General features: G+C 66.1%; 58 protein-coding genes (1 of these 58 running past the window's edge). 10 read left to right on the forward strand and 48 right to left on the reverse strand.

Going from position 1 to position 56,158, the window contains the following annotated elements; all coding sequences use genetic code 11:
• The 7 genes from AC1DD3_RS02450 to AC1DD3_RS02480 form a co-directional block, all read right to left on the reverse strand.
• Positions 1-101, reverse strand: the start of a protein-coding gene (locus tag AC1DD3_RS02450; protein WP_230117592.1) for an SseB family protein. Its footprint begins 811 nt before the window's first position; the window shows 101 of its 912 coding nt (coding positions 1-101); it begins with the start codon at positions 99-101; its stop codon lies beyond the left edge, outside the window.
• A 9-nt stretch (positions 102-110) separates the two neighbouring features.
• Complete coding sequence (priA, locus tag AC1DD3_RS02455) at positions 111-857, reverse strand: bifunctional 1-(5-phosphoribosyl)-5-((5-phosphoribosylamino)methylideneamino)imidazole-4-carboxamide isomerase/phosphoribosylanthranilate isomerase PriA (protein WP_230117591.1); 747 nt, start codon at positions 855-857, stop codon at positions 111-113.
• A 95-nt stretch (positions 858-952) separates the two neighbouring features.
• Complete coding sequence (locus tag AC1DD3_RS02460) at positions 953-1,111, reverse strand: hypothetical protein (RefSeq protein ID WP_230117590.1); 159 nt, start codon at positions 1,109-1,111, stop codon at positions 953-955.
• A complete protein-coding gene (hisH, locus tag AC1DD3_RS02465) occupies positions 1,112-1,888 on the reverse strand; it encodes an imidazole glycerol phosphate synthase subunit HisH (RefSeq protein ID WP_230117589.1) in 777 nt (258 codons plus the stop codon).
• Positions 1,885-2,511 carry an imidazoleglycerol-phosphate dehydratase HisB gene (gene hisB / locus AC1DD3_RS02470; protein ID WP_230117588.1) on the reverse strand — a complete coding sequence of 209 codons (627 nt, stop codon included), beginning with the start codon at positions 2,509-2,511 and terminating at the stop codon, positions 1,885-1,887. The genes hisH and hisB overlap by 4 nt, the downstream gene beginning before the upstream one ends.
• A gap of 58 nt (positions 2,512-2,569) precedes the next feature.
• A complete protein-coding gene (locus AC1DD3_RS02475) occupies positions 2,570-3,688 on the reverse strand; it encodes a histidinol-phosphate transaminase (RefSeq protein WP_230117587.1) in 1,119 nt (372 codons plus the stop codon).
• A 68-nt stretch (positions 3,689-3,756) separates the two neighbouring features.
• Complete coding sequence (locus AC1DD3_RS02480) at positions 3,757-4,086, reverse strand: LysM peptidoglycan-binding domain-containing protein (RefSeq protein ID WP_476880989.1); 330 nt, start codon at positions 4,084-4,086, stop codon at positions 3,757-3,759.
• 384 nt (positions 4,087-4,470) lie between these two features.
• On the opposite strand from AC1DD3_RS02480, the gene lexA reads away from it, so the two are divergent.
• The gene (gene lexA, locus AC1DD3_RS02485; protein WP_476880875.1) at positions 4,471-5,220 is read left to right on the forward strand and encodes a transcriptional repressor LexA; all 750 of its coding nucleotides are present in this window, start codon (positions 4,471-4,473) and stop codon (positions 5,218-5,220) included.
• 50 nt (positions 5,221-5,270) lie between these two features.
• Here lexA and AC1DD3_RS02490 read toward each other — a convergent pair whose 3' ends face one another.
• Both AC1DD3_RS02490 and hflX read right to left on the reverse strand, forming a co-directional pair.
• Positions 5,271-7,328: an ATP-dependent DNA helicase gene (locus tag AC1DD3_RS02490; protein ID WP_476880876.1), complete on the reverse strand. Its 2,058-nt coding sequence runs from the start codon at positions 7,326-7,328 to the stop codon at positions 5,271-5,273.
• Positions 7,321-8,898, reverse strand: a complete 1,578-nt coding sequence (gene hflX, locus AC1DD3_RS02495) for a GTPase HflX (protein ID WP_476880877.1) — start codon at positions 8,896-8,898, stop codon at positions 7,321-7,323. The genes AC1DD3_RS02490 and hflX overlap by 8 nt, the downstream gene beginning before the upstream one ends.
• Before the next feature lie 386 nt (positions 8,899-9,284).
• Between hflX and AC1DD3_RS02500 the strand changes: the two genes are divergently transcribed.
• Positions 9,285-9,899 carry a class I SAM-dependent methyltransferase gene (locus AC1DD3_RS02500; protein ID WP_230117582.1) on the forward strand — a complete coding sequence of 205 codons (615 nt, stop codon included), beginning with the start codon at positions 9,285-9,287 and terminating at the stop codon, positions 9,897-9,899.
• On the opposite strand, the gene dapF is transcribed toward AC1DD3_RS02500, so the two are convergent.
• From dapF to AC1DD3_RS02530, 6 genes are all read right to left on the reverse strand, one after another.
• Positions 9,880-10,824, reverse strand: a complete 945-nt coding sequence (dapF, locus tag AC1DD3_RS02505) for a diaminopimelate epimerase (protein ID WP_230117581.1) — start codon at positions 10,822-10,824, stop codon at positions 9,880-9,882. The two genes, AC1DD3_RS02500 and dapF, sit on opposite strands and share 20 nt — an antisense overlap.
• Before the next feature lie 120 nt (positions 10,825-10,944).
• Positions 10,945-11,823, reverse strand: coding sequence for a tRNA (adenosine(37)-N6)-dimethylallyltransferase MiaA (miaA, locus tag AC1DD3_RS02510; protein WP_476880990.1), 879 nt, complete (start codon positions 11,821-11,823; stop codon positions 10,945-10,947).
• An 82-nt stretch (positions 11,824-11,905) separates the two neighbouring features.
• Positions 11,906-13,450 (reverse strand): tRNA (N6-isopentenyl adenosine(37)-C2)-methylthiotransferase MiaB, encoded by a 1,545-nt coding sequence (gene miaB / locus AC1DD3_RS02515; protein WP_476880878.1) that lies wholly within the window; start codon positions 13,448-13,450, stop codon positions 11,906-11,908.
• 22 nt (positions 13,451-13,472) lie between these two features.
• Positions 13,473-13,943: a regulatory protein RecX gene (locus tag AC1DD3_RS02520; RefSeq protein WP_230117579.1), complete on the reverse strand. Its 471-nt coding sequence runs from the start codon at positions 13,941-13,943 to the stop codon at positions 13,473-13,475.
• Between the two features lie 112 nt (positions 13,944-14,055).
• Complete coding sequence (gene recA / locus AC1DD3_RS02525) at positions 14,056-15,105, reverse strand: recombinase RecA (protein WP_230117578.1); 1,050 nt, start codon at positions 15,103-15,105, stop codon at positions 14,056-14,058.
• 208 nt (positions 15,106-15,313) lie between these two features.
• On the reverse strand, positions 15,314-15,538 hold the full coding sequence (locus AC1DD3_RS02530; protein ID WP_230117577.1) for a DUF3046 domain-containing protein: 225 nt from the start codon (positions 15,536-15,538) through the stop codon (positions 15,314-15,316).
• 42 nt (positions 15,539-15,580) lie between these two features.
• Here AC1DD3_RS02530 and AC1DD3_RS02535 point away from each other — a divergent pair, with 42 nt between their 5' ends.
• Complete coding sequence (locus tag AC1DD3_RS02535) at positions 15,581-16,090, forward strand: MarR family winged helix-turn-helix transcriptional regulator (RefSeq protein ID WP_230117576.1); 510 nt, start codon at positions 15,581-15,583, stop codon at positions 16,088-16,090.
• Positions 16,091-16,194: 104 nt separating this feature from the next.
• Here the strand turns inward: AC1DD3_RS02535 and AC1DD3_RS02540 are convergent, their stop codons facing one another.
• From AC1DD3_RS02540 to AC1DD3_RS02575, 8 genes are all read right to left on the reverse strand, one after another.
• Positions 16,195-16,647: a helix-turn-helix domain-containing protein gene (locus AC1DD3_RS02540; RefSeq protein ID WP_230117575.1), complete on the reverse strand. Its 453-nt coding sequence runs from the start codon at positions 16,645-16,647 to the stop codon at positions 16,195-16,197.
• A gap of 138 nt (positions 16,648-16,785) precedes the next feature.
• A complete protein-coding gene (locus AC1DD3_RS02545) occupies positions 16,786-17,280 on the reverse strand; it encodes a CinA family protein (protein WP_230117574.1) in 495 nt (164 codons plus the stop codon).
• A gap of 2 nt (positions 17,281-17,282) precedes the next feature.
• The gene (gene pgsA, locus AC1DD3_RS02550) at positions 17,283-17,966 is read right to left on the reverse strand and encodes a CDP-diacylglycerol--glycerol-3-phosphate 3-phosphatidyltransferase (RefSeq protein WP_230117573.1); all 684 of its coding nucleotides are present in this window, start codon (positions 17,964-17,966) and stop codon (positions 17,283-17,285) included.
• Between the two features lie 24 nt (positions 17,967-17,990).
• Positions 17,991-20,906 carry an FtsK/SpoIIIE family DNA translocase gene (locus AC1DD3_RS02555; protein WP_476880879.1) on the reverse strand — a complete coding sequence of 972 codons (2,916 nt, stop codon included), beginning with the start codon at positions 20,904-20,906 and terminating at the stop codon, positions 17,991-17,993.
• A gap of 93 nt (positions 20,907-20,999) precedes the next feature.
• Positions 21,000-22,691: a ribonuclease J gene (locus AC1DD3_RS02560; protein ID WP_476874835.1), complete on the reverse strand. Its 1,692-nt coding sequence runs from the start codon at positions 22,689-22,691 to the stop codon at positions 21,000-21,002.
• Between the two features lie 42 nt (positions 22,692-22,733).
• Entirely contained in the window at positions 22,734-23,642 is a 909-nt protein-coding gene (gene dapA, locus AC1DD3_RS02565) for a 4-hydroxy-tetrahydrodipicolinate synthase (RefSeq protein WP_476874836.1), read from the reverse strand.
• Between the two features lie 97 nt (positions 23,643-23,739).
• A complete protein-coding gene (locus AC1DD3_RS02570; RefSeq protein WP_476874837.1) occupies positions 23,740-24,498 on the reverse strand; it encodes a carbon-nitrogen hydrolase family protein in 759 nt (252 codons plus the stop codon).
• A gap of 9 nt (positions 24,499-24,507) precedes the next feature.
• Complete coding sequence (locus tag AC1DD3_RS02575; RefSeq protein ID WP_476874838.1) at positions 24,508-24,900, reverse strand: hypothetical protein; 393 nt, start codon at positions 24,898-24,900, stop codon at positions 24,508-24,510.
• Between the two features lie 103 nt (positions 24,901-25,003).
• Between AC1DD3_RS02575 and AC1DD3_RS02580 the strand changes: the two genes are divergently transcribed.
• Entirely contained in the window at positions 25,004-26,239 is a 1,236-nt protein-coding gene (locus AC1DD3_RS02580; protein WP_476874839.1) for a heparan-alpha-glucosaminide N-acetyltransferase domain-containing protein, read from the forward strand.
• A gap of 29 nt (positions 26,240-26,268) precedes the next feature.
• Here AC1DD3_RS02580 and AC1DD3_RS02585 read toward each other — a convergent pair whose 3' ends face one another.
• On the reverse strand, positions 26,269-26,757 hold the full coding sequence (locus AC1DD3_RS02585; RefSeq protein WP_230117566.1) for a hypothetical protein: 489 nt from the start codon (positions 26,755-26,757) through the stop codon (positions 26,269-26,271).
• A gap of 5 nt (positions 26,758-26,762) precedes the next feature.
• Entirely contained in the window at positions 26,763-27,521 is a 759-nt protein-coding gene (dapB, locus tag AC1DD3_RS02590) for a 4-hydroxy-tetrahydrodipicolinate reductase (RefSeq protein ID WP_476880880.1), read from the reverse strand.
• Between the two features lie 129 nt (positions 27,522-27,650).
• Here dapB and AC1DD3_RS02595 point away from each other — a divergent pair, with 129 nt between their 5' ends.
• Positions 27,651-28,016: a hypothetical protein gene (locus AC1DD3_RS02595; RefSeq protein WP_230117564.1), complete on the forward strand. Its 366-nt coding sequence runs from the start codon at positions 27,651-27,653 to the stop codon at positions 28,014-28,016.
• Positions 28,017-28,088: 72 nt separating this feature from the next.
• Here AC1DD3_RS02595 and AC1DD3_RS02600 read toward each other — a convergent pair whose 3' ends face one another.
• The 7 genes from AC1DD3_RS02600 to AC1DD3_RS02630 all read right to left on the reverse strand — a co-directional run bounded on the left by AC1DD3_RS02600 (position 28,089) and on the right by AC1DD3_RS02630 (position 33,834).
• Positions 28,089-28,346, reverse strand: coding sequence for a hypothetical protein (locus AC1DD3_RS02600; protein ID WP_476880881.1), 258 nt, complete (start codon positions 28,344-28,346; stop codon positions 28,089-28,091).
• A gap of 406 nt (positions 28,347-28,752) precedes the next feature.
• On the reverse strand, positions 28,753-29,514 hold the full coding sequence (locus AC1DD3_RS02605; RefSeq protein WP_476874841.1) for a MerR family transcriptional regulator: 762 nt from the start codon (positions 29,512-29,514) through the stop codon (positions 28,753-28,755).
• A gap of 113 nt (positions 29,515-29,627) precedes the next feature.
• Positions 29,628-30,092 carry a molybdenum cofactor biosynthesis protein MoaE gene (locus AC1DD3_RS02610; RefSeq protein ID WP_230117561.1) on the reverse strand — a complete coding sequence of 155 codons (465 nt, stop codon included), beginning with the start codon at positions 30,090-30,092 and terminating at the stop codon, positions 29,628-29,630.
• Positions 30,082-30,594 carry a MogA/MoaB family molybdenum cofactor biosynthesis protein gene (locus tag AC1DD3_RS02615; protein ID WP_476874842.1) on the reverse strand — a complete coding sequence of 171 codons (513 nt, stop codon included), beginning with the start codon at positions 30,592-30,594 and terminating at the stop codon, positions 30,082-30,084. Before AC1DD3_RS02615 ends, AC1DD3_RS02610 begins: the two co-directional genes overlap by 11 nt.
• Positions 30,591-31,085 carry a cyclic pyranopterin monophosphate synthase MoaC gene (moaC, locus tag AC1DD3_RS02620; protein WP_476874843.1) on the reverse strand — a complete coding sequence of 165 codons (495 nt, stop codon included), beginning with the start codon at positions 31,083-31,085 and terminating at the stop codon, positions 30,591-30,593. The genes AC1DD3_RS02615 and moaC overlap by 4 nt, the downstream gene beginning before the upstream one ends.
• Complete coding sequence (locus AC1DD3_RS02625) at positions 31,073-32,362, reverse strand: molybdopterin molybdotransferase MoeA (protein ID WP_476880882.1); 1,290 nt, start codon at positions 32,360-32,362, stop codon at positions 31,073-31,075. Before AC1DD3_RS02625 ends, moaC begins: the two co-directional genes overlap by 13 nt.
• Before the next feature lie 23 nt (positions 32,363-32,385).
• Positions 32,386-33,834, reverse strand: a complete 1,449-nt coding sequence (locus tag AC1DD3_RS02630) for a molybdopterin-dependent oxidoreductase (protein WP_476880991.1) — start codon at positions 33,832-33,834, stop codon at positions 32,386-32,388.
• A 445-nt stretch (positions 33,835-34,279) separates the two neighbouring features.
• Between AC1DD3_RS02630 and moaA the strand changes: the two genes are divergently transcribed.
• Both moaA and AC1DD3_RS02640 read left to right on the forward strand, forming a co-directional pair.
• A complete protein-coding gene (moaA, locus tag AC1DD3_RS02635) occupies positions 34,280-35,413 on the forward strand; it encodes a GTP 3',8-cyclase MoaA (RefSeq protein ID WP_476880883.1) in 1,134 nt (377 codons plus the stop codon).
• A 4-nt stretch (positions 35,414-35,417) separates the two neighbouring features.
• Positions 35,418-35,684: a MoaD/ThiS family protein gene (locus AC1DD3_RS02640; RefSeq protein ID WP_230117556.1), complete on the forward strand. Its 267-nt coding sequence runs from the start codon at positions 35,418-35,420 to the stop codon at positions 35,682-35,684.
• Positions 35,685-35,714: 30 nt separating this feature from the next.
• Here AC1DD3_RS02640 and AC1DD3_RS02645 read toward each other — a convergent pair whose 3' ends face one another.
• The 7 genes from AC1DD3_RS02645 to AC1DD3_RS02675 form a co-directional block, all read right to left on the reverse strand.
• The gene (locus tag AC1DD3_RS02645; protein WP_230117555.1) at positions 35,715-36,176 is read right to left on the reverse strand and encodes a DUF1579 family protein; all 462 of its coding nucleotides are present in this window, start codon (positions 36,174-36,176) and stop codon (positions 35,715-35,717) included.
• Positions 36,177-36,317: 141 nt separating this feature from the next.
• Positions 36,318-37,661 (reverse strand): M16 family metallopeptidase, encoded by a 1,344-nt coding sequence (locus tag AC1DD3_RS02650; RefSeq protein ID WP_476880884.1) that lies wholly within the window; start codon positions 37,659-37,661, stop codon positions 36,318-36,320.
• Between the two features lie 150 nt (positions 37,662-37,811).
• A complete protein-coding gene (locus AC1DD3_RS02655) occupies positions 37,812-40,070 on the reverse strand; it encodes a polyribonucleotide nucleotidyltransferase (protein ID WP_476875013.1) in 2,259 nt (752 codons plus the stop codon).
• A 248-nt stretch (positions 40,071-40,318) separates the two neighbouring features.
• A complete protein-coding gene (gene rpsO, locus AC1DD3_RS02660) occupies positions 40,319-40,588 on the reverse strand; it encodes a 30S ribosomal protein S15 (RefSeq protein ID WP_230117553.1) in 270 nt (89 codons plus the stop codon).
• 243 nt (positions 40,589-40,831) lie between these two features.
• On the reverse strand, positions 40,832-42,076 hold the full coding sequence (gene kynU / locus AC1DD3_RS02665) for a kynureninase (RefSeq protein WP_476880885.1): 1,245 nt from the start codon (positions 42,074-42,076) through the stop codon (positions 40,832-40,834).
• Positions 42,073-42,927 carry a tryptophan 2,3-dioxygenase gene (gene kynA, locus AC1DD3_RS02670; RefSeq protein ID WP_476880886.1) on the reverse strand — a complete coding sequence of 285 codons (855 nt, stop codon included), beginning with the start codon at positions 42,925-42,927 and terminating at the stop codon, positions 42,073-42,075. Before kynA ends, kynU begins: the two co-directional genes overlap by 4 nt.
• Positions 42,928-42,967: 40 nt before the next feature.
• Positions 42,968-43,951, reverse strand: coding sequence for a bifunctional riboflavin kinase/FAD synthetase (locus AC1DD3_RS02675; RefSeq protein ID WP_476874849.1), 984 nt, complete (start codon positions 43,949-43,951; stop codon positions 42,968-42,970).
• Between the two features lie 235 nt (positions 43,952-44,186).
• Here AC1DD3_RS02675 and AC1DD3_RS02680 point away from each other — a divergent pair, with 235 nt between their 5' ends.
• A complete protein-coding gene (locus AC1DD3_RS02680) occupies positions 44,187-45,029 on the forward strand; it encodes a DUF937 domain-containing protein (protein WP_476880887.1) in 843 nt (280 codons plus the stop codon).
• 47 nt (positions 45,030-45,076) lie between these two features.
• On the opposite strand, the gene AC1DD3_RS02685 is transcribed toward AC1DD3_RS02680, so the two are convergent.
• Genes AC1DD3_RS02685 through truB form a run of 3 tightly spaced genes read right to left on the reverse strand, consistent with a single transcriptional unit; the run spans position 45,077 to position 46,822 of the window.
• Entirely contained in the window at positions 45,077-45,529 is a 453-nt protein-coding gene (locus AC1DD3_RS02685; protein ID WP_476880888.1) for a hypothetical protein, read from the reverse strand.
• Position 45,530: 1 nt separating this feature from the next.
• A complete protein-coding gene (locus AC1DD3_RS02690) occupies positions 45,531-45,884 on the reverse strand; it encodes a hypothetical protein (protein WP_476874852.1) in 354 nt (117 codons plus the stop codon).
• A 2-nt stretch (positions 45,885-45,886) separates the two neighbouring features.
• Positions 45,887-46,822, reverse strand: coding sequence for a tRNA pseudouridine(55) synthase TruB (truB, locus tag AC1DD3_RS02695; protein WP_476874853.1), 936 nt, complete (start codon positions 46,820-46,822; stop codon positions 45,887-45,889).
• Between the two features lie 138 nt (positions 46,823-46,960).
• On the opposite strand from truB, the gene AC1DD3_RS02700 reads away from it, so the two are divergent.
• Positions 46,961-48,166, forward strand: a complete 1,206-nt coding sequence (locus AC1DD3_RS02700; protein WP_476880889.1) for a pyridoxal phosphate-dependent aminotransferase — start codon at positions 46,961-46,963, stop codon at positions 48,164-48,166.
• A 14-nt stretch (positions 48,167-48,180) separates the two neighbouring features.
• Here the strand turns inward: AC1DD3_RS02700 and AC1DD3_RS02705 are convergent, their stop codons facing one another.
• Positions 48,181-48,666, reverse strand: a complete 486-nt coding sequence (locus AC1DD3_RS02705; protein WP_230121434.1) for a nucleoside deaminase — start codon at positions 48,664-48,666, stop codon at positions 48,181-48,183.
• Positions 48,667-48,841: 175 nt separating this feature from the next.
• Here AC1DD3_RS02705 and AC1DD3_RS02710 point away from each other — a divergent pair, with 175 nt between their 5' ends.
• Entirely contained in the window at positions 48,842-49,963 is a 1,122-nt protein-coding gene (locus AC1DD3_RS02710; RefSeq protein ID WP_476880890.1) for a ScyD/ScyE family protein, read from the forward strand.
• Positions 49,964-50,075: 112 nt separating this feature from the next.
• Here AC1DD3_RS02710 and rbfA read toward each other — a convergent pair whose 3' ends face one another.
• From rbfA to rimP, 5 genes are all read right to left on the reverse strand, one after another.
• The gene (gene rbfA / locus AC1DD3_RS02715; RefSeq protein ID WP_230121436.1) at positions 50,076-50,585 is read right to left on the reverse strand and encodes a 30S ribosome-binding factor RbfA; all 510 of its coding nucleotides are present in this window, start codon (positions 50,583-50,585) and stop codon (positions 50,076-50,078) included.
• Positions 50,586-50,895: 310 nt separating this feature from the next.
• Complete coding sequence (infB, locus tag AC1DD3_RS02720; RefSeq protein ID WP_476880891.1) at positions 50,896-53,796, reverse strand: translation initiation factor IF-2; 2,901 nt, start codon at positions 53,794-53,796, stop codon at positions 50,896-50,898.
• Between the two features lie 152 nt (positions 53,797-53,948).
• A complete protein-coding gene (locus AC1DD3_RS02725; RefSeq protein WP_476874858.1) occupies positions 53,949-54,290 on the reverse strand; it encodes a YlxR family protein in 342 nt (113 codons plus the stop codon).
• Between the two features lie 218 nt (positions 54,291-54,508).
• Positions 54,509-55,486, reverse strand: a complete 978-nt coding sequence (nusA, locus tag AC1DD3_RS02730) for a transcription termination factor NusA (RefSeq protein WP_230120574.1) — start codon at positions 55,484-55,486, stop codon at positions 54,509-54,511.
• A complete protein-coding gene (gene rimP / locus AC1DD3_RS02735) occupies positions 55,486-56,103 on the reverse strand; it encodes a ribosome maturation factor RimP (RefSeq protein ID WP_230120576.1) in 618 nt (205 codons plus the stop codon). The genes nusA and rimP overlap by 1 nt, the downstream gene beginning before the upstream one ends.
• Positions 56,104-56,158 lie beyond the last annotated feature (55 nt).

A 56,158-nucleotide genomic window follows, 5' to 3' on the forward strand; every position in this document is an offset into this window, starting at 1 on the left:
CCTGCAAGCGCAGCTTCGATGTGTCCCGGAAGCCGGCGGGGCTGCGGCTGGTCCGCCCCCGATCCGCCCGTCCCTCCGGAAGTCAGCCCGTGCCCGGCCATGGCGGCAGCCTAGCGCCGGCCGGCGACGTCGAGGGCCTCCGGCAGGGTGAAGGCCCCTGCGTAGAGGGCCTTGCCGACGATTGCGCCCTCGACGCCCAGCGGCACGAGGGATCGCAGGACCTTCAGGTCATCCAGGCTGGAGATACCGCCGGAAGCCACCACGGGCTTGCCCGTCTTCTCCACCATCTGCCGCAGCAGCTCAACATTGGGGCCCTGCAGGGTGCCGTCCTTGGTCACGTCGGTGACAACGTAACGGGCACAGCCGGCTTCCTCTAGACGGCCCAGCACGTCCCAGAGGTCCCCGCCTTCCTTAGTCCAGCCGCGGCCGGAAAGCGTGGTCCCCCGGACGTCGAGCCCGACGGCGATCCGGTCTCCGAAGCGCTCGATGGCCCGCGCGGTCCAGTCGGGATTCTCCAGGGCTGCGGTACCGAGGTTAACCCGGGCCACTCCCAGGTCCAGGGCCTTTTCCAGCGACTCGTCGTCGCGCAGGCCGCCGGAGAGTTCCACCTTGATATCAAGCCGGCCCACCACTTCGCGCAGGAGTTCGGCGTTGGACCCGCGGCCGAACGCAGCGTCCAAGTCCACGAGATGCACCCATTCGGCGCCCTGCTGCTGCCAGTTGAGGGCTGCTTCCAGCGGCGTGCCGTAGCTTGTCTCGCTGCCGGCCTCGCCCTGGACCAGGCGCACAGCCTGGCCGTTCACGACGTCCACTGCAGGAAGCAGTTCCAGTGCCGGCAGATCGGTTTGGCTGATCATTTCGGGTCCTCAGTTCTCGTGTAGCGCAGTTTCCGGAAAGGCGCGGTTTTAGGCAGCGCCTGGGGAGTTTTGGTAGGTGCGGCAAGCACCTGGTTTCAGGCCCCTGGCAAAGTGAGCAGGTAGGCGGCCAGCAGCGACATTCCTGCCAGCACGTAGAACCCGACCTGCGTCCAGAGCGGCTTCGTCTGCTGCCTGAAGGACAGCGCGCCGCCGACCAGGAGGCCGGCAAGGCCCATCAGGACGATGGACCACATCTAGGCGTCCGCCGCAGGCGCCGCGTCCACTGCCGCACTTGCCTCCGCTGTCGCGGTGCGGCCGTGCGGGCCGCGGAGGCCGTTCACCCAGTTCCGGAGGAGCCGGGCGCCGGCGTCCCCCGATTTTTCCGGGTGGAACTGGGTGGCGCAGAGCGGCCCGTTTTCCACGGCGGCGATGAAGGGTCCGCCGTGCTCGGACCAGGTGACGAGGGGTGCGGCCATACGCGGCTGGACAACGTCGAATTCCCAGTTCTGCACGCCGTAGGAGTGCACGAAATAAAAGCGTTCATTTTCCACGCCCTCGAAGAGCCTGGAGCCTTCCGGGACCTTGACGGTGTTCCATCCCATGTGCGGAACGACGTCCGCCGGAAGGAGTTCCACCTTGCCGGGCCACTCCCCCATGCCTTCAGCTTCGGTCCCGTGTTCCACTCCGGCTTCGAACAGCACCTGAAGTCCCACGCAGATGCCGAGGACGGGCCTGCCGCCGGCTACGCGGCGTCCGATCATCCTGATGGCGTCCACGGATTTCAGTTCGCGCATCACAGTTTCAAAGGCGCCGACCCCCGGAACGAGCAGTCCGTCGGCATTGAGGACGTCCTCCGGCTTGGAACTCAGGATGACTTCGGCGCCCGCACGCTCCAGCGCACGGACGGCGGAGCGAACATTGCCCGAACCGTAGTCGAGCACTGTCACGGTGGGTTTACCCTCCGGCGACGGGGGCTTGACGGTGGCCGAGGGGTCGATGATCGCACCTTCCCGCAACAGTTTGCCGGTCACAGTGCTCCCTTGGTGGACGGAATGCCTTCGACGCGGGGGTCGGGTTCTACGGCAGCGCGCAGCGCACGGGCGAAGGCCTTGAACTGGGCTTCGACGATGTGGTGCGGGTCGCGGCCGGCAATGACGTTCATGTGCAGGCAGATGCCGGCGTGCAGTGTGATGGCCTCGAACACGTGGCGCGTCAGCGAACCGGTGAAGTGGCCGCCGATCAGGTGATACTCCTGGCCCGCGGGTTCCCCGCCATGGACCAGGTAAGGCCGGCCGGAGACATCGACGACGGCGTGGGCAAGCGCTTCGTCCAGCGGCACGGTGGCTTCCCCGAAGCGGCGGATACCGGCCTTGTTGCCGAGAGCGGTCCGTAGCACTTCGCCGAAAGTGATGGCCACATCCTCAACTGTGTGGTGCACATCGATGTGGATGTCGCCGCTTGCCTTCACAGTCATGTCAATGAGGGAGTGCTTGCACAGCGCAGTCAGCATGTGGTCGTAGAACGGGACCGACGTGCTGATGTCCGACACGCCGGTGCCGTCGAGGTTGATCTCCACCAGAACGGAAGATTCGCTGGTGGCACGCTCGAGACGTGCGGTCCGGGCCCCGGCAGCCTTGATTCCGGTGTCGCTCATAGTGATAGATGTCCTTTGACGAAGGAGGGTGCAGACATTGCTGGGTCTTCCCTCAAGTTTAGGCCGGAAGAGCAGCCTGCCCGGCCAGGATGTTCTCCAGTGCCTCGAGGAAGGCTGTGGTTTCGGTCTCAGTGCCGGCAGTGACCCGCAAATGACCGGGGATGCCGACGTCCCTGACCAGCACGCCGGAGTCCAGCAATGCTTGCCAGACCTCGTGCGGGTTGTCGAGGCCCCCGAAGAACACGTAGTTGGAGTCCGATGCGGCAGGCCGCAGGCCCATCCTGATGAGTTCGGCGACAATCCGGTCGCGCTGCTGCTTGATGTCCTCGACGTCGGCCATCAGTGCCTCCCGGTGGTGGAGGGCCGCCAGGGCCGTGGCCTGCGTGATGGCGGACAGGTGGTACGGCAGGCGAACAAGGCGCAGCGCGTCCGTTACCTCAGGTGCCGCTGCCATGTATCCGAGCCGGGCGCCCGCAAGGGCAAACGCCTTGCTCATGGTCCGGGAGACGATGAGACGTTCGCGTCCCGGCAGCAAGGAGAGGGCGCTGGGTGTGCCGTCGTGGGCGAACTCGTGGTAGGCCTCATCGACGATCACGACGGTCTGGCTGGCTTCGCCAGCCTCGTAAACGGCTTCCACGACATCCAGGCCCAGGCCAGTTCCGGTGGGGTTATTGGGCGAGCAGAGGAAGACGACGTTCGGCTGCAGCTCGCGGACTTGGCGGGCGGCGGACTCGGCGCTCAAGCCATAGTCGTCCGCGCGCTGGCCGACGATATATTCGGTGTCCGTTCCGCTGGCCAGCAGTGGGTACATGGAGTACGTGGGCGGGAAACCCAGAGCCTTGCGGCCGGGGCCTCCGAATGCCTGGAGAATCTGCTGGAGGACTTCGTTGGAGCCATTGGCTGCCCAGATGTTTTCGGCGCCGAGTCCGTGGCCGAGGTACTCCGCCAGCGCTTCCCTGAGTCCGGTGAATTCGCGGTCAGGGTACCGGTTGAGGCCTGCTGCCGCCTCTGTCACAGCCTCGGCAATTGCCGCCCTGACATCGGCGGGGACCCCATGGGTGTTCTCGTTGACGTTGAGCAGGATGGGTACGTCCAGCTGCGGCGCTCCGTAGGGAGTCAGCCCCCGCAGATTAGTCCGCAGGGGCAGTCGGTTCAGTCGCTCAAGCTGGTCACTCACTTGGACAGTTTAAGTGCCGGAGGCGGCGACCGGGAAACTGTGACGGATCAGGCCCGGCGAATCAGCCCTTACTTGGACGGTACAAACAGCTGCTGCCCCGGCATGACCTTGCCGTTTTCGAGGTCGTTCAGCTGGACGATGTCCGCGATGACATCGCGCGGATCCCTGGTGGGGTCGACTGTCCCGGCGATAGCCCACAGTGATTCCCCCGGCTGCACAGTCACAGAAACCGTCTCCGTCACGGACAGTCCGCTGGCGGTATCGGCGGCCTTGGCCGGCGAGTTCAGCAAACCGGTGAGCGACAGGAGCAGTGCCGCCAGGAGAACCAGGGGCAATCCGATGAGGACGATCCGGCCCCGGCGAGTAAGCCGAAGCCGCGGCGGCCTGCCCGGCTGCATGCCGAAAGCACCCTGCGCACCCTGCCGACGTGAATGGTTGACTGCTGTTGAAGCTGACATGAACTGAGCCCTCCTGGACCACTCTGTGCTGCCCGGTGTGCCCGGTCCGCCCGGCATCCGCCGGAATATTCGAAGAAACCGGCCCGCTCCGCAGCTGAACTAGAACACATGTTCGAACTTTGCTTCTTCAGTTTTAGCACTTATCAACGAACAAAGTCGAGACTCGCTAGAACAAATGTTTGAAAAAGCCGTGTGGCTGGCCTACGTTTGAAATCAAAGAACAACCACTTCTGCAGTTGATCAGCAGGGTCTGACATTTTCAGGCCGGAAGTTCCCGGCAACTGCAGCCACGGAGGCCGGGTGGAACGAAAGGCGTTGGCGAACATGGCAGCACAAGCCTCCGACGGCAAGGCTACCCAGCGCAGCCAGCGGTCTCAGCGGACACCCAAAGGACTGACCATCCGCCAGAAAAGGATCCTGGAAACCATCCAGCGGTCGGTCAACGACAACGGGTACCCACCCTCCATGAGGGAAATCGGCGACACCGTTGGCCTGGCCAGCCTGTCCAGCGTCACCCACCAGCTCTCACAGTTGGAGAAGCTCGGCTACCTGCGGCGTGATCCCAAACGCCCCCGGGCCATGGAAGTCCTCATGCCCCTCACCCTGGACGCCGGCTTGTCCAAGGCCTCCGGTGCCGAAGGTGACGCCAAGCCGCACAGCGCGCGAAGCGCGTCAGTCACCGAGCTGCCCAGCGCAACAGACACGGCCATGGTGCCGCTGGTCGGCCGCATCGCGGCCGGCGGCCCCATCTTCGCCGACCAAGTGGTTGAGGAACTCATGCCCCTGCCACGCCAGCTCGTTGGCCACGGCGAACTGTTCATGCTCAAGGTTGCGGGCGACTCCATGGTGGACGCTGCGATCTGTGACGGCGACTGGGTAGTTGTCAGGCGGCAGAGTGACGCCGTCAACGGCGACATCGTGGCGGCGCTGCTCGACGACGAAGCAACCGTTAAGACCTTCCGGCAGCGGGACGGCCACACTTGGCTGCTGCCGCAGAACACCCAGTACGAGCCCATCCTTGGGGACCACGCCGTGGTCATGGGCAAAGTGGTGTCGGTGCTGCGTTCGCTCTAGGACTTCGTGCGTTCACCCTAGGTCGTCGTGCGTTCGCTGAAGGCCGCTCCTTAGGACCGCGCTCCCGCTAGCCTCTCCAGCGCCGCCACGGCGATCTTCCGGTCCGTCGTGGGCCAGAAGGGCGGGAGTGCGGCGCGCAGGAACCCTCCATAGCGCTCCGTCGACAGCCGCGAATCCAGCACTGCCACTACGCCCTTGTCATCGGTGGACCGGATCAGGCGCCCGGCACCCTGGGCCAGCCTGATGGCCGCATGGGTAGCTGATACGGACATGAATCCGTTGCCGCCGGCCTGTGCCACTGCCCGTGAGCGTGCCGTCATGAGCGGGTCGTCGGGCCGGGGGAACGGAATCCTGTCGATCACCACAAGCCTGCATGAACCGCCGGGAACATCCACGCCCTGCCACAGCGACATGGTGCCAAACAGGCACGTGTCCGGTTCGTCGGCGAACTGCTTTACCAGCGCGGTCATCGTCGAGTCGCCTTGGCAAAGAACGCTCACATCCAGGCGCGGACGCAGTGCCTCGGCCGCTTCCTCGGCAGCACGCCGGGAGGAGAACAGGCACAGCGCTCCCCCAGCGGAGGCGCGGATGAGCGATTCCAGTTCGTCGAGTGCTTCAGGCGACATACCCCTGCCCGGCTTGGGCAAGTGGCCCGCCACATAGAGGATGCCCTGCTTGGGATAATCGAAGGGAGAACCGACGTCGATGCCGGTCCAGCTCGGCGCACCCTCCCCCACGAGGCCGAGTCCGCCGGCAGCGGGTTCGAACGCGGAGCCGATGGCAAGCGTGGCCGACGTCAGAACTACTGTGTGGCCTGCGAACAGGCCTTCCCTGAGCTTTCCGGCGACGCTCAGTGGGGCAATGTTGATCAGGGCAGGCTGGGTGTCATCCGGTGCCGAATAGCCCTGCTGCGGATCAAACGTGCTGTTCCGCGAGAACCACACCACTTCGCGGTTGTCGCGCGCCGTGAGCAGGCGCTCGCAGAGCTCGAGAATCACGAGGAGGCGGGACCGCGCGAGCTGCCGCCCGCCGTCGGCTGTGGTGTTGCTGTCCCCCTTGGAATCGGACAGCGCCGCCCGGCACGCTTCCCGGAGCTGGTCCACGCAGTCGAGCTGTTCGTCGTTGAGCCCGTTGGGGACCAGCCCGCTGGGGACCCCGGCGATGGCGAGCTCCAGGTTGGCCGCGGCGTTGTTCAGCGCATCCACCGTGATCCCGGAGTGCTTGCGGGCACCGGAGGCGGCCGCGTGCACCATGGCAACGGACAGTTGTCCCGAGACCGCGCCGGTGACACGGTCCTGGAGCTCGTGCGCTTCGTCCACCACCACGACGTCGTATTCGGGCAGCACAGCCAGCCCTTCAAAGGCGCTGACGGCGAGCATCGCGTGGTTGGTCACTACGACGTCGGCCTCGGCCGCGTTGTGCCGCGCGAGTTCACTGAAGCATTCCGCCGCGAGCGGGCACTTCTGCGCGCCCAGGCATTCCATGGAGGTGACCGAGACCTGGCGCCAGGCGCGGTCCGTCACGCCCGGGAGGAGTTCGTCGCGGTCGCCGGTGGCCGTCTTTTCTGCCCATTCCCGGAGCCGGACCACTTCCTTGCCCAGCTGCGACGACGGACCGCCCATGGCGGCGGCAAAGTGCGGGACGCTGGTGTCCTCGCCCAGGGAGAAGAGCTGGCCTTCGGAAGGCTCCTCCGAGGGGAAACCACCTTCCAGTTTGTGCCGGCACACATAGTTGGCGCGGCCCTTGACGAGTGCCACCTTGACCGGCCGGTCCAGCGCCGGAGTGATGGTCTTCAGCAGCCGGGGCAGGTCCCTGCCTACGATCTGGGTCTGCAGCGCAAGGGTGGCGGTGGACACCAGGGTGGGCTTCTCGCTCTCCAGCGAGTGGGCGATGAGCGGAATCAGGTACGCCAGCGACTTACCCGTTCCGGTGCCCGCCTGGACCAGCAGGTGGTCGCCGGTGTCGATCGCCCGCGCCACCTGCCGCGCCATCTCGTGCTGGCCGCTGCGGCTTTGTCCGCCCATACCGGCCACGGCGCGGTCGAGGAGTTCGATCACGAACTCCTCGCCGGCTGTGGCTTCGGCGCCGTCCGGTTCCTGGTCAGTCATTGCTGATGAAGGATTCCAGTTCAGCCGCGAGGCCTTCCCGGACCATGACCACGGCGCGTGTGCCGCCTTCTTCATGATTCAGGCTCAGGATCTCCGCATCGGAGTCGTGGAGTTTACTGATCAAATCACCTCGGTGGTACGGGACCAGCAGCTCCAGCTTGACGTTTGGCCGCGGAATGGCCTCACCGATGGCCTTCAGCAGCTCCGGGATGCCCTGGCCCGTGCGGGCGGAAACGACCACATGGCGCGGTTCGCGCTGCTTCAGCCTTTCCACGACGAACGGGTCGGCTGCGTCGGCCTTGTTCAGCACGATGATCTCGGGCACCTTGCGGGCGTCCACTTCGGCGAACACCGAGCGCACCGCAGCAATCTGCCCCTCCGGATCGGGGTGGGACACGTCCACAACGTGCAGGATCAGGTCCGCGTCCGCCACTTCCTCCAGGGTGGATCGGAAAGCCTCCACGAGCTGGGTGGGAAGGGACCGAACGAAGCCGACGGTGTCGGCCAGGGTGTAACCCAGGCCATCCGAGGTCTCGGCCTTGCGGACCGTGGGGTCCAGGGTGGCGAACAGGGCATTCTCCACCAGGACTCCGGCGTCGGTGAGCCGGTTCAGCAAGGACGACTTGCCGGCGTTGGTGTATCCGGCAATGGCGACAGACGGCACTGCATTACGACGGCGGTTGGCCCGCTTGGTCTCGCGGGCCGGCTTCATCGCGGAGATTTCGCGGCGCAGCTTGGCCATCCGTGTGCGGATTCGCCGCCGGTCCAGTTCAATCTTGGTTTCGCCCGGACCGCGGGAGCCCATGCCGGCGCCTGCGCCGCCCACCTGGCCACCGGCCTGGCGGGACATGGATTCACCCCAGCCACGGAGGCGCGGGAGCAGGTATTCGAGCTGGGCCAGCTCCACCTGGGCCTTGCCTTCGCGGCTCTTGGCATGCTGGGCGAAGATATCGAGGATGAGTGCGGTGCGGTCAATCACCTTGACCTTGACGATGTCCTCGAGTCCACGGCGCTGTGACGGCGCCAGTTCCGCGTCCACCACCACGGTGTCTGCGCCGGTGGACATCACTACGTCCTTGAGTTCCAACGCCTTGCCCGAGCCGAGGAACGTGCCGGGATCCGGCTTGGCGCGTCGCTGGACCAGGCCGTCCAGCACCTCGGAACCTGCGGTTTCGGCCAGCGCCGCGAGTTCGCGCAGCGAATTCTCGGCGTCGGCCAACGTGCCTTCGGTCCACAAGCCGGCAAGGACGACGCGCTCAAGGCGCAGCTGCCGGTACTCGACCTCGGTGACGTCTTCCAGTTCGGTGGATAGTCCCGCCGTGCGGCGCAGGGCCCGGCGTTCCTCGAGATCCTGCTGGTCGCCGTCGAAAGTGCTGTGTTCTTCATCAAGCCGCGAGATGGCTTGGGCCTTGCCAAAGACGGCCCTGCTGCCGGCTCCCGAGCCGTCCGCAGCCGCGGCACTTCGTGCCGGGACGTCCTTGGAGAGAATCCGGTCGATGACAGCTTGGATTTCCTCAGGACTCATGTCCTGGGCTGCTGGCTCGGATCCGGAATTTTGCTGACTGGTCATGGTCTCCTTAAAGGGTTCTGCATCTTCAGAATAGTGCTGATTGCTTGCCTTGGGCGCAGAATTCGCGCTGGGCTGACGACTGGAGGGCATCTGAGCTCCTGTGCGGCCGCGGCGGACAGGCCTGGGCCGGCGAGATTGATCTGAGTGAATTGATCTGAGTGAGGGTGCATTCCGTGGTGCGTGCATCGCGGCGTCCGGGCGGAAGGTCGAAACCTGCATCACTCCGGAGACGGTGCTGCGCCCGTGGCGACGGCCTCGAAGGCCGGCAGTTCGGGGCGGACCGCGTCAGGGCCGGCTACTCAAAGATCAAGAACATGCCTTTTAGATTAGCAGACGCGCACCCTCCGGTTTCCCATCCGGCGGGCGGCCCACTAATCTGGCCAGTTATGGAGTCTGCCCACTATTTCAGCGCCTCGCCCGCAGGGCCGTTTACCCGCAAGCAGCTCACGGTGGAACTCGCCGGCGAAACGCGCAAGCTGCAGACCTCCTCCGCCATCTTCAGCCCTGACGGCATCGACAAAGGCACGGCGGTCCTGCTGGCGGACGTTCCTGCCCCGGCCCCGCAGGGAAACCTGCTGGACATTGGCTGCGGCTGGGGGCCGATTGCCCTGACGATGGCCCTCCGGGCGCCGCACGCCAAGGTGTACGCGGTGGACGTCAACGAACGCTGCATCACGCTCACGAACGAGAACGCCGAACTGCTGGGCCTAGGCAACCTCGCCGCCAGCGCGCCGGAGGCCGTTGATCCGGACCTGCGCTTCGACACGATCTGGTCCAACCCGCCGATCCGGATCGGCAAGGATGAACTGCATTCGCTGCTGATGCTGTGGCTGCCCCGGCTGGCACCGGGGGGTTCTGCCTGGCTGGTGGTGCAGAAGAACCTTGGCTCGGATTCGCTTCAGCGCTGGCTGGCGGGGGCGCTCGACGGTTCCTTTACGGTGACCCGCGAGAGCACGTCGAAGTCGTTCCGGATCCTGCGGGTCAGGAAAGCGTCCCGCTAGCGACAATCGTTGCCGGGCCGCTCAGCTCCACGTGTTCGTGCCCGTCTGCCACGGTAAAGAATTTAACCCCGACGACGCCGCCCGGTACTTTCACGTGCCAGGCGTCCGGTGCGCCCTGGCCGGCCCAGTGACGGATGGCCACGGCGGCGGCGCACGCGCCCGTTCCGCACGACTGCGTTTCGCCGACGCCGCGCTCGTGCACGCGCATGGTCACGGTGCCGACCCCGTCGTGGACCAGCGGCTCGGCCGGAACGACGAACTCGACGTTGGTGCCGTGTTCCGGCGTGGGATCAACATGGGGTGCGGTGAAGAGCTTCGTGCCCTCAAGTTCTGACAGCTCGGCCAGGGCGACCACCGTGTGCGGGTTTCCCATGCTGACGGACAGCGCCGGCCGCGGCACTTCGAGTCCGTCGGCGCTGACGAGGGAATCCATGGCGCGGGCCGCTGCCTCGGCCGGAAAGATGAACTCCCACGGCCCCATGTCCACCGCGTAGCCGCCAGCAGTACGGACAATGGTCTTCACGCCGCCGCGGGTGCCGATGGTCAGCGAGCCGCCCGGAGGCAGTTCAGCGAGGCCCTCGGCGAGGAGGAAGTGGACGAAGACCCGGACTCCGTTGCCGCACATCTCGGACAGTGAGCCGTCACCGTTCCGGTAGTCCATGAACCATTCGGCGTCGGGGCTTCCGGTCAACAGCTCGCGGCCCTCGTCAAGCAGCCGGGACGGGACAGCCCGGATGAGTCCGTCGCCGCCGATGCCTCTGTGGCGGTCGCACAGCCCCACAACCTGCCCGGGGGAAATGGAATGCATGCCCTCGGGGTCGGCAATCAGAACGAAGTCGTTGCCCGTCCCATGGCCCTTGGAGAAGCGCAGACCGCTCAGCTGTGAGATGGCGGGCTCAGCGGTTTCTGCAAGGGTTTCATCCATGCGTCAAGGTTACCCGCACGCCGCTGGCGGCCGAAAACCGGCCCCTCCCGCCTCGATGGCATTCCGGACGGGGTGGCCTAACGGACGGGCGCGCCTTCCGGACGGGCGCGCCTTCCGGGGTCAGCGGCAGAACGCCGCGGCCTTGGCGGCCAGGGCGGGGTCCTGCCAGTCCAGCCAAGAGATGCGCGGGTCGGCCCGGAACCAGGTGAGCTGGCGGCGGGCGAACTGCCGGGTGGCCACGATGGTCTCCTCAGCGGCCAGCGCAACGTCCGCTTCGCCGTCGAGCACTTTGAGGAACTGGGCGTAGCCCAGGGCGCGCGGCGCGGTCCGGCCGCGGCGCAGGCCCGCGGCATCCAGCCTTTCAACCTCGGCCAGCAGTCCGCGGTCCACCATGCGGTGGACGCGTTCGGCCAGCCGCCCCCGCAGGACTTCGCGGTCAACCTCAAGGCCGATCTGAACGGTGGGCTGGAAGTACTCACGGTTTGGCATGAATGAACTGAACGGGCGTCCCGTCAGTTCGAAGACCTCCAGCGCCCGGATGATCCGGCGGACGTCCCCGAGCCGGCCGGCGGACACCGGGTCAACATCCCGCAATCGTTCAAGGAGGGGGGCCGTCCCGGCGGCGGCGTGTTCCTGCTCAAGGCGGGCGCGGATGTCAGGGTCGGTGCCCGGGAATTCCAGAACGTCCAGGGCGGCCCGGACGTAGAGCCCGGAACCTCCCACCACTATGGCGCGCCGTCCCCGCCGGTGGATGCCGGCGACGGCCGCCCTTGCCTGCTGCTGGAAGTCCGACACGGACGCTTCCTCGGTGACGTCCAGGATGTCCAGCAGGTGGTGCGGCACTCCCCTGCGCTCGGCCTCCGTGACCTTGGCCGTCCCAATGTCCATGCCGCGGTAGAACTGCATGGCGTCGGCGTTAATGACCTCGCCACCGAGTTCCAGGGCGAGTTCGACGGCGAGGTCGGATTTTCCAGAACCTGTCGGCCCGACCACGGCGATGACGGGAGGCTGTCCTTCTGGGCCCTTGGCTCCGGAGGTTGAGGCTTGGGAAGTGACTGTTCCGGGACTGGCGGCCACAGGGCTAGCGGCCGCGGACCGGAAGGGACGGCATGCCGAGCGAGACGCCGGATTTACCTCCCGCGGCGGCCGGCGCCGGTGCACCACAGGAGTCGGCCTGCGACCTGTCCCATGCGTCACCGGCGCGCGAGCGGCGCAGGGTGTAGTCTCCTGAGTTTTCCGGGTCGGCAACCAGGTGGAAGGCTGCAGCTTCGGTGATGGTGACCGTGACCAGATCGCCCGGCCTGGGCGCCTGGGCGCCCGCCGGTACGGAGAAGTGGACGAGCCGCTGGTCCTGGGACCGGCCGGACAACCGGTGGGTTTCCTCGGCCTTGCGGCCGGACTGGGCGGTTACCATGACCTCGACGCGGCGTCCGAGCTGCTTGGCGTTCTCCTCTGCGGCGATGCGGTCCTGGAGTGCCGTGAGCCGTTCGAAGCGTTCCTGCACGACGGCTTTGGGCAGCTGGTCCGGAAGGTCAGCCGCCGGCGTGCCGGGCCGCTTGGAGTACTGGAACGTGAAGGCGGTGGCGAAGCGCGACGTTTCGACGACGTCCAGGGTTGCCTGGAAATCTTCCTCGGTCTCCCCCGGGAAGCCGACGATGATGTCGGTGGAAATTGCGGCGTGCGGGATCTTCTCCCGGACCTTATCCAGGATTCCGAGGAATTTCGCGGAACGGTAGGACCGCTTCATGTCCTTGAGGACCTTGTCCGAACCAGACTGCAGGGGCATGTGCAGCTGGGGCATGACGTTCGGCGTCTCCGCCATGGCGTCGATGACGTCGTCGGTGAAGGCCGCCGGGTGGGGACTCGTGAAGCGGACCCGTTCCAGGCCCGGAATGTCACCGCAGGCGCGGAGCAGCTTGGAGAAGGCCTGGCGGTCGCCGAACTCCACGCCGTACGAGTTCACGTTCTGGCCGAGAAGGGTCACTTCGATGGCGCCGTCATCCACGAGCGCCTGAACCTCGGCGAGGATGTCTCCGGGCCTGCGGTCCTTCTCCTTGCCCCGCAGCGCCGGCACGATGCAGAAGGTACAGGTGTTGTTGCAGCCCACCGAGATGGATACCCAGCCGGAATACACGGAATCGCGCTTGGTGGGAAGCGTGGACGGAAAGACGTCCAGCGACTCAAGAATCTCCAGCTGGGCTTCGTTGTTGTGCCGCGCGCGGTCCAGGAGTGCAGGCAGGGCACCTACGTTGTGCGTTCCGAAGACCGCGTCCACCCACGGCGCCTTCTTCAGGATGGTCTCGCGGTCCTTCTGCGCCAGGCAGCCACCCACGGCTATCTGCATCCCCGGGTTGGCTTCCTTGACCGGCGCCAGCATTCCCAGGTTGCCGTACAGCTTGTTGTCTGCGTTTTCCCGTACGGCGCAGGTGTTGAACACCACGACGTCGGCCTGGCCGCCGTCAGCGGGAACGTAGCCTGCCGCCTCAAGCATCCCGGCCATCCGTTCGGAATCGTGCACGTTCATTTGGCAGCCGAATGTGCGTACCTGGTAGGTGCGGGGCGCGGCGGACGCGTCAGCTGCTGCGGGGACGGTGCCGGATGCGGGGGAAGGGTAGGTCAGACTCACCCGTTAAGCGTACCGGCTGTGCCTAGCTCCCCGACGCGGCGTCGAGCACTTCGCCTACGATCCGGAAGGCCTGCGAGGGCTGGTACCCCTTGCGGGCCAGCATGGACGCCAGGCGCCGCATGGTTTTGTCGCGCTCGGCGCGGTCCGACAGGTCGGTGCCGGGCCGGAGCTTGCGCTCCACCAGATGGCGGGCGGCGGCTTCCTCGTCGTCGTCATTGAGCTGCTCCAGAGCCGAAGCAGCCGTGTCCGGATCAATGCCCTTGTCCGCCAGCTCACGGCGCAAGGCACCCTTGGCCAGCTTGCGGGACTGAGCGCGGCTCCGCACCCACATATCGGCGAACTCTGCGTCGTCGACGAGTTTGACCTCTTCAAAGCGGTCGAGGACTGCTGCCGCAACATCCCCGGGCACATTGCGTTCGGCCAGCTTGCGCTCCAACTGGAGCCTGCTCTTAGGCGAACTGGTCAGCTGCCGCAGCACAATCGCTCGAGCCACCGACGCCGGATCGGGCTCCCTGTCCTCCGGCGGCCCGGACGCCGGACCCGCAGGACCGGAAAGTGGTGTTGAGGCCGGCTCGGCGGGGCCTGACCGGCCCCGCCGCCTGCTGTTAGAAACCGTCAACGGCCTTCAGCTTCGGTGAGGCCTCGGCATCCGCCGGCTTCACTCCGACCCCGAGCTTTTCCTTGATGAGCCGCTCCAATTCCGCAGCCAGTTCAGGGTTGTCGCGGAGGAAGCGCCGGGAATTCTCCATGCCCTGGCCGAGCTGGTCGCCGTCGTAGGTGAACCATGAGCCCGACTTCTTGATGATGCCGTGCTCCACACCCATGTCGATGATGCCGCCCTCGCGGGAGATGCCCTGTCCATAGATGATGTCGAATTCGGCGATCTTGAACGGCGGGGCCATCTTGTTCTTGACGATCTTCGCCTTGGTACGGTTGCCGACCGAATCCGCGCCTTCCTTCAGGGTCTGGATGCGGCGGACGTCGATGCGGATAGACGCGTAGAACTTCAGCGCCTTACCACCGGTGGTGGTTTCGGGTGAGCCGAAGAACACACCGATCTTTTCGCGGAGCTGGTTGATGAAGATGGCAGTGGTCTTGGTCTGGCTCAGCCGACCAGTGATTTTTCGCAGGGCCTGGCTCATGAGGCGGGCCTGCAGGCCGACGTGACTGTCACCCATGTCGCCTTCAATTTCCGCCCGGGGCACCAGCGCCGCCACGGAGTCGATGACGATGACGTCGAGGGAGCCGGAGCCGATGAGCATATCCATGATTTCAAGCGCCTGCTCGCCGGTATCCGGCTGGGAGACGAGCAAGGCATCCGTGTCCACGCCGAGCTTGGCGGCATATTCAGGATCCAGGGCGTGCTCGGCGTCAATGAAGGCCGCAATGCCGCCCAGCCGCTGGGCGTTTGCCACGGCGTGCAGGGCGACGGTGGTCTTACCGGAGGACTCCGGACCGTAGATTTCCACCACACGGCCACGCGGCAGCCCGCCAATTCCCAAGGCCACGTCCAAGGCGATGGACCCCGTCGGGATGACCTCGATGGGGGCGCGGACTTCATCGCCCAGCCGCATGACGGAGCCTTTTCCGAACTGTTTGTCTATCTGGGCAAGCGCTGCTTCAAGCGCCTTTGCACGATCCGGGGCTGCCGCCATGGTTCACACCTCTAATGCTTTCTCGCTGTGGAGTGGGCCTGCGCGGCCCCTTTTCTCTGTCATCACTGACGCTAGCGCCGCCCTCTGACATTGTTGCCGGGTGGCACTGCGTATGTGGATAACCCGCTGAAAAAAGCATAGTCCTACCCGAACAGATATTCGAACAATCGGTCGGCGTGTCAGGAGTCTGCCAGCGGGCGGGGCGGATTTAGTTGCGGCTGGGCTTGACGTCCCTGCCGAGCCGCCGCTCCGCCGGCACGTCCTGGACGTCGCAGACTGCGAGCCAGACATCGCGGGGGCTGACGCCGGCGGCCAACGCTTGGTCCGCAGTCCGTCCCCCCACACCCGCGAGGACCAGCGAACTGCTGAGCACGCGGGAGTAGCCAGCGCCGAATTCATCGTCCATGAGCCGCCAAAAATCACTAATCCGCACGACATAGAGTCTCTCACGCCCGCGGACTCTAGAATGGTTGCCATGAGCAACCCCGTTGACGTCCCCGGAGTGTCCGCCCCCTTCGAGGACACCATGGATACCGCACTGAAGTCAGTGGAGCATCAGATCAGCATCTTCTGGCGGCGCGCCCGCTCCGTCTCGCAGCAGCTTTCACGTCAGGTTCACCCGGACATGGAGCCTGCGGCCTACGGCCTGCTCACCATGATCCGCCAGACGGGACCCATCCGGCTGACCGAACTGGCCTCCTGCATCGGCGTGGGCAAACCGTCGGTGAGCCGGCAGATTGCCTTCCTGGAAAGTATCGGCCTGGTACTCAAGGAAGCGGACCCGCTGGACGGTCGCGCGCAGACGATCCGGCTCACGCCCAAGGGCGAAGAGAAAATGCACCAGGTACAGGACGCCAGGCGGGAAGTGTTCCGCGAGCGGCTGGGCGAATGGCCGGTGGCGGATCTTGAGGCCCTCGCCACCTATATGGCCAAGCTCAACGCAACTTATGAACGTGACGGGTTTCCCAAAGACGGCGCCCTCTAAGGACGGCGCCCTTTAGGAGACGACAAAAGGCCTCCGGCTTGTGCCGAAGGCCTTCATCTTGGATCTGTAATGCCTTGGGTTCTGTAGGTCCGGGTTGCGTTAGGCTACCGTGCGCCGGACAGCAGGCCCTTGGCCAGTTCGTTGTTGAGTTCAGTGCTGAGATCGCGCTCAAGATCCCGGCCGTAACGCTGGGAAAATTCCTGCGGAACGGTGTCCGGTACGGCTACGCCTTCGGCCACTGCCACGCGGTCGCTGACCTCACGGAGCATGATGGACAACGGAACATCCAGGGCTGAGCAGATCGAGGACAGCAGCTCCGAGGAGGCTTCCTTCTGCCCGCGCTCCACTTCACTGAGGTAGCCCAGGGAAACTCGGGCGCTGTGCGAGACTTCGCGGAGGGTACGCCCTTGACGCTGGCGGACGTCGCGCAGAACATCACCAATTTCGTGACGAAGTACTACCATCTTGCGCTCCTTCTGTTCGCTCTTGGCCTGATCGGCGAGGCCCACATCCTTCCAGCGGACAACGCCGTTCACGGATACGGGCTGCTTTACCATCTGTATCGCCTTGCTCCCTCATGAGTCCGGTTCGCTGTGACGCGAACCGTAGTTGGTCTTTTCATCCTAGGCGCCTCCGTATTGTGGAAGCGACACAAAGTAACAACTATTCGGTAATGCTTTTTGTTCCCGGCAACCTTACTCCCGGTAGCCTATCGACGCGAGGGCCTCCTGTAGCCGCTCCAGCGCCGCCTCACACGCCAGGGCCCTGATCTCCGCCCGGGTGCCTTCAAAGCTGTAGGGATACGACGAGGAGCCCTGCGCTGTGGCGACGCCGATGTACACCGTACCCACCGGCTTGCCGTCGTGCTCGTCCGGCCCTGCCACGCCCGTGGTGGACACGGCCAGGTCTGCGCCGCAGGCGCTCCGCGCACCCTCGGCCATGGCCGCCGCCACTTCGCCGTCAACCGAGCCAACGGCGTCGAGCAGTTCCTGCGACACGTGGAGAACATCCCGTTTGACGGTATTGCTGTAGGAAACGACGCCGCCACGCAGCATGGCCGACGCACCCGGCGTGTCCGCCAGCATTGCCGTGACCATGCCGGCAGTCAGTGATTCGGCGGTGGCCACGGTGACGCCGCGCCGGACGGCCGCGGCAACAGCCTCCCCGGCGATTCGGTGAAGGTTGGACATGCCTATCCCTCCTGTGCTTCCGGCTTGTGGTTTTCCGATTTCTGGTGCCCGTCCGCTGGGAGTTCCCCGGCCCTGCGCAGCAGGCCCTGGGCGCGGACCTTCATTGCTTCAATGACGTATTCGACGCCGGTCCACACCGTGATGAGCACCGCCACGAGCATGACGGCGAGGGCCACCCAGACCAGCCATGGCGCAATGGCTGACAGCGGGAGCAGGTAGAGGAAAATCGCGGCGGTCTGCACGACGGTCTTGAGCTTTCCGCCACGGGAGGCTGGGATCACGCCATAGCGGATGACGAAGAACCGCAGCGCCGTGATCCCCCACTCGCGGACGAGGATGACCAGTGTGATCCACCAGGGCAGCTCGTTCAGGACCGATAGCATGACCAGGGCGGAACCGATCAGCAGCTTGTCGGCAATGGGATCGGCTATTTTTCCGAAATCGGTAACCAGTCCCCGGCTCCGGGCGATGTCGCCATCGAGCTTGTCCGTGTAGATGGCGACGGCGAAGGCCGCCACCGCAGCCCAGCGCCACGGTCCGGATTCGCTCCGCAGGCCGGGAGCATCAGCGACGAGGAACCACACAAAGAACGGCACCAGCACGATGCGGAGCATGGTGAGGATGTTCGGAAGATTCCAGATTCCGGAGCTGCTGGAGCCGGCCGCGGTCGCTTCGGTGCTAGTCACTCTCCTAGGCTACCGTCTTCTCAGCTACCGTCCGGTGAGGGACCAGGCGTCTTCGGAACCGTCCTCGTCGTCGCCGGAGCTGGCGTCGGCGCCGTCGTAGTACTCAACGTTCTGGGTGCGGTTGTCCAGATCAGCCGCCACGAGGTCCTCGGCATAGCCGCCCTGGGCGATGTTGGCATTGGCGTTGTCACTCAGGGCCGCGGTCTGTGAATCAGGAGCAGCCGGGGATTCCTGGCCCTTCATGGCGGCCAGCACCGTGGCGAGGTCATCGGGCTTGACCAGCACGTCGCGGGCCTTGGATCCCTCGGAGGGGCCCACCACTCCCCTGGACTCAAGCAGGTCCATGAGGCGGCCGGCCTTCGCGAAGCCCACACGCAGCTTGCGCTGCAGCATCGATGTTGAGCCGAACTGCGTGGTGACCACCAGCTCGGTGGCCTGCAGCAGCACGTCGAGGTCGTCTCCGATGTCGTCGTCGATCTGCTTCTTCGGCGCTTCGGCGGCGACGTCGTCGCGGTACACGGCCTTGAGCTGGCCCTTGACGTGCTCCACGACCTGGTGGATCTCGGACTCCGTGACCCAGGCGCCCTGAACACGCATCGCCTTGGAGGCGCCCATGGGCAGGAAGAGGGCGTCGCCCTGGCCGATCAGCTTCTCCGCTCCTGGCTGGTCAAGGACCACGCGGGAGTCGGTCACTGAGGACGTCGCGAAGGCCATGCGGGAAGGCACGTTGGCCTTGATCAGGCCTGTGACGACGTCCACGGAAGGCCGCTGCGTGGCCAGGACCAGGTGGATGCCGGCCGCACGGGCCAGCTGGGTGATCCTGACGATGGAGTCTTCGACGTCGCGCGGGGCCACCATCATGAGGTCGGCGAGTTCGTCGACGATCACCAGCAGGTAGGGGTAGGGGCGGATGACGCGTTTGGAATCCACCGGCGGGTGGACCTTGCCGGCCCGGACGGCCTTGTTGAAGTCGTCGATGTGCTTGAAGCCGTAGTTGGCGAGGTCGTCGTAGCGCGCGTCCATCTCGCGGACCACCCACTGCAGGGCTTCGGCGGCTTTCTTGGGGTTGGTGATGATGGGCGTGATCAGGTGCGGGACGCCCTCGTAGGCCGTGAGTTCCACGCGCTTGGGGTCCACCATGACCATGCGGACCTCATCGGGCGTGGCCCGCATCAGGATTGACGTGATCATCGAGTTCACGAAGGAGGACTTGCCGGCGCCGGTGGCGCCGGCAACGAGCAGGTGGGGCATTTTGGCGAGGTTCGCCACCACGTAGCCGCCCTCGACGTCCTTGCCGACGCCCATCACCATGGGGTGGTCGGTGCGGCGGGCGTTCTGGCTGCGGAGGACGTCGCCGAGGGAGACCGTCTCGCGGTCCGTGTTGGGGATCTCGATGCCGATGGCTGACTTGCCGGGGATGGGGCTCAGGATGCGGACGTCAGAGCTGGCCACCGCGTAGGAGATGTTCTTGGACAGGGCGGTCACCCGCTCCACCTTGGTGCCCGCGGACAGTTCTATCTCGTACCGGGTGACGGTGGGGCCGCGGCTGAAGCCAGTTACCTGCGCGTCCACGTTGAACTGGTTCAGCGTGTCCGTCAGAGAGGCCACGATGGCGTCATTGGCTTCGGTGCGCTCCTTGGGAATGGAACCGGGAGTCAGCACGTCCGACGACGGCAGCGTATAGGTGACGTCGCCAGCCAGCGACAGCTGCTCCGTGCGCTGCGGGATGGGTGTGGGCAGCGGCGCGGGTGCCACCGGCTTCGACGGAACCTGCGCGGCTGCTGCAGCAGCCGGAGCGGCGTTCAGCGAACCTGCCGCCACCATCCCCGGCGTCACCAACGGGATGGCCTCCGTGGCGTTGTCTTCGGCGGCGCCCGCCGTAGTTTCCCGGTTCGAGGCCCCGAGGCCTTGGGCAGCCTTGATCTTTTCGACGGCGATCTCCGCCTGGGTGGGGCGGCGGACGCCGGGCGCCACCGCTGAGGAACCCTTGCCGGAAGACGCAGGCGGGGCGTCGTCGTCAATGACGGCATGCTCAAAGGCCTCGTCCCCGACGTAGCCTTCCAGGCGGGCGTCGGAGTCCTGGTCTTTGCCGAAGAGCCGCTTGCGCTTCTTCTTCGGCGCTGCCGGAGCGCTGTTTTCGTAAAGATAGCTGCGGTCGTGGCTATCGCTGTCGTCGTCCTGAAGGTCGATGCCCATCAGGTGCTCATAGGCCCCCCGCAGCCGGCGCGGGATCGCGCCGAACGGTGTGGCCGTGACGATGAGCACGGAGACAAAGGCCAGCAGCCCGTAGAGTGCCAGCGGAACGGCAGCGTGAATGGCCGCCAGCGGGGACGCCGCGAGGAATCCCAGCATGCCGCCCGCCCGGCGGAGGCCGTCGAAGCCCTCGCTGACGGTGGGCTGGCCGCCGATGATGTGGGCGAGCCCGCAGCCCGCGAAGGTCATAATGAGGAAACCGATCCCCACCCGGTTGTTTCCGCGGCCGTCGGCCGGCTGGCGGAACAGCCGAAACGCGCAGACGAACAGCATGAGCGGCAGCACCAGGGACATCCAGCCGAAGGTGCCGTTGACGACGGCGTAGACCGCATCCGGGAACCAGCCCCGGAGGCCCCACCAGGCGAAGGTGGCGATGAAGACCGCCAGCGCAAGGTTGAACAGGGCGGCACCGTCACGCCGCTCTTCCGGTGCGAGGTCGCTGACGTCATGGCCGATCCGGCGCACTCCCCCGCCCACGAGGTGCCCGATGCCCTGCCAGGCGCCGCCGGCCACGCGCAGCAGCCACGGCTGGTGCGGTTCGACGGCGGCCAGCTGGCGCGTGCGGGCGGTTCCGCCGGACGCTCCGGCCCGGCTGGATTTTGATGCCGGAGAACCGGCGCGGCCTGCGGACGTGCCTGTCTTAGCGCTCGGAGTACGTTTTGGCGCGGGGGAAGTACGTGTGGCCATATGTGCCACGGTACTCCAACCCAGGCCGGATTCCGCGGATTTCCGGGCCTTGGGGGCTGTGTTCACCCGCTCCCAAAGCCCGGCGGCGCCCGTTTAGGCCTCCAGGACCACCGGAATGATCATGGGCTTGCGGCGGAGCTTGCGGTTTACCCAAGTGCCGACCACACGCCGGACAACCTGCTGCAACTGGTGCGTGGTGTGGTCCGTCCGGTTGAGCACGGCTTCCTCAAGCGCGGCATTGATCCTGGGGATAATGTCGTCGAAAACCGAGTCGTCTTCGGCTACGCCGCGGGCGTGGATCTCCGGGCCCGAGACCACTTTGCCGGTGGCGCGGTTGATGACCGTGATGATGGAGATGAAACCTTCATCCCCCAGGACGCGGCGGTCCTTGAGATCGGCGTCGGTGATTTCGCCGACGCTTGAACCGTCCACGTAGACGAAGCCGACCTCCACCTGGCCCACCACGTCAGCCTGGTGGTCCCGGAGATCGATCACCGTGCCGTTGTCCGCGAGCAGGATGCTCGCGTCGGGCACACCCGACTCCTCGGCGATTTTTCCGTTGGCGATCAGGTGGCGCGTCTCCCCGTGGACGGGCATCGCGTTGAGCGGCTCGAGGATGTTGTAGCAGTACAGCAGCTCGCCGGCCGCGGCATGGCCCGAGACGTGGACCTTGGCGTTCCCCTTGTGGATGACGTCCGCGCCCAGTTTGAGCAGGCCGTTGATGATGCGGAAAACCGCGTTCTCGTTGCCCGGAATGAGGCTTGACGCCAGAATGACGGTGTCGCCTTCGCCCACCACCACTGGGTGGTCACCATTGGCCATGCGGGATAGCGCGGCCATCGGCTCACCCTGGGAACCGGTGGACATCAGCACCACGCGGTTGTCGGGGAGGTTCCCGATGTTCTTGACGTCGACGAGGATGCCGTCCGGCACGTCCAGGTACTCAAGCTTCGCGGCGATGGCCATGTTGCGGACCATGGAGCGGCCCACAAAGGCAACTTTACGGTTGTGCTTCGCCGCGGCGTCCAAGACCTGCTGGACGCGGTGGACGTGCGACGAGAAGGAGGCCACGATGATGCGCTTGCTGGCCTGCCCGAAGAGCCGGTCCAGGGTGGGTCCGATTTCCTTTTCAGCGGTGGTAAATCCGGGGACATCCGCGTTCGTGGAGTCGGACATGAACAGGTCCACGCCCTCTTCGCCGAGGCGGGCGAAGTGGCGGAGGTCGGTGATCCGGCCATCCAGCGGCAGCTGGTCCATTTTGAAGTCGCCGGTGTGCAGGACGGTGCCGCCTGCGGTGCGGAGGAAGACCGCCAGAGCATCCGGAATCGAGTGGTTGACGGCCACGAATTCACATTCGAACGGGCCGAACTTCTCCACTTGTCCTTCTACCACCGTGAGCGTGTACGGCTTGATCCGGTGTTCCTGCAGCTTGGCCTCGATGAGGGCAAGCGTCAGCTGCGATCCGACCAGCGGGATGTCGCTGCGGAGCCTGAGCAGGTACGGAACCGCACCGATGTGATCCTCGTGACCATGGGTCAGCACCACGGCAACGATGTCGTCAAGCCGGTTTTCGATGTAGGAGAAATCGGGCAGGATCAGGTCCACGCCGGGCTGCGTTTCCTCAGGGAACAGGACGCCGCAGTCCACGATCAGCAATTTGCCGTCGATTTCGAAGACGGCCATGTTGCGGCCGATCTCGCCCAGCCCGCCGAGCGGAACGATCCGCAGGGTTCCTTGGGGAAGTCGGGGAGGCGTGACAAGGCCGGGTAGCGCTACTTGGGTCATAATGCACTTCTTTCCAGGCGGAAGAGTGCCGGTCTCAGTCCGTCAGGAAAAGACCAGCCCTCCCTCCGCCAAGTCCTCGCGGATGATTTCGATCTCGGCTTCGTCCGGCTCCACGAGGGGCAAACGGACAATCGAGTTGGGCAGGACTCCCTGCCATTTAAGAATTTGCTTGGCCGCAACGGCTCCCTGGACACGGGTCATCGTTGCGCGCACCACGGGCTGCAGCTCGAAGTTGATCTTGCGGGCCGTTCCGAGGTCGTTCGCATTGACGGCGTCGATAAGGTCCCGGAAGCGGCGGGTAGCAACGTGGGTTGTGACACCCACCAGTCCTACGGCGCCCAGGGCCATCCAAGGAAGGGTCAGTCCGTCGTCCCCGGAGTAGAAGAGAAGGTCGGTCTCTGCCATGACGCGTGTGGCCGCAGTGAAGTCTGCCTTGGCATCCTTGACGGCGACGATATTCGGGTGCTGGGCAAGACGGATCATGGTGTCGGGCTCGATCGGAATGGAGGAGCGGCCCGGAATGTCGTACAGCATGACGGGGACATCTGTTGACGACGCGATGGTCTCGAAGTGTGCTCGGACGCCGGCCTGGCTGGGCTTGTTGTAGTAGGGCGTGACGAGCAGGAGGCCATCGACGCCGAGGGCGGCCGCCTGCTGGGAAAGATGCACGGAGTGCGCCGTGTCGTTGGTCCCGGTGCCGGCGATAATGGCGGCCCGCCCCCCGACAGCGTCCTTGACAGCGCGGAACATTCCGAGGTTTTCCTCGTCCGTGAGGGTAGAGGTCTCACCTGTGGTTCCGGTAACCACCAGGCCATCGCAGCCGTCGTCCACGAGCTTGCTGGCCAACTCCGCCGCCTGCCCGTAATCCACTTTGCCATCCTTGGTGAAGGGCGTGACCATCGCGGTCAGGAGGGTACCAAGAGCAGGAATGTTCGCGGAAGTGTCAGCCATGGGAAAAACGTTACCCTGTCACCTGCACGTTAGGACAATGGCCGGCACGTGATGATGGTCAAACACCTGGCTGCCGTCAAATTGCGGCGCCGGCTCGTCACATGGCGGGATGCCGGTACCGATCGAGGGCACCCCGGCGCAGAACCGCCGTGACAACTTCCGTTCCGCTCCCCGCCGCGTGCTGCATGACCAGGCCGTCGGGGCCCCAGAAACCGCTCAGTCCGCAGGACGGTCCCAGCGGCGTGTGGCCGCCAAGGTTTGCAAGGACCGTGTACAGGCGGTTGTCCATGGCCCGCGCCCCCAGATGCAGCCCCAGCCGGTGCCCTTCGCCCTGGGTGTACAGCGCAGAAACGGCGTAAACGTCCGCGCCGCCCCCGGCCGCGGCATCCGAGTGGCCGGGGTGGGCTGCGTCGAAGCAGACGGCCAGGGCTATTTTCCAGCCGTCCACAGTCAGGATGGCGGGACCCGGACCGGCGGTGAACAGCGCCTCCTCACCGCCGTGGAGGTGGGTCTTGAAGGCTGCCTCTTCAGATCCGTTCGGATGGACGGCCAGGGATGCGAGCCTCGGCGTCCCGTCCGCTGTCCGCAGCGCCGCACCCACGACGGCGGTCACTCCGGTCCGGCGGCAGATCTCCCGGACCGCACTGAGGCGCGCGTCGCCCGGCACCAGCCACTCGTCCGCGTTCCGGAACATCGGCAGGTCGTACCCGGTCAGGGACAGTTCGGGAAAGATGACGAGCCGGGCGCCGTGGGAATCGGCGTCCTCGATGAGGCGGACGTGTTCGGGTATGTTGGCCCCGATCCCGCCCGCGACGGCCTCGTATTGGATGGCGGCTACTGTCAGCGCTCCGGTCACGGCTCCATCCTAGGCGGGACCGTTCCCCGCACAGTAGCGGCCCACAGCCGTCTCCCGCAGCGACTCTGCCCAGGACGCGAGCCGCTGGGCGGCGCGAACGTAGTGGAACAGCTCCGTGGGCGTCAGCGCCTCAACGTCGGTCTCCGACAGGCGGCGGGCCAGCTCCGCGCCGGGGGCCTGGGCTGAGAGGGGGATCCCCTCACGCCCCCATTGCACGTCTTCGGCGGGCTCGCCTGCGACGAGCCGCCGGAAGAGGTAGTCCACCACTCCCGGGCTCATCGCTTTCAGCGGTCCGTCATTGCCGCGCCTCGGTGCGGCGCGGTGAACGGAGCTGCTGTCCCCCGCCTGCTGTCCCGGCTGATGACGCGATGGGTTGACCTGGTGCCCGGATGAGTTGATCATGCGGAAATACTATTCGAACATATATTCGAACACAAGACCCGCGGCAGCGGGAGATGAATGCCCGGTCAGAAAACGTCATGGCGGGATGTGAGACGATCACATCATGACCTCGCGGAGCACGGCTGCATCGTCCAGAACAGCAAAAGGACCTGCAACCGGCACCCGCCTCGCGGGCATCGACGCCGCTCGCGGCCTCGCCCTCTTGGGAATGATGGCCACGCACCTGCTGCCCACGTTCGAGGCGGATGCCGCCCTGACTCCCACGTGGATCGGGCTGACGTTTTCCGGCCGTGCTGCGGCCCTCTTTGCCGTCCTGGCCGGAGTCGGGCTGGCCCTGTCCACCGGCAAGCAGCGCCCCCTGGAAGGCAGTGCCCTCACAGCTGCCCGGCGGGGCATTGCCCTGCGAGCGCTGGTGATTGCCGTCGTCGGCCTGGCCCTGGGCGGCCTCGACGTCAACATCGCAGTGATCCTCGTGCACTATGCCGTGCTCTTCCTGTGCATCCTGCCCTTCATCGGGCTGCGGCTGAAGGCCCTGTGTGCCTGGGCGGCAGGCTGGATCCTCGGCTCCCCCGTGCTGGCATTCCTGCTGCGGCCATGGCTGATGGCCGCGGATCCGCCCCTGCAGCTCGATCACAACCCGGGCTGGGAGGACCTGTCGGCTCCCGGCCGGCTGCTCGGTGACCTGTTCCTGACGGGCTATTACCCCGTGGTCCAGTGGATTTCCTATCTGCTGGTGGGCCTCATCATCGGCAGGCTGGCACTGACGACGTCGCTACTCCCGGTGCTGCTGCTGGCCGGAGGTACCGCTGTGGCCGCCTTCGCCAAGGTTCTGGGCACGGCGGCCATGGAGGAATGGGGCGGCCACGCCGCGTTACAGTCGATCCTCACTGATCCCAACTACCCGCTGGGCAGCCTCCTGCAGGTCAACCTGGCCGGGGTGCGGCAGGAGGGCTCGTGGTGGTGGCTGGCGTCCAGCGCACCGCATTCGGGGACCACCCTCGACCTGCTCCATACAAGCGGCGTGGCCGCGGCCGTCGTCGGACTCTGCCTCCTCGTGGGCCGGCTGGGCGAATGGCTGGACCTGGACCTGCTGCTGCCGCTGCGCGGCGCCGGTGCGATGACCCTGACCCTGTACACCGCGCACGTATGCGTGGTGGCCTCGTTCCACCTCAAGCCGCTGCCGCCGGGATGGACCGAGGACGGGATGTACTTTGCCCACGCCGCGCTGGCTGTGCTGATAGGGATGGCCTTCGTGATCCTGAAGAAGCGCGGCCCGCTCGAATGGCTTGGCCACGCCGCGAACCAGGTGGGACGGCACGAGCCGGCCAGGGTCCGGTAGCCCGGGTTCCGTCAGCAGGATCCGGGCGGCTATCCCGCCAGGGCACCCTTGGAGGTGCGAAAAAGCCGAACGGCGTCGCGCATGGAAGAACGGGCACGCTTGCGGTCGCCGGCGGCGTCGTACGCGCAGCTGAGGCGGAACCAGGAACGCCAGTCGTCCGGGGCTGCCTCCGTTTCGGCCCGGTACTTCTCGAATTCCTGGTCCGCGGCGGCGCGGACGATCCTTCCTGCCGGCGTGCGGGGCAGGTTGTCAACGGGCAGGCCGCCTTCGGCCTCAAGCACGCGCGCCATCTGTTCGGTGCGGGCGCCGAACAGTAGTTCACGGATAAGGGCCCACGCGCCGATGACAGGCAGGACGAGGTACGCCGCGCCGATCGCCTTGGCAACGGGCTCCGGATCCGTCAGCAGAAGCACGGAGCGCTGCAACGAGACAATGAGATAGAAGACCAGGAGGAGCGTCACTGCCCCAACCCAGATCTTGGTGCGGTTCTTCGCCAGCTGGCCAAGGAGCGGTTTCACAGTTTCTACAGCCCCAGATCCAGGTAGCCGTCCAGGCCAACGGTCAGTCCGGGGTGGAGCGCGACGTTCCGCACGCCCAGGAGGACCCCCGGCATGAACGAGGCCCGGTCAAACGAATCATGGCGGATCGTCAGCTGTTCCCCCGGCCCCCCGAGCAGGACCTCCTGGTGCGCTACGAGGCCGCGAAGCCGTACGCTGTGCACGCGGACGCCGTCAACGTCGCACCCGCGGGCGCCAGCAAGCCCGCTGGTGGTGGCGTCCGGGCTGGGATCCATCCCGGCCGCTGCCCGCTCTGCTGCGATCAGCTGGGCGGTGCGGACGGCGGTGCCGGAGGGCGCGTCAACCTTGTCCGGGTGGTGGAGCTCGATGATTTCCACGGATTCGAAGTATTTGGAGGCCTTGGCGGCGAACGCCGACGCCAGCACCGAGCCAAGGGCAAAGTTCGGCGCAATCAGGACGCCGACGCCCTGGTTGCCGGCGAGCAGCGTTTCAAGCTTCTCAAGCCGTGCTGCGTCCCAGCCCGTTGTGCCCACCACGGCATGCATGCCGTTCTCCACGGCAAAACGGACGTTCTCCTCCGTGCTCTCCGGAACGGTGAGGTCCACGACGAACCGGGCCCCGGCGCTGAGCAGTGTGTCCAGGGAATCGCCACGCCCCAAGGCTGCGACGAGCTTCATGTCGGGAGCCGATTCAACGGCCTTGACTGCTTCGGCGCCCATGCGCCCATTCGCGCCAAGGACGGCGACAGCGAGTTGTTCGGTCATGGATTCAACCCTACCTTTCGCCCGGCCGGCGAAAGGAACCGGTCCCCATGCGTTACCTCCCGTGCCTGAGGGCGCACAGAGGCCGCCGCGTGGCCAGCACCCTTATGAGAAGACTCTCAGACGAGTCTCATGCACCCCTCACGTTTGCCCCTCATCATGGAACTCCAGGGGGACAAGGATCGTGACTTCAACGAGCCGAAGGAGTCCGGAATGCGCATCGACACCCGCGATCTTCACGAGCACGTCGCTCCACAGCAGTGGGAGACCGCCGCCCCACAGGCGCCTGCGTGCGTCCAGCTGGGGAATCCGGAGCTCCGCCAGCAGATCCTGGACATCATCCTGGATGTCCTTTCCGATTCTGAACCTGTACGGCCCGAGGTCCGCGGCCGCCTCCTGCAACATCTGGCGGACAATCCCGGCCACCCGGAACGGGCTCTGCTGGAACATCTCCGGGACCCCGGCATCAAGGCAAACGGGGCACTGGAAGTCCTGTAACGGCCAGTTGCCTGGCTGCCAGAAGCCGCCCCTCACCCGCCGCACGCACATGCGGCGGGGGGCATGGCGGCATTAAGGCCCCTCCAATTCCTGGAGGTGTGAGAGCAAGGCCCGCTCCGGGTTTCCCGGATTTTCCATCAGCTGCCACAGCAGCCTGCGCCGCACCTCGGGGGATGTCGTTGTTCCGGAAATGACGTCAGCGATGACGTCCAGGACCTGACCGCGCAGGGAAGGATCCCCAGCCCTCCGCTCCCTTGACCCGGACTCCAGTGGGTTCCCGGCGTGAAGCCCGCGCGGTCGGGCCTCCGTGTCGGGGTCTCCCGGCTCCATCGGCCCACTCCTTCCGCTCCAATCGGCCAGAGAGCCCCTTCGCCCACTGACCTGAGACCCGCCCGGGCTAGTCGTCCGGGCGTGCCCGGCAAGCCGGCCAGCCGTCGCAACGGCTGGCCGGCTTTCCCCGGCGAGCGTCATCGTGTCGCGCTTCTGCTACGAAAACCCGGACCGAGGACCCCCTGTCCTAAGCCCCCTGCCCCCCACGAGCGGGAACCACCCCCATGAGGGGGGCGGCGGGGGACCATGTGGCGGGGATGCAGGGTGCGGCTTTCCTCAAGACGCCCGGGCGAAAGTTGGAGTGTCCTGAAGTCGAAGATCGCCGCGAACCCTCGGCTGCAGGACTGCCGGGTCCGGACGCACTCCCCCCAGAAGCTCCGGACCCGGCTATACCCCTCAGCTCTCCTCAGCTCTGGAGATGCCGCTCCGCATAGATGCGAAGAGCATCGCGGACGAAGCCCGCTCCGGCCTCGCCGCCATAATTTGCTGCGAAACGCGGATCGGCGACATACATCTCGCCAAGGCCCACCACATATCCCTTCCTGTCGCCGCCCCGGGACGCCGGTGTCCCCGGGATGGCGGTGAGCCAGTCGACGTGGCGTCGCGCCAGGTCCTGCGCCTCAGCACTGTCGGCTGCGGCGCCCGACCCTGCGGCGCGGATCCAGTCCGTCGCCAAATCCTGGGAGCCTTGCCGCCAGGCCTGCTTCTCCTCGGCACTCATTCCGCGCCACCAGGAGTCCCCCTGGGCGTAGGCGTCCTTCCCCCACCGTTCCTCGACTTCGTTTTTGTACTGTGTGTGGTCGAAACCGTCGAACATTTTTTCTGCCACGAGTTCCCCATCTCCTTTCAATGACTCAATGGTTTGCCGGACGGAGGCCGCCTGCCTGGCCAGCCTTGCCTGTTCCTGCTGCAGCCACTCAAGGTGCCCGCCGAGGGCCCTGACGGCATCCGTCTCCTGCCGGAGCACGTCAGAAATCACTGGCAGGCTGAGGCCCAGTTCGCGCAAAAGCAGGATGCGCTGCAGCTGCACCAGGGCAGCGGAGTTGTAGTACCGGTAGCCGTTATGGCCGGTCCGGCTCGGCCTGAGCAGTCCGATGTCGTCGTAATGGCGCAGCGTGCGGCTCGTCGTGCCGGCGATCTTCGCTATCTCCTGGATGGACCAGTCCATGCGTCCTCCCCTTGCCCATCAGCGGCCGGCCGGTCCGGCCCGCTAATGCGACTCTAAAGGTTGACGTTACGGAAGGGTCAAGGCCGCTTTTTTGCCGGGAAGTCACCCGCCGCTCAGGCTCCTGCCCCGACCCATTCCACGGTGCCATCGGCGAAGAACTGTTCCTTCCAGATGGGAACCTGTGCCTTGATGCGGTCAACGAGCTCGGAACACACGGCAAACGCCTGCCCCCGGTGTGCCGCGGATACCGCGCAGACCAGGGCGGGATCCCCGATTTCCAGGGGTCCTACCCGGTGGGCAGCCCAGATCTTCACCGGCGGTGCCTGGGCATCAGCACCGACGGCGTGTTCGGCCACCAGCTGCGCCACGACGTCGGCCATCACCTGGTGTGCCGTGGGGTGCGCGCTGTAGCTGAGCCGCTCGACTGCCTTCCCGCCGTCGTGGTTCCGCACCACGCCGCTGAAGCTGACCACGGCTCCTGCCGTGTCCGACTCCACGGCGGCGATGGCCTGGTCCACGGAGATGGGCTCCGTGCTCAGCACCGCGTGAACTACTTCAAAGGATGCTTCAGTGCCCATGTCCGCCCTCCAGCTGGTCACAGAGATGCCCGATCACCGGGTCCAGCACGGACAGGCCGTCCATGACGCCCTTGGGTGATCCGGGAAGATTAATAATGAAGGTCCTGCCGGCGGCGCCGGCGTGGCCCCTGCTGAGCATGGCGTGCGGGGTCTTGGCTATCCCGGCCTGGCGGATGCCCTCCATGATGCCGGGGATTTCGCGGTCCAGCAGCGGGAGCGTCATTTCCGGCGTGCGGTCGTCGGGGCTGAGTCCCGTGCCGCCGCTGGTGATCACGACGGCGGGCTGCTGGGTCAGGAGCGCGCGGATGGCCGCTCCCACCGGTTCGCCGTCGGGGACCACCATGGCGGGAAACGTCTCAAAACCGTGTTCGGTGAGCCAGTCGATAATGACGGGCCCGGTCTCGTCGCGGTACAAGCCGGCCGCGGCGCGCGTTGAGGCAATGACAACGCCTGCCTTCCGGCCCTGGACGTCGCCGTGGACATGGGGTTGCGTGCCGCTCACAGTGTCCAGTCCCCGCTCTTGCCGCCACTTTTGGCGAGCACTTTGATGTCGGTAAGTACCGCGTGCTTGTCCACGGCCTTGATCATGTCGTAAACGCTCAGTGCAGCGACGGAGGCGGCAGTCAGGGCCTCCATCTCGACGCCGGTGACTCCCCTGGTCCTGACGGTGGCCAGGATGTCCACGGTATCCGGACCGAGTTCGAAGTCGACGGTCACCTTCGAAATCTGCAGCGGATGGCACAGCGGAATCAGTTCCGGTGTCTTCTTGGCCGCCATGATGCCGGCCACCCTGGCCACAGCCAGGGCATCGCCTTTGGGCAGCCCGCCGGTGCCCAGCAGCGCCAGGACCTCCGCGGTGCTGCGGACTGTTGCTGTGGCCGTGGCCTCACGCGTGGTCTCGGGTTTTCCTGAGACGTCCACCATTTGGGCGGTGCCGTCGTTGCGCAGGTGCGTAAGCCCGGCGCTGTCATTTTGTGCAGTCACAACATCCATACTTCCACTTCGGCGCCCTCGTCGAGCGCGGAGATTCCTTCAGGCACGTGGACCAGGGCGTTCGATTGCGCGAGTGCCCTGATGAGGTGGGAGCTTTCGCCGCCCTCGAGCCGCACGGTGCGGTCCGGCAGCAGCGTTCCCCGTCGCACTTGATGCTTGCCTGCCGGCGACGTCAGCGGCTGGGCGAGCCGGCCCTGGATCCTGGCCCGTGGCGCGGGCGAGCCGAAAAGTTCGCTGAGGACGGGACGCAGGAACATCTCGAACGAAACGAGGCAACTGACAGGGTTACCCGGAAACCCAAGGAAAGGGACGCCGTCGAACGTTCCGAGCCCCTGCGGGCCGCCCGGCTGCATCGCCACATGCTGAAAGACCACGGCCTGGCCGTCCATGGCCTGGCGCACCACTTCGTACGCGCCTTTGCTGACTCCCCCGGTAGTGACGATGAGGTCCACGGTGGCCGTGTGGCTGCGCAGGAGGCTGCGCAGCGCGGCGGGGTTGTCGGTGGAGATGCCGGCCCTGACCACTGCCAGCCCCGCCTGCCGCAAGGACGATTCCAGCAGGGTGCCGTTGGCGTCGTAGATTTTGCCGTCCTCCAGTGGTTCGCCCGGTTCCACCACTTCATCGCCCGTAGTGACCAGCAGAACGGTCAGTGCAGGGTGGACCAGGACGTCCGGCAGTCCCAGTGCTGCGAGGAGCCCCAGCTGGCCCGGCCCCAAAAACGTGCCGGCGGGCAGGGCAATTTCCCCAGCCCGGATGTCGCTTCCTGCACGGCGGATATACGTTCCGGCAGGCGCCGCGGGCAGCCGCACCGTCGCTTCCTCGCCGGGTACCGGGAACCTGGCCGGAACGGCCCGCTCAACGGGCACGACGGCATCGGCACCCGCCGGGACCATGGCTCCGGTCATGATGGGGGCCGCCTCGCCCGGCTGCAGCGGGACGGGACGCGAGCCGGCCGGAACCGGAGCCACAACCCGCAGTTCCGCGCCGCCGTCGGGCACGTCAGCAGCGCGGATGGCAAAGCCATCCATCTGGGAGTTGGCGAAGGACGGCAGGCTGACCGGTGCGGTCACGGTCTCCGCCAGCCCGCGGCCCAGGGCATCGGCGAGGGAAAGGCGCTCGGTGCGCCCTGCGGCCGGCAGCGGCTCAAGGAGCTCCCGGACGGCACGCCGGTGTTCGGCCACAGTGCGGTGGGCGTGGGCGGCGTGCCCCGTTTCGGCGGCTGCTGCCGGAGCGGAGGCGAAGGTGGCAGAGGCGTGCGGCTGCGGTTGGCTGTGCATGGTCCTGCCTTCGGGAACGGCGGCTACGGGTTCACGTCAACTCTAATGGTGTGGAAGCCCGTGGCGCCGTCCGGGGCGACCGACCTTTGTTCCTCGGCCTGCGCGGCGCCGCGGAGGTCCGTGGCGCGCACCTGGACCTCGTGCTGTCCCGGCTGAAGGTCGATGCCGAGCTGCCACTGGTACCACGTGTCCACCGAGATGCCCGGGGCGAGGTCGGCCGGCTGCCAGTTGCCCCGGTCCACGCGCAGTTCCACCTTGCCGATTCCGGTGTGCTGCGCCCAGGCCACCCCGCCGAACATCACCGTGCCGGCGCGGGCGGGCCGGCCGTCGCGGGGCACATCGATCCGCGAGGAGATCTTGATGGGGCCGTGCTCTGACCAGCCGCGCGGTGTCCAGTACGCGACGTCGTCGGCGAACCTCGTGACTTTGAGCTCAGTCAGCCATTTCGTGGCGGACACGTATCCGTACAGGCCGGGAACGATCATCCGCACCGGAAACCCGTGCTCCAGCGGCAGCGGATCGCCGTTCATGCCTACCGCGAGCAGCGCATCCCGGTTTTTGTCAGTCAGGACTTCCAGCGGCGTGCTTGCTGTCCAGCCGTCAGTGCTTCTGGACAGCACCATGTCTGCGCCGGGCTTCGGCCCCGCCATCGCCAGCAACTCACGGACGGGCCAGCCAAGCCAGAGCGCATTGCCGATCAGGTCGCCGCCCACCTCGTTGGACACGCACGCGATGGTCACATGCCGTTCCGTGAGGGGTTTCGCCAGCAGTGCATCGAAGTTGAGCTCTACCTCCCGTTCCACCATGCCGGTCACTTTGAGCGTCCATTCGCGCGGATCGATCACAGGAGCGGAGAGTGCGGTGTCGATGCGGTAGAAATCGGGATTCGGGGTGACGAGGGGAACCATTCCAGCCAGGCCAATCTGGGCGCCCTGCGGAATGCCCGCGGCCCGCGAACGTGGGGACGGCAGCCGGAGAGCGCTGCGGAGCTCGCTGACGCCGGCAGCGCCTCCCCGCCAGGCGGTGGCGAAGGCGCCTCCCACCAGGACGGCCGCTGCCGTGCCGCCGAGCAGTTGCAGGAAGCTGCGCCGCTCCGCGCTGTTCTGCCCGGGGTGCTGCCCGCGGGAACGTGGTGCGGCGGCCTTCTGCCAGGCGGCCAGCCGCCAGATCAGGCTTTGGAGCAGCAGTCCTCCGATGCCGGCCGCCAGCACGGGGAGCGCGACGGCGGTGACAGTCACCTGGGCGCGGGTCAGGACTGCCGCCACGCCCACGATGCCGAAGGCCGCGAAAACGGCGGCACCGGCGAAGCGGCGGCGCAGCTCCAGCACACCGGCCACGGCCGCGAGGATTGCGATCACCAGCGCCATGCCGGTCAGCAGCGCTATCTTGTCCGCGGTGCCGAAAAGCGAAACCGCCCAATCTTTGACTCCCGGCGGAGCTGCGTCAATGACTGCGCCGCCCAGCGCCGTCATGGTCGACAGTGAAGGGCTGACGAACCCGGCGATGAGCTCGCTGGCCACCAGTCCCGTGCCTGCCGCCACCACACCGGCGGCCGCAGCCCAGCCGCGGGGCTGCGCACCAGCGCCAGGCCCGGGTTCCGGAATTCGCCCAGACGCGACGGGCGGCTGTTCGGCAGGCTGTTCCGCAGGGGATGCCCCTGCCGCCGTAACCGGCACAGGTCCACGGGTGCGTTCAGGGGTGTAGTTCTGTTGCCCGGCTGCTGCCCGGGGCACTGCCGGCTGGGACTTGTTCACCCTTCCAGCATAAGTTCGCCGGCCGCCGTCGGCGCCTTTTCCAGCGTCATTCCCAAACCCGCGCCTGCCCCTTCCCGCGGCGCATGGATCTGAACGGCGGGCCTGCCCGTCCCGGGAATGTCACAGGCGTGGAGCTGTGCCCAACGTGGCGTAGCCTGAATTTATGAGTGTTCAGCTTGGCATGCCGCAGCCCCGCGAAGGAGGCAGCCCGGTTCCGGGCGCCCAGGGCCTTCCCGCTGCCCGTCCGGCCGATGCTCCTGCCGGGCTTGCAGACCGCTACGGACGCCGTGCCACCGACATGAGGCTGTCCCTCACGGACAAGTGCAACTTACGGTGCACGTACTGCATGCCGGCCGAGGGGCTGGAGTGGCTGGCCAAGCAGGCTGTCATGTCCGCCGAGGAAATCGTGCGGATCGTCAGGGTGGGCGTGGACCTGCTGGGCGTGCGCGAGCTGCGCCTGACGGGCGGCGAGCCTCTGGTCCGGGCGGATCTGGTCAACATCATTGCGGCCCTCCGTAAGGCGCACCCCGAGCTCCCGATCTCCATGACCACCAACGGGGTAGGCCTGGACAAGAAGGCCGACGCGCTCAAAGCGGCCGGGCTGACCCGCATCAACGTCTCGCTTGATTCCCTCCACGAGGAAACGTTTGCCGAACTGACCAGGCGCCCGTTCCTGGACCGTGTCCTCGCCGGCGTGGATGCGGCCTGGGCGGCAGGCCTGGGGCCGGTCAAGCTCAACGCCGTCCTGATGCGCGGAATCAACGACGCCGAGTCCCCGTCCCTGCTCGCCTGGGCGCTGGACCGGGGCTACGAGCTGCGGTTCATCGAGCAGATGCCGCTCGACGCCGATCACGGCTGGACACGGCGGAACATGATCACCGCGGCGGAAATCCGGGACCTCCTCTCCGCGGACTACCTCCTGAGCCCGGATCCGCGTGTCCGGGACGGCGCGCCTGCCGAGCGTTTTGAAGTACGACGCCGGGTGGCGGGGTCAGCTGATCCGCACGGACCGGTGCTGGGCACCGTGGGAATCATCGCCTCGGTCACCGAGCCGTTCTGCTCGGACTGCCGCCGGACCCGCATCACGGCCGAAGGCAAGATCATGAGCTGCCTGTTCTCCCGCGAGGAGTTCGACCTTCTGGGCCTGCTTCGCGACGGAGCCAGTGATCAGGAACTGGCGGAACGCTGGCAGGACGCCATGTGGGTCAAGCCCAGGGCCCACGGCATGGACCACGTGGGACTCGACGCCCCGGACTTCGTCCAGCCGGACCGCAGCATGAGCGCCATCGGAGGCTGAACCCTTGAACGTACGTTACTTCGCTGCCGCACGCGCCGCTGCAGGCATGGAGGAAGAGCGCTTCGACCTTCCCGCCGGGGCCACGGTGGAGTCGCTGCTGGCCGCCGTGCTCGAGGTTGAACGCCCCGAGCCGCCTGCCGGGACGCCACCGCTGGCGAGGATACTTGCCCGCAGCAGCTTCCTGCTCAACGAGGTTGCCGTCCGCGACCGCACGGTGGTTCTCTCCGACAGCGACGTGGTGGACGTCCTGCCGCCCTTCGCCGGCGGTTAAGAACGAAGCGGCTCAGACCCGGACTGCGGGTCACGCCCGCCGGCAGATTGACGTCATGAAGGGGCTGAAGTCCTGCGCGTCCCCCAGCCTGAGTTCGGCGGTGTGGATGAGGATGCCGTTATCAACCCGGAACGTGTGCCGGGCTGTTCCGCGGTCACTGTGCCGCTCCACTGTCAGCGTGGAATCATGCCAGGCGCCCCGGGCCGGCGCTGCCGGGGGCCTGCCCATGCTGTCGACGTAGTACCAGAGGGTTTCGTCGTGGTCCGGGTCGACGGTGAAGACGCCGTGGCCTTCGAAGTGCGTGCCGTCGGCCTCGGTGTGGCGGTACGTCTGCACCACCGCAAACCCGCCGGCTGCCCGCGTGAACGTCACCTCCGCGGTGGCGATCCGGGCCGGCCCCCACGGCGATGAGGCCAGCTCAGTGGTGCCCAGCCAGCGTCCGACGAAAATCCCGAGCGCCTCGTGCGCTGTCCCCGGATGCGGCCGGTCCATTCTTCCTCCGAGTCGGATGACTCCGAGTGGAATTCCGGAGTGGTCTGGCTCCATGATGATCCCGCGCCGCAGGCATGTCCAGCGGCATGGTCAGGGGCAGGTCCGGTGCCGCTCCGGCTGGGGGCCACCCCTCGCGCCGCATCAGAGCCCGAAGGTTTCCGTCTCTTCGAAGGGACCCACAACCGTCACCGTCCGCGGCGCGGCTGCCAGCTCGCGGGCCAGCTCCTGCACCTGCACCGCCGTCACGACCTTGATGAGCCGCAACGTCTCGTCGATGTCCTGATACTCGCCGGAGACGAGTTCGGCGCGGCCCAGCCGGGACATGCGGGATCCGGTGTCCTCCAGGGCGAGGACGATCCCGCCACACAGCTGGCCAACTGCCTTGCGGAGTTCGTCGTCAGAAATGCCGCCGTCTGCAAGCTTGTCCAGCTCCGCCCCCAGGAGTTCCAGTACCTGGCGGACCTTGGTGGGCGTGCAGCCGGCGTACATGCCGAAGTAGCCGGCGTCGGCGTAGGAAGAGGCGAAGGAGTACGTGGAGTAAACCAGCCCTCTCTTCTCACGGATCTCCTGGAACAGGCGCGAGGACATCCCGCCGCCCAGTACTGCGTTCAGCACACTCATGACGTACCGTCGCTCATCGGTGGCCACGATGGTGGGGCACCCCATGATGATGTTGGCTTGCTCCACAGGACGCTTGACCACGTGGAGGCCTGACGTGCCGGTGATGTCCGCGCGTTCCGTGGAGCGGCGCTCCACAGGGGCTGCGTCGGGCTCAAGCGACCAGCCTGCGGCGTGGAGGGCGTCCACCACAAGGCGGCACACGACGTCGTGCTCCAGGCCGCCTGCAGCGGTAATGACCAGCTCATCCGGACGGTAGTAGCGCCGGTAGTGGTCCCAGACCGAGTCGCGGGCTACAGCCCTGATGGCGTCAGGGGTGCCGCCGATGGGGCGTCCGAGAGGATGCGTTCCAAGAACGGCGGCGACGAAATGCTCATGGGCCACGTCTGTGGGGTCGTCGCTGTCCATGGCGATTTCTTCCAGGATGACGTCCCGTTCCTGCTCCATTTCGCCCGGGTCCAGGACGGCGCCGGTAATCATGTCCGCGATCACGTCGATGGCCATCGGCAGGTCAGTGTCCAGCACGCGGGCGAAATAGCAGGTGCTCTCCTTCGCCGTAGCGGCGTTGGATTCCCCGCCGACCTCGTCGAACGCCGACGCGATTTCGAGCGCGGTGCGCCGCTTGGTGCCTTTGAACAGCAGGTGCTCGAGGAAGTGGGTCGAACCGTGCTGGCCGGGTGCCTCGTCACGCGACCCCACACCCACCCAGAATCCGATGGTGGCGGAGCGCTGGCCCGGCATCGCCTCGGTCAGGACACGCACCCCGCCGGGGAGGACGGACCGGCGCACAACCGAGCCGCCGTCGGCGCCGTGGATCAGGGTGTCGCCGGGGTGGTTCTGAGCCAGCGGCAGGGGTACGACAGTCATCAAGGCCTTTCAGGAAGCGGAGCCAAATCTGCCTGCAATCGTACCAGCGGGCCGCGACGCCGGAGTGTGAGGGGTTAACGGCGGCGGGGCCGGTGGATCAACCACCGGCCCCGCCGTCGTCTGCTGGGCAGTTACCGCCCTTGACTGCTGTTAGTCGTCAGATCCCTCTGCGGGAGACGAAGCGTGAACGCGCTCGGCTTCGCCGGCGCCTTCCTCGTCAGCCACTACGGGAGACAGGGACAGCTTTCCACGGTCATCGATCTTGGTGATCTCGACCTGGATCTTCTGGCCCACGGAGACGACGTCGTCGACGTTGTCCACGCGCTTGCCACTCGCGAGCTTGCGCAGCTCGGAGATATGCAGCAGGCCGTCCTTGCCCGGGGTCAGGGAGATGAACGCACCGAAGGTGGTGGTCTTGACGACCGTGCCCAGGTAGCGCTCACCGATTTCCGGAACCTGCGGATTGGCGATGGCGTTGATCGCGGACCGTGCAGCGTCAGCCGACGGGCCGTTGGTTGCGCCGATGTAGACAGTTCCGTCGTCCTCGATCGAGATGTCGGCGCCGGTGTCTTCCTGGATCTGGTTGATCATCTTGCCCTTGGGCCCGATGACCTCGCCGATCTTGTCCACGGGGATCTTGACGGCGATGACACGCGGTGCGAACTCGGAGAGCTCGTCCGGGGTGTCGATCGCTGCGTTGATGACCTCGAGGATGTGCAGACGGGCTTCGCGGGCCTGCTTCAGTGCTGCTGCCAGCACGGAGGCGGGGATGCCGTCGAGCTTGGTGTCCAGCTGGATGGCCGTGACGAACTCGGAGGTACCGGCGACCTTGAAGTCCATGTCGCCGAAGGCGTCTTCGGCGCCGAGGATGTCGGTCAGGGCCGCGTAGCGGGTCTGACCGTCAACCTGGTCAGAGACCAGGCCCATGGCGATGCCGGCGACGGCGGCCTTCAGCGGCACACCGGCGTTCAGCATGGACAGGGTGGAGGCGCAGACGGAACCCATCGACGTCGAACCGTTGGAGCTGAGAGCCTCAGACACCTGGCGGATGGCGTAGGGGAATTCCTCACGGGACGGCAGGACCGGCACGAGCGCGCGCTCAGCCAGGGCGCCGTGGCCGATTTCGCGGCGCTTGGGCGAACCCACGCGGCCGGTTTCACCGGTGGAGTAGGGCGGGAAGTTGTAGTTGTGCATGTAGCGCTTGCGCGTTACCGGCGACAGCGAATCGATCTGCTGTTCCATCTTGAGCATGTTCAGCGTGGTGACACCCATGATCTGGGTCTCGCCGCGTTCGAAGATGGCCGAACCGTGGACGCGGGGCAGAACCTCGACCTCGGCGGTGAGCTGGCGGATGTCCGTCAGGCCGCGGCCGTCGATGCGGATCTGGTCCTTCAGGATGCGCTGGCGCACAACCTGCTTGGTGACCGAGCGGAATGCTGCGGACAGTTCCTTCTCGCGGCCCTCGAACTGGCCGGCCAGGGAAGAAGTGACTTCGTCCTTGAGTGCGTCGGAGGCGGTGTCGCGCTCCTGCTTGTCACCGATCTGGAAGACGGCGGCCAGCTTCTCAGCGGCGGCAGCCTCGACGGCGGCGTAGACGTCATCCTGGTAGTCAAGGAAGACCGGGAACTCGACGGTCGGCTTGGCGGCGCGTGCTGCCAGGTCGGCTTGTGCTTCGCAGAGGGCCTTGATGAAGGGCTTTGCAGCCTCGAGGCCTTCGGAAACAACCTCTTCGGTGGGGGCAGTGGCGCCCTGTTCCTTGATGAGGTTCCAGGAGTTGTCGGTGGCTTCGGCCTCGACCATCATGATGGCGACGTCATCACCGGCAATGCGGCCTGCGACGACCATGTTGAACACGGAGTTCTCGAGCTGGGAGTGCTTCGGGAAAGCTACCCACTGCGAGCCGTTCTCGTCGGCGACGAGGGCAACGCGGACGCCGCCGATCGGGCCGGAGAAGGGCAGGCCGGAGAGCTGGGTGGACATCGAGGAGGCGTTGATGGCCACCACGTCGTACAGCTCGTCGGGGTTGATCGCCAGGACGGTGACGACGATCTGGACCTCGTTGCGGAGGCCCTTGACGAAGGCCGGACGCAGCGGGCGGTCCATGAGGCGGCACGCGAGGATGGCCTCGGTGGACGGACGGCCTTCGCGGCGGAAGAACGAGCCCGGGATGCGGCCGGCAGCGTACATGCGCTCTTCGACGTCGACCGTCAGCGGGAAGAAGTCGAAGCCTTCGCGCGGGTGCTTGCCGGCGGTGGTGGCGGACAGCAGGGCGGTGTCTTCGTCGATGTACACCATGGCTGCGCCGGCTGCCTGCTTGGCAAGACGGCCGGTTTCGAAGCGGATTACACGCTTGCCGAAGCGGCCATTGTCAATGACGGCTTCTGAGAACTGGATTTCGGGACCCTCCAAGAGAGTCACCTCCGTTTCTTGTTTAACGGAAGTCCAGCCGCATCAACCCAGGCCAGCATCTGTCTACTGGCCTGCACTGCACCCGGTCATCGATCGAGACCCACGGGCCGGGGCTTCAAGACGTCGAAGCCGTTCCCGGGGATCACTACCGAGGACCGCGAATGCGTGATGCGGTTGATCCTCCTGTTTAGTTATCTGTGAAGCGGGCGGCCCGTTCCGCTCCGGAAAGGGCCGCCCGTAATGCCTGACTAGCGGCGCAGGCCGAGGCGCTCGATGAGCGAACGGTAGCGGGCGATGTCAGTGTTCTTCAGGTAAGTGAGCATGCGCTTGCGACGACCGACCATGGCCAGCAGACCGCGCTGGGTGTGGTAATCGTGCTTGTGCTCCTTCATGTGCTCAGTGAGATCCTTGATCCGCTGAGTCAGGACTGCAACCTGGACCTCCGGTGAACCGGTGTCGCCTTCGGACGTTGCGAAATCCTTGATGATGGACTGCTTTACAGCGGCTTCAAGTGCCACAATAACTCCTAGAGATGTGCCGTGAGGCCCGAGTCAGTAACTCACTGCCGGGTGTGCCGGCGCGGACCATCCCGATAAACCGGGGGCCGGTACGCGCGAAACAGGATCCAGCAACCACGGACTGCAGCCGGATCCACCGCTTAGTTTACCGGCCTTGTTGCAATCTTGTCGAAACGCCCCCAGCGTTGTCGAAACTACACGGGCCGCCTTGCCGGGCACGTGAAGGCCGGCCGCGCGTGAAGGTCAGGCACGCGGCAGCAGGTCGCGGACGGCCGCCATGCCCCGGTGAAGCTCGGTGAACCCCGTGCTCAGCGGGGAGAGCCCGATCCTGATGCCCTCCGGTGCGCGGAAATCGGGGATGACGTCCCTGTCCCACAACAACGCAGTCACTTCCCGGAAGGCCGGATGGTCGAGGCTGATGTGGCTCCCCCGCTGTTCGGGGGCGCGTGGTGTTGCGAGTTTCACGCAGGCCGGCGCAAGCCAGGCATCGTGCAGCTCCAAAGCGTAGGCGGTCAGGCGCAGCGACTTTTCCCGGATGGCCGGCATTCCCGCTTCCTCGATCAGGTCCAATGTGCCTCGCATCGCGATCATTCCGAAGATGGCCGGGGTCCCGCTGAGGAAGCCGCGGATACCGGGGGCGGCCTCGTAGCCGGCCCCCATCTCGAAGGCGTCCTTCCGGCCCATCCATCCCCAAATTGGCTGGGCCAGTCCGGGAAGATGCCTGGCATTGACATACGCAAAGGCGGGCGAGCCGGGGCCGCCGTTGAGGTACTTGTAAGTACAGCCGGCGGCGAAATCAACGCCGCTGGCATCCAGCCCTATTTCCACTGACCCCGCCGAATGACACAGGTCCCACACCACCAGCGCGCCGGCGTCGTGCACCGCCGCCGTGATGGCCGGCAAGTCGGCAAGGAACCCCGAGCGGTAGGCCACATGACTGAGAAGTACGACGGCGGTGGCCGGCCCTACGGCCTCGCTCACCTGTTCAACGGTCACCCCGGCGGCAGGGTCGGCGTCGATCCAGCGCAGGGTCAGCCCTTCCTCCCGCGCGATGCCCTCGACGAGGTACCGGTCGGTCGGGAAGTTGTCCGTGTCCAGGACGATCTCTGTCCTTGCGGAGTCCTTGACCGCTGCAAGCGCGGCGCGGATCAGCTTGTAGAGCACCACCGTGGTGGAATCGGCAATGATGGTCTGGCCCGGGGCGGCACCCAGGACGGCACATCCCAGCTGGTCCCCAATGGCCTGGGGCATCTCCAGCCATTCCTCATCCCAGCCCCGGATCAGACGGCCGCCCCAGCCCGCGTGGATGAAGGCGTTGATGTCCTCGGCCGTCCTCTTGAGCGGACGGCCCAGGGAGTTGCCGTCAAGGTAGGAGAGCTCCGTGTCCGTGCCGATGAAACGCGCACGGTACGGTGCCAGGGGATCCTCGGCGTCCAGCAGGGCCGCACGTTGGCGGAGCGCGTCTTCAGTGCCGTGAATCGTGGTCACTGACCGATCTCCGTCCGTACGGCGAACAATTCCGGGAAGAACGTGAGTTCAAGGGCTTTTTGGAGAAAAGCCGCGCCGCTGGAGCCGCCGGTTCCGCCCTTCATGCCGATGGTGCGCTGCACGGTCCGCAGATGGCGGAACCGCCACAGCTGGAAGTTGTCCTCCAGGTCCACGAGCTCCTCGCACGCTTCGTAGGCGCCCCAGTTGTCAGACGCATTTTCGTAGATGTGCTTGAAAAGCGGCACGAGCTCGGGCGTGAACTCGTACGCCTTGCTGACGTCGCGGTCAAGGACGGAGGCGGGCACATCATAGCCCTTGCGGTGCAGGTAGGCCAGGAATTCGTCGTAGATGCTCGGAGCATCGAGGACTTCCTGGAGCAGCGCGTGAGCCTCCGGATCGGATTCGAACACCGGCAGCATCTTCCGGTTCTTGTTGCCGAGGACGAACTCCACTGCCCGGTACTGGCTGGACTGGAATCCTGAGGAGTTGCCGAGGAAACCGCGGAACTGCGAATACTCGGTGGGCGTCAGCGTGGCCAGCACCGACCACTGCTCCGTGAGGGTTTTTTGGATGTGCTTAACCCTGGCAATCCCTTTCAGGGCCGTCCCGAGATCATCCGCCCTAAGGTGCTCCGCCGCGCTGCGAAGCTCGTGGAGCACGAGCTTGAGCCAGAGTTCGGTGGTCTGGTGCTGGATGATGAACAGCATTTCGTCATGGTGTTCCGGCGTGCTGACAGGCCGCTGGGCACTGAGAAGCGTGGGCAACTGCAGGTATGCCCCGTAACTCATCCTGGAACTGAAATCGCGGACGATCCCCTTGTCCAGTTTTCTGGTGTTCTTTTCCACGGTCACAGTGTTGCCTTCCTTGCCAGTACTGTGTGGGGCCGACAAATCAGCGCTTGAGGAGGAGGTCGTGGGTCTGCACGACGTCCTGGCGCATCTGCTCCACGAGGGCTTCAGGCCCACGGTATGCCACCATGCCCCGGAGCCGGGCGACAAACTCCACCACTACTGTCTGGCCGTACAGATTGAAGTCGTCTGCGGACTCTTCCGGGCGGTCGATGACGTGGGCCTCAACCTGGCGGCTGACGCCGTCGAAGGTCGGGTTGGAGCCGACTGAAATAGCGGCCGGCCACCGGGTGCCACCCTGGTCCACCAGCCAGCCGGCGTAGATGCCGTCCGCCGGGATGAAGCCGCTGGCGTCATGGGAGAGGTTGGCAGTGGGAAAACCGAGCACGCGGCCGCGGGCCGCCCCGTGGACGACTTCACCGCGCATCTGGTGCGGGCGTCCGAGCACGGCGGCCGCCGTGGCAACGTCGCCGCCGTTCAACGCTTCACGCACCCAGGTGGACGAACAGCGGCGGTCCGTGCCGCCGTCGTCGTGGAGGGGAAAACCCTCGGAACCGAATTCACTGATGACCAGGACTTCGAAGCCGAACTTCTCCCCCAGCTCGCGCATGGTGTTCAGGTCACCGGAATTGCCCCGCCCGAAGCGGGTGTCATGGCCGATGACCACGTGGCTGGCGTGGAGGCTGTCAACAAGAACCGTTCCGACGAATTCGTCGGGAGTGAGGCTGGCAAGCTCCAGCGAGTACTTCATGACCAGCACCGCGTCCAGGCCCAGCTCTCCCAGCGCCTGGAGTTTGTCCTGCAGGCCCATGATGAGCTCGGGTGCGGCCTCCGGCCGGTGGACCTGCGCCGGGTGGGGATCGAACGTCACGGCCACGGACTTTGCCCTGTTCAGCCTGGCCGTCCGGATCAGCTGGGACAGCACCTGCTGGTGCCCGCGGTGGACTCCGTCGAAGTTGCCGATAGTGACAACGGAAGGACCAAAGTCGTCGGGGACTTCGGTCGGATCGTTCCAGATGTGAACCATCAACCTCGCCTTTTTACTGCCCTACAGGAACCCGTCCGGGCGCCTCCCAGGCGCCGGAACTCTCTAAGATTACCTGCAATCGCTGCAGGTCATGGACGCCCGCGGCGCCGCGGTTCGGCAGAACCTACCGCGCCCCGGGGTCCCGGACTAGGATGCAAAGGCAGCTGTCCGGCGACGCAAGCTTGTGCCGCTTCCCATGACGCCCGAGCGCTCAGCGGGCCAGAAGGAGTATCCATTGACTGACATCCATGAGCTTCTGGGGCAGATCCCGGTGGACCAGATCGCAACCCTGCTTGGCACCGATACCGCTACCGCGCAGGCCGCTGTGGAGGCCGCCGTCCCCACGCTCCTCGCCGGCATGCAAAACAATGCGCAGGCTCCGGACGGTGCGGCGTCCCTGGAATCGGCGCTGGCGCAGCACCGGACGGGACCCGTCGACGGCGGAGTGGACGCCACCCAGGTAAACACCGACGACGGCGAAAAAATCGTGAGCCACGTCTTTGGCGGCCAGCAGGACCAGGTGGCAAACCAGCTGGCTGGTGCTGCCAACCTGGGCGGCGGCGTGGGCGGGGACCTCATCCGCAAACTTCTTCCGATCCTCGCGCCGATTGTCATGTCCTACCTGGCGAAGAAAATCCTTGGCGGCGCCCAGCAGGGTACCGGCCAGTCCCCGCTTCCTGGCGGGGAGGCCTCCGGCGGGGCGGGCGGGATCGATCTGGGCAGCATCCTGGGCGGCATTCTGGGTGGCACTGCCGGCGCGGGCGGCCAGGGACAAGGAGGCCTGGGTGATATCCTCGGCGGCATTCTGGGCGGAGGCCGGCAACAGCAGTCCCAGCCAAACCCGGTTCCGGCTTCGGACCAGCCCGAGCCGACTCAGCCGCCTGAGCCCGCGCAGAGCCCCGAGCCGGCCACTGGCACGGGAGGCGAACCGGCGCAGCGTTCCGTTACGCCGGGCGAGGTCATTGACGTTGATCTGCCGGGCGAGGACCAGTCGGATCAGTCAACATCCGGGCAGCCGTCATCGAACAACAACGGCGGCCTCGGCGGGATCCTCGGAGACCTGTTCGGCAAGAAGTAAGCGGCAGTGCAGTACTGCCGGGTGTGGTGCCGCCAGATGGGGTGCAGCTAGGCAGCCTTCGCGGATGGCCGCCTGCGGTAGAGCCAGACCAGGCCCAGCACCGGAAGGATCAGCGGGATGAAGGCGTAGCCGCGGCCAAACAGGGACCACACCGTCTCGTGCGGAAACTGGACGGCGTCGAACACGCTCAGCGCGCCGACGACGATCACTCCGACCAGTTCCACGAGCACGGCGATGACCGAGACACGGAACCAGGTCCGGCCCGGCTTGGCGAGCGACACCGTGGCCACGACATAGACGAGGGCTGCGAAGGCAGACAGCACGTAGGCCAGCGGCGCCTCGGAGAACTTGGTGAGAATCTGGTAGCCGGCCCGCGCTGTGGCTGAAATGGCGAACACGGCATACACCGCGATGAGGAGCCGTCCCGGGCCTGTGTTGCGCGTGTTCCGGGGGTTTGCGGCGGTTTTGGGTGTTGCGGTCACGTTGTGTGCTTCTTCCACTTCAGTACCAGATCTGGTTCATTCGCGCGGCCATGACCAGGGCGGTCACGCCGACGGCGGCAAGGACAAAGTTGCTCCAGCGGGTCCGTTCCAGGATGGACCAGTACACCGCGGCGACCGGCAGCATGAGGGCGGTGACGAGATAGCCCCAGAATTCCCAGGCCTCGCCTGCGATCTGTTCCCCCGCAATAACCCGGACGATCGAACCGACGAGGTACACCAGCAGCGACAACTCCACGGCGCCCACCGACAGAATAGTGACATCGTTGGGGGCTTTCTTCAGGATTCCCGCCACCGCGCAGATGACGGTGGAGAGGAGTCCGACGCCCAGGATGATGTAGAAATATGCGTCCAAGGCTAACCGGCCTGCTCACTGGTGGGCGAACCGCCGGTTCCGGGCGCGAATACGAGCACCGGCTTGGCGAAGCTGCCCGTGTCAGCGAGCAAGGCCACGAGTGATCCGTCGGGGGCGAACGCGGCCGCCGGACGGTCCGCGGTGGCCGCTTCCGCGGAGCCCGCAGGGGCTCCCGCAGCGATCCGGCGGCCGAACGATATCTCGGTGGTTTCCTCCGCGCTCAGTTCCCGGTTGGGCATGAGGGCCCGGGCCGCTTCGGACATTTCCAGGATTTCGAGTTCCTCGGCGAGCTGCTCGAGCGTCCGGGCCTGGTCCAGCGAGTACGGCCCCACGTGGGTCCGGCGCAACGCCGTCAGATGGCCGCCGACGCCCAGTGAACCGCCCAGGTCGCGGGCCAGGGCACGGATATACGTCCCGGACGAGCATTCGACGGTGACGTCAATGTCCACCACGTCCCCGCCCCGCTCGCGGCGCATTCCATGCACCTCGAAGCGGTGGATGGTCACGGCCCTGGCGGCGAGCTTTACGTCTTCACCCGACCTGACGCGGGCATAGGCGCGCTCTCCGTTGACCTTGATGGCGCTGACGCTGCTGGGCACCTGCTGGATCTCGCCGGTCAGCGCTGCGATCCCGGCCCGGATGGCGTCCTCCGTGGCAGCAGCGGCACTCACAGTGGCCACGACCTCGCCCTCGGCGTCGTCCGTGACGGTGGATTCGCCGAGCCGGATGGTTGCCGTGTAGGTCTTGGAGGTCCCCACGATGTAGGTAAGGAGCCGCGTGGCCTTGTTGATTCCGACCACGAGCACGCCGGTGGCCATGGGATCCAGCGTTCCGGCGTGGCCCACTTTCCGGGTACCGGCGATCCGCCGCATCCGTCCAACCACATCGTGGCTGGTCCATCCCTGCGGCTTGTCCACTATTACCAGTCCAGAAAGCACGCCTCCCAGTATATCGGGGCGGCCGGCCAGCCCGGTCCGGCCCCGCCCTGCCGACCTTCCGGCAGGCCTGCGAGCCGGTGTGCCGGCCGGTGCGCCAGCCGGTGCGCCAGCCGACAGGCCGGGGCTAGGATGGCAGTCATGCCTGAGCTTGCGCCGCACATCAGCGATGTCCCCGTCAACCAGATCCGCGAAATCACCGAGGCGGCCTGGCGCACCCCCGGCGCTGTGGTGCTGAGCATCGGCGAACCCGGTTTCCCGCTTCCCCGGCATGTCCTGGACGCCGGAATCGCCTGCCTGGACCGGGACGAAACGAACTACACTCCCAACGCCGGGATCCCGGCTCTCCGGGAAGCCTTCGCTGACAGATTCCGCGAGCAGTCCGGCACCGGCATCGAAGCCGACCGGGTATACGTGGTTGACGGCGCCCAGCAGGGTCTGCACCTGGCCATGAGCCTCCTCCTCGGCCCGGGCGACGAAATCCTGATCCCCAATCCCGGCTATCCCACCTTCGCCATGACCAGCCGGCTGGTCAATGCCGTCCCTGTCAGGTATCCCCTCTACCCCGAGCACGACTTCCAGCCCCGGATCGAGAATGTGGAAGCGCTCATCACGGAGCGGACACGCGTTCTCATGCTCAATTCGCCGTCGAATCCCCTCGGTGCGGTGCTGGGCGAGGATCTGACCCGCGAGCTCGTGGAATTGGCCCGAAGGCATGACCTCTGGATCATTTCGGACGAATGCTATGAGGCCTTCACCTACGATGTCGCCCACGTCAGCCCGGCGCGCTTTGACAGCAGTGTTCCCGGCGAAGCGAGAGTATTCACGTCCCTTACGCTGTCCAAAACCTACGGCCTGACCGGACTCCGGATAGGGGCCCTCGTCTGCCCGCCCGGTCTGGAGCAGCGGATGAACAACGTGATGGAGGCCATCGTCTCCTGCGTTGCCTCGCCGTCGCAGTATGCGGCCCTGGCCGCACTCACCGGCCCGCAGGACTACGTGGCGCACGCGCGGGAGCACTACCGTGCCAACCGGGACGCGGCCTCCGCCATCCTGCGCTCCAAAGGCATCCGGTTCCTCAATGCGCAGGGGGCCTTCTACCTGTGGGCGGATGTGTCACATCTAAGCGGCGGCGATGTCCGGGGCTGGGTCCGGCGCTTCCTCGCCGATTCCGGCGTCTCGTTTGCGCCCGGAACCGCCTTCGGGTCTATTGGCGAGGGCTGGATCCGGATCGCGCTGTGCGGCAGCCAGGCTGAACTCGTGGAGGGCGTCACCCGGCTTCCGGAACGGGAGCACGACGGCGGCAACAGGTATCCCGCGCGGGGACAAGAACCCATCAGCAGTTAGGCCGGTCACCAGCGTCAGTAATCGGTGCGTTCAGTGTTGTTGCGCCAAGCGTCGAAGGGGACGCCCGACGTCGGAACGGGCGTGTGGCTGACCGGCAGCAGTTCCGGGCGCGTACCGGCGAAATACTCGTAGAAAACTGCATCGTCGAACCCCGCGGCCGCCGCGCCGTGTCGGTCTGCGGCGTAGTACACACGGTCGATTCGCGCCCACAGCGCAGCAGCGAGGCAGAGCGGGCACGGTTCACAGCTGGCGTAGAGGACCGCACCGCCGAGATCGAAATTGCCTGACTCCGCCGCCGCGGTCCGGATGGCCACCACTTCAGCGTGGGCGGTGGGATCGTTGTCCCGGGTGACCCGGTTTACTCCTTCATGGACCGTCCCGTCAGGGGTGACCACCAGCGCGCCGAAGGGTCCGCCCCCGGCGGCCACGTTCCGTTCGGCGAGGGCTACCGCCTGAGTCAGGTACTCACGGACATCTGCCGCTGAAGGTTGCGCAAGCATGATCTGATCATAGCCAGATGCGCCCAATTTCCCCCCGCCTGCAGGGATGGTTTCCCGCGCCCGTCGACAGCTCCGGACCAGCGGGACTAGACTGCGCGCGTCAGGGGGAACGGGTCTTTCCGGCCCACTAACGGTCTCAATGCTCTGGATGATCACCATTGACGTTGGAGACAGCATGAAAAAGCAAAGATCACGTACGGCAGCCTTCGCCGCCGCCTCGCTCCTTCTGTCCTTCGCTCCGGCAGCACAGGCTGTCCCGGACCCGAAGACGCCGGCACCCGCCGTGCTGGCCAAGGGCCTGCTGAGCCCCCTCCACATCAGCGACGGACATGACGGTTCCGTCCTGGTCAGCGAAGAATTCGCCGGCAGACTAACGCGGATCGGCCGGAACGGAAGCCTCACCAAAGTCTACGAAAAGAGCGCCTGGGATGTCGCGGGCAGCGACCGCCGCGGCAAGACCGTCTATTTCGCTGAAAGCCAAGGGGCCGGCACCGGAGGCAAAATTGCGCTGGCCGGTCACCTCCGCAGCATAGATGCGGACGGCAAGCAGCGTACCGTAGGCGATCTGGCCGCCCTCGAAACGAAAGAAAACGCCGACGCCGGCAACTCCTACGGGTTCCGGAGCCTTTCCACCGCCTGCGCGGCACAGCTGCCACCGCAAGTGGAAGCTTCCTACAAGGGACATGTGGACTCCCATCCCTACGGAATCGAAGTCTATGGGGACACCATCTACGTGGCCGATGCCGGCGCCAACAGCATCGTCTCGGTTGATGTGAGGACCGGCGAGACCGAAACAGTGGCTGTCCTGCCGCCCCGGCCGCACCGCTTCACCGCCGCGGAGGCAAAGGCTGTGGGCTTGCCCGGCTGCGTGTCCGGCCAAACCTACAACTTCGAGCCGGTACCCACCGACGTCAAACGGGGACCGGACGGCTGGCTGTACGTGACATCGCTCCCCGGCGGACCGGAGGACCCGGCCCTTGGCGCCCGCGGCGCAGTGTTCAAGATCAACCCGCACAGCGGCCGCGTCAAGATGTTTGCCGACGACGTGATGTCCCCCACCGGGCTGGACATGGACGATGAGGGCAACGTCTATGTGGCGTCTCTGTTTGGCGCGGGCGTGCTCCGGCTTTCTGCCCACTCCGGCAAGGAACACGTGGTGCTGCCGGCAACGCTCGCCGCAGACGTGGATGTCAGGGGTGACACCCTCTACGCCACCGTCAATTCCCTCCCGGAACCGAACAAGGCACCCGAAGGGCGGGTCGTGTCCGTGCCCCTGGAGCACGATTCAGACGACTGAAACCGGCGCCAGGCAAACGCCGGGGAACCCCTGGCGGGCACACAACATCCATATGACAAAAATGGTGCGGCCGGATCCCCAGGGATCCGGCCGCACGACTTCTGCACGCTGGTTACTTGCTCTGGTCCTCGTCAATTTCGACATCGCCGCTGAGGTCAATGTCCTCTTCGTCGAAGTCGTCCTCGTCGATCTCCACGTCAACCGGGACGTCGCTCTTGTACGGGTCGGCGTCGCCTGCGTGCTTGGCGTTTTCGGCCAAAGCGGCAACCTCGGCGTCGCGTTTCTTCGCGGCGCGGAGCAGTTCCTCAAGGTTGGAGGCGTTCACGGGGATCTGGTCCGCGACGAACTCGAGCGTAGGCGTCAGCCGGACGGTGATGTTCCGGCCCACTTCCTGCCGCAGCACGCCCTTGGCCTTCTCCAGCCCCTTGGCCGCATCCGCCTGCACGGCCTGGTCACCGAACACCGTGTAGTAGACGGTGGCATGCTGCAGGTCATTGGTCACACGCGCATCGGTAACAGTAATGCCCTCAAGCCGCGGATCCTTCACCTTCCGGCCCAAAGCCTCTGCAACAACAACCTTAATCCGCTGCGCCAACTTGGCAGCGCGTGCCGGATCAGCCATTTCCACTCCTAAATATTTGGATGTACGACGGCGCGATAGCAGCTGACGTACTCTCGTTGGTTTATTGCCACGCGCCTAGGGCGAGTCTACGACGGACTCCCGTTGGAGTTTTTCCGGCGGCCTGGGAGTGGCATCCAAGGTGGCAGCCGAGGGCCCCGATGCGAGCTTGCGAGCATTGGGAAGGCTGACGCCGCTGTCGGAGCCGGACGGGTTGCGATCGCAGATCGCAACCCGTCCGGCGAAGGGGCGGGGCCGCCGGAAAAATCCAACGGCCCCGACCAGTACTGCTCTAGTTCGTCAAACGAACAACTTAGACGCGCGGCTTCTCGCGCATCTCGAAGGTCTCGATGATGTCGCCCTCGGTGATGTCGTTGAACGAGCCAAGACCGATACCACACTCGAAGTCCGTGCGGACCTCGGTGGCGTCGTCCTTGAAGCGCTTGAGCGTCTCAACGGTGAGGTTGTCGCCGATGATCTTGCCGGCGCGGCTGATGCGGGCCTTCGAGTTGCGTCGGATAATGCCCGAGCGAACGATGGAACCGGCAATGTTGCCGAACTTGGAAGAACGGAACACCTCGCGGACCTCGGCGGTGCCAAGCTGGACCTCTTCGTACTCCGGCTTGAGCATGCCCTTAAGAGCCAGCTCAATGTCATCGATTGCTGCGTAGATGACTGAGTAGAAGCGCATGTCCACGCCTTCACGGTCTGCCAGTTCGGCAACCCGTTCTGCGGGCTTGACGTTGAAGCCGATGATGACGGCGCTGTCGACCGTTGCCAGGTTGACGTCGTTCTGCGTGATCGCACCGACACCGCGGTGGATAACGCGGAGCTGGACGCCCTCGCCGACGTCGATCTTGAGCAGCGCGTCTTCGAGGGCTTCCACGGCACCGGACACGTCACCCTTGAGGATGAGGTTGAGGGTGTCGATCTTGCCTTCGGCGACGGCCTGGTCGAAGTCTTCCAGGCTGATGCGCTTGCGGCGCTTGGCCAGGGCAGCGTTGCGGTCGGCAGCTTCACGCTTCTCGGCGATCTGGCGGGCGGTGCGCTCGTCAGCTGTCACGAAGAAGGTGTCACCGGCGCGCGGCACGTTGGACAGACCCAGCACCTGGACGGGGCGGGACGGGCCGGCCTCGGTCAGGGCGCTGCCGTCGTCGTCGAACATCGCACGGACACGGCCGTGGGCCGTACCGGCCACGATCGTGTCGCCGACGCGCAGGCTACCGGACTGCACCAGGACAGTTGCCACGGAACCGCGGCCCTTGTCGAGGTTGGCTTCGATCGCGATGCCGCGGGCGTCCTTGTTCGGGTTGGCGCGCATGTCCAGGGCTGCGTCTGCGGTCAGCAGGACAGCCTCGAGCAGCTCGTCGATATTGAGGTTCTGGCGGGCAGAGACCTCAACGAACATGGTGTCGCCACCGTATTCTTCCGGAACCAGGCCGTATTCGGTCAGCTGGCCACGGACCTTGTCCGGGTTGGCGCCTTCCTTATCGATCTTGTTCACAGCCACCACGATCGGCACGTTGGCTGCCTGCGCGTGGTTGAGGGCTTCAACGGTCTGCGGCATAACGCCGTCGTCCGCTGCGACCACCAGGATGGCGATGTCAGTGACCTTCGCACCACGGGCACGCATGGCGGTGAACGCCTCGTGGCCGGGGGTATCGATGAAGGTGATCTTGCGGTCTTCGCCTTCGTGGGTGTGCGTGACCTGGTAGGCACCAATGTGCTGCGTAATGCCGCCGTGCTCGCCCGCCATAACGTCGGACTTGCGGATGGCATCGAGCAGCCGGGTTTTACCGTGGTCGACGTGGCCCATGACAGTGACAACCGGAGGACGTGCCTCGAGGTCTTCGTCGCCTTCGGCTTCCAGCTCGGCGTCGAAGTCGATGTCAAAGGTGGAGAGCAGCTCGCGCTCCTCATCCTCCGGCGAAACGACCTGGAGCTTGTAGCCAAGCTCCTCGCCAAGCAGGGCAAAGGTTTCCTCATCCAGCGACTGGGTTGCCGTTGCCATTTCACCGAGGTGGAAGAGCACGGTCACCAGTGCGGCGGGGTTCGCCTCGATCTTGTCAGCGAAGTCCGTGATGGACGAGCCACGGCGAAGCCGCACTACGGTGTTGCCGTCGCCGCGGGGTACGCTCACGCCACCCAGCGACGGAGCGCTCATCTGCTCAAGTTCCTGGCGCTTTGCACGCTTCGACTTGCGCTGTTTGCCGCGGCCTGCGCCGCCCTTACCGAAGGCACCCTGGGTTCCGCCGCGACCGCGGCCACCCTTGCCGAAGCCACCGCCGGCCGGAGCGCCGCCGCCGGCACCGGGAGCACCGGTTCCGGGAGCGCCGCCTGGACGGCCCGGACCGCGGCCGCCGCCACCGGGACGTCCTGCACCAGCCGGTGCCGGACGCTCAGTGCGGTTGGGCATCATGCCCGGAGTAGGACGGTTTCCACCGGCACCTGCGGGGCGGGGGCTGCCCGGAGCGCCACCGGTACGCGGAGCACCGGGGCGGGGACCGCCCGGAGCACCACCGGTACGCGGAGCGCCCGGACGGGGACCGCCGGCACCTGCCGCGGGACGCGGACCGCCGGGGCGGTCGCCGTCAGTGCGGCTGCCACCGGGACGCGGCATGCCCTGCGAAGGTGCGAACGGGTTGTTGCCCGGGCGCGACGGACGGTCTCCGTCGCCGCCACGGCCGCGGGGCATGCCCTGGGACGTCGCGAACGGGTTGTTGCCGGGACGGGGACCGCCCGGTCGAGGTGCCGAGCCGCCCTGTCGTGCTGCGGGCGCAGCCGGCGCTTCAGCCTTGGGTGCCGGGCGCGCTCCGGGCTTGGCGCCCGTCGAGGGAGCTGCGGGGGCGGCGGCCGAAGGTGCTGCGGCAGCGGGAGCAGCGGGCGCTGCAGGCGCCGCCGGAGCTTCCGCCTGAGGTGCCTGTGCGGGGGCCGGTGCCGGGGCAGGTGCCTGAGCCTTGGGGGCAGCGGGGCCGGGAGCCGGGGCGGGGCGTGATTCTCCTGCCGCGGCGGGAGCTTTGGGAGCGGTTGCGGGTGCTTCGGTCTTGGAAGCGGCCGCAGCCGGGAAGGCGTTGCGGAGTTTCCGCACGACGGGGGCCTCAATGGTGGAAGAGGCGGAGCGAACGAATTCGCCCAGTTCCTGCAGTTTGGTTACTGCATCTTTGGAAGTAATACCGAGCTCTTTAGCAAGCTCATGTACGCGGACCTTGGCCACATTTCTCCTGTCTCGGTCCGCACCGAGCCAGGCACGAACCGTCTACTTCTTACTGCGGACCTCCGCCGCGAGTGCAGCTGAAAGGTCCATTGCAGAGCGCAACAAAGTTGTCATCGTTGCGCACTCATCGCTGGGAACTCATCGGGTTTCCATCAGTTTTCTGACCCGCTTTCAGGTTGGACGGTTGTTGCTGCAGCCGCCGGGGCGTCCGCAGCTAGCGTTCCTGCCGTTATCCGGCGTTCGACGGCGGCGGTTCCGGTCGCGCCGTTAAGGGCCCTTCCGAACGCACGCCGCTTGACCGCCAGGGCCAGGCACGCTTCGCTGGGGTGCAGCCATGCACCCCTGCCAGCCATCCGGCGTCGTTCATCCACAGCGACGGCGGATGATCCGCCGGCGTCGGAGACGAGCCGGAGTAACTCAGACCGCGACCCTTTTTTCCGGCATCCGATGCAGGTACGTTGCGGCTGATTCCCGAGGTGTTGCACTGCTGCCACTGTCGAGTATCTTCCTGCCTGTACTTATCTGCCTGCCCGGGGGCCAGCTGCTGCCATCGGGCAGAAACGTGGGCACACACAGACACACTGATGCCGGCTGCTAGGCGCGGTCATGTTCTATTCTAGCCCCTTGGGGGCCAATGACCCGAAACTGCCCGCCGCCATGGCAGGCAGTTCGGGTGCCGGTTCAGCCTGGGCCGAACTGCGAAAACGTTCTTCTAGCCGCGCGGCGCCGCGGCGTCAGAAACGATGTCGATCCGCCAGCCCGTCAGCTTGGCGGCGAGGCGGGCGTTCTGGCCCTCCTTGCCGATGGCCAGCGACAGCTGGTAGTCCGGCACCACGACGCGGGCGGAGCGGGTGGTTTCGTCGGTGATGGTGACGGAATTCACACGCGACGGTGACAGGGCGCTGGCGATGAACGTTGCCGGATCCTCGCTGAAGTCGACGATGTCGATCTTTTCGTCATTCAGCTCGGTCATGACTGCCCGGACGCGGGAACCCATTTCGCCGATGCAGGCGCCCTTGGCATTGATGCCGGGGGTGTTGGCCTTAACTGCGATCTTGGTGCGGTGTCCGGCCTCACGGGCCAGGGCAACGATCTCCACCGAGTGGTCGGCGATCTCCGGAACCTCGAGTTCGAAGAGCTTCCGCACGAGGCCCGGGTGGGAACGGGACAGCGTGATGGACGGGCCCTTGGTGCCGCGGTGGACGTCAATGACGAAGGCACGGAGTCGGTTTCCGTGGATGTACTTCTCCCCCGGAACCTGCTCGGGCGGCGGAAGCAGAGCCTCGACCGTTCCAAGGTTGACCTGGATCATGTGCGGGTTGTTGCCCTGCTGGATCAGCCCGGCCACGAGCTCTCCTTCGCGGCCCTTGAACTCGCCCAGGACGTTGTCGTCCTCGACGTCGCGCAGGCGCTGGAGGATGATCTGGCGGGCGGTACTTGCCGCGATGCGGCCGAAGCCCGCAGGAGTGTCCTCGAACTCGCCGATGGGCATGCCGTCGTCATCGATCTCGGTGGCCCAGATGGTCACGTGGCCGCTCTTGCGGTCGAGTTCAGCGCGGGCCTTCTCGAAGGCCCCGGGAGACTTGTGGTAGGCAACCAGCAGTGCCTGCTCGATCGTGGGGATGAGGAGATCCAGCGGGATTTCGCGCTCACGCTCCAGGAGTCTCAGTGCGCTCATGTCAATATCCATCAGGCCTCCTCAGAAGGTCCATTGTGCTCATTTTCCAGACCGGCCTCGTCGAGGTGGCTGAACTCAATTTCGACTTTTCCGCTGCGGATCTTGTCGAAAGGAAGTTTTACGGGATCGCCTTGCTTCGGCTTCATGCCCTTTTTCACGGCAATTTCGGGGACCAGGGTCACGCCGGAGTCGTCCACTGACTGGATCCTGCCCGTGACGTTTTCGCCCTGGATGACGTTGACGTTCACCATCCGGCCGCGGGCGCGGTGCCAGTGCCGGGGCTCTGTCAGGGGACGCCCCACGCCGGGCGACGAAACTTCAAGGTCGTACGGGCGGCTGTCCGTGCTGGGATCGTTGTCCAGGATGTCGGAGAGTTCCCTGGAGATGTCTGCAATGACGTCCAGGCTGACCCCGCCCGTTTCTTCCTGCGGCAGGTCCACCACTACGTGGACAACGCGGTTGGAGCCTGCGATGTTGATGGCAACATCCTCCAAGTACAGCCTGTGTGCCTGGACCGCGGGCTCAAGCAAAGACCGGAGGCGTTCAGCCTCGGGATTGTGGACAGCCGCGGGCTCAGACTTTCCCGCGTCGGTCCGGTCTGATGAAGTCGTGGCTTCTGCATTGCTCACGATGCCGGCCGCCTCCCGATAGATGATGTTGTGAGTACTAGCGTAGCCATTTTCC

It is taken from the genome of Arthrobacter sp. 05T444, from assembly GCF_056395905.1.

Excerpts from the sequence above, each read along its gene's own strand:
- priA (WP_230117591.1), bottom strand. The coding sequence starts at position 857 with ATGATCAGCCAAACCGATCTGCCGGCACTGGAACTGCTTCCTGCAGTG.
- AC1DD3_RS02460 (WP_230117590.1), bottom strand. The coding sequence starts at position 1,111 with ATGTGGTCCATCGTCCTGATGGGCCTTGCCGGCCTCCTGGTCGGCGGC.
- hisB (WP_230117588.1), bottom strand. The coding sequence starts at position 2,511 with ATGAGCGACACCGGAATCAAGGCTGCCGGGGCCCGGACCGCACGTCTC.
- AC1DD3_RS02480 (WP_476880989.1), bottom strand. The coding sequence starts at position 4,086 with ATGCAGCCGGGCAGGCCGCCGCGGCTTCGGCTTACTCGCCGGGGCCGG.
- lexA (WP_476880875.1), top strand. The coding sequence starts at position 4,471 with ATGGCAGCACAAGCCTCCGACGGCAAGGCTACCCAGCGCAGCCAGCGG.
- AC1DD3_RS02490 (WP_476880876.1), bottom strand. The coding sequence starts at position 7,328 with ATGACTGACCAGGAACCGGACGGCGCCGAAGCCACAGCCGGCGAGGAG.
- hflX (WP_476880877.1), bottom strand. The coding sequence starts at position 8,898 with ATGACCAGTCAGCAAAATTCCGGATCCGAGCCAGCAGCCCAGGACATG.
- AC1DD3_RS02500 (WP_230117582.1), top strand. The coding sequence starts at position 9,285 with ATGGAGTCTGCCCACTATTTCAGCGCCTCGCCCGCAGGGCCGTTTACC.
- dapF (WP_230117581.1), bottom strand. The coding sequence starts at position 10,824 with ATGGATGAAACCCTTGCAGAAACCGCTGAGCCCGCCATCTCACAGCTG.
- recA (WP_230117578.1), bottom strand. The coding sequence starts at position 15,105 with ATGGCGGCAGCCCCGGATCGTGCAAAGGCGCTTGAAGCAGCGCTTGCC.
- AC1DD3_RS02535 (WP_230117576.1), top strand. The coding sequence starts at position 15,581 with ATGAGCAACCCCGTTGACGTCCCCGGAGTGTCCGCCCCCTTCGAGGAC.
- AC1DD3_RS02540 (WP_230117575.1), bottom strand. The coding sequence starts at position 16,647 with ATGGTAAAGCAGCCCGTATCCGTGAACGGCGTTGTCCGCTGGAAGGAT.
- AC1DD3_RS02545 (WP_230117574.1), bottom strand. The coding sequence starts at position 17,280 with ATGTCCAACCTTCACCGAATCGCCGGGGAGGCTGTTGCCGCGGCCGTC.
- AC1DD3_RS02555 (WP_476880879.1), bottom strand. The coding sequence starts at position 20,906 with ATGGCCACACGTACTTCCCCCGCGCCAAAACGTACTCCGAGCGCTAAG.
- AC1DD3_RS02560 (WP_476874835.1), bottom strand. The coding sequence starts at position 22,691 with ATGACCCAAGTAGCGCTACCCGGCCTTGTCACGCCTCCCCGACTTCCC.
- dapA (WP_476874836.1), bottom strand. The coding sequence starts at position 23,642 with ATGGCTGACACTTCCGCGAACATTCCTGCTCTTGGTACCCTCCTGACC.
- AC1DD3_RS02575 (WP_476874838.1), bottom strand. The coding sequence starts at position 24,900 with ATGATCAACTCATCCGGGCACCAGGTCAACCCATCGCGTCATCAGCCG.
- AC1DD3_RS02580 (WP_476874839.1), top strand. The coding sequence starts at position 25,004 with ATGACCTCGCGGAGCACGGCTGCATCGTCCAGAACAGCAAAAGGACCT.
- dapB (WP_476880880.1), bottom strand. The coding sequence starts at position 27,521 with ATGACCGAACAACTCGCTGTCGCCGTCCTTGGCGCGAATGGGCGCATG.
- AC1DD3_RS02595 (WP_230117564.1), top strand. The coding sequence starts at position 27,651 with ATGCACCCCTCACGTTTGCCCCTCATCATGGAACTCCAGGGGGACAAG.
- AC1DD3_RS02600 (WP_476880881.1), bottom strand. The coding sequence starts at position 28,346 with ATGGAGCCGGGAGACCCCGACACGGAGGCCCGACCGCGCGGGCTTCAC.
- AC1DD3_RS02605 (WP_476874841.1), bottom strand. The coding sequence starts at position 29,514 with ATGGACTGGTCCATCCAGGAGATAGCGAAGATCGCCGGCACGACGAGC.
- AC1DD3_RS02610 (WP_230117561.1), bottom strand. The coding sequence starts at position 30,092 with ATGGGCACTGAAGCATCCTTTGAAGTAGTTCACGCGGTGCTGAGCACG.
- moaC (WP_476874843.1), bottom strand. The coding sequence starts at position 31,085 with ATGGATGTTGTGACTGCACAAAATGACAGCGCCGGGCTTACGCACCTG.
- AC1DD3_RS02625 (WP_476880882.1), bottom strand. The coding sequence starts at position 32,362 with ATGCACAGCCAACCGCAGCCGCACGCCTCTGCCACCTTCGCCTCCGCT.
- AC1DD3_RS02630 (WP_476880991.1), bottom strand. The coding sequence starts at position 33,834 with ATGACGGCGCTGGGCGGCGCAGTCATTGACGCAGCTCCGCCGGGAGTC.
- moaA (WP_476880883.1), top strand. The coding sequence starts at position 34,280 with ATGAGTGTTCAGCTTGGCATGCCGCAGCCCCGCGAAGGAGGCAGCCCG.
- AC1DD3_RS02645 (WP_230117555.1), bottom strand. The coding sequence starts at position 36,176 with ATGGACCGGCCGCATCCGGGGACAGCGCACGAGGCGCTCGGGATTTTC.
- AC1DD3_RS02650 (WP_476880884.1), bottom strand. The coding sequence starts at position 37,661 with ATGACTGTCGTACCCCTGCCGCTGGCTCAGAACCACCCCGGCGACACC.
- AC1DD3_RS02675 (WP_476874849.1), bottom strand. The coding sequence starts at position 43,951 with ATGGTTCACATCTGGAACGATCCGACCGAAGTCCCCGACGACTTTGGT.
- AC1DD3_RS02700 (WP_476880889.1), top strand. The coding sequence starts at position 46,961 with ATGCCTGAGCTTGCGCCGCACATCAGCGATGTCCCCGTCAACCAGATC.
- AC1DD3_RS02705 (WP_230121434.1), bottom strand. The coding sequence starts at position 48,666 with ATGCTTGCGCAACCTTCAGCGGCAGATGTCCGTGAGTACCTGACTCAG.
- AC1DD3_RS02710 (WP_476880890.1), top strand. The coding sequence starts at position 48,842 with ATGAAAAAGCAAAGATCACGTACGGCAGCCTTCGCCGCCGCCTCGCTC.
- rbfA (WP_230121436.1), bottom strand. The coding sequence starts at position 50,585 with ATGGCTGATCCGGCACGCGCTGCCAAGTTGGCGCAGCGGATTAAGGTT.
- nusA (WP_230120574.1), bottom strand. The coding sequence starts at position 55,486 with ATGGATATTGACATGAGCGCACTGAGACTCCTGGAGCGTGAGCGCGAA.